The organism is Latilactobacillus sp. (assembly GCF_033176295.1).
In the GTDB taxonomy this organism is placed as follows: domain Bacteria; phylum Bacillota; class Bacilli; order Lactobacillales; family Lactobacillaceae; genus Latilactobacillus; species Latilactobacillus sakei.
Genome location: NZ_JAMQEX010000019.1, coordinates 1 through 42201, shown reverse-complemented (window position 1 = coordinate 42201; position 42201 = coordinate 1). Strand labels below are relative to the sequence as shown.

The 42201-nt window shown below is 41.3% G+C and carries 47 protein-coding genes and 3 tRNA genes; 46 read left to right on the top strand and 4 right to left on the bottom strand.

The features are described from left to right. Nucleotides 1–25 precede the first annotated feature (25 nt). The 5 genes from NDN60_RS08880 to NDN60_RS08860 all read left to right on the top strand — a co-directional run bounded on the left by NDN60_RS08880 (nt 26) and on the right by NDN60_RS08860 (nt 3419). A tRNA-Pro gene (locus tag NDN60_RS08880) sits at nt 26–99 on the top strand. A gap of 26 nt (nt 100–125) precedes the next feature. Then, nucleotides 126–197: transfer RNA gene (locus NDN60_RS08875), tRNA-Gly, on the top strand. A 33-nt stretch (nt 198–230) separates the two neighbouring features. Then, a tRNA-Pro gene (locus NDN60_RS08870) sits at nt 231–304 on the top strand. 158 nt (nt 305–462) lie between these two features. Further along, nucleotides 463–933: a CtsR family transcriptional regulator gene (locus tag NDN60_RS08865; protein ID WP_016265729.1), complete on the top strand. Its 471-nt coding sequence runs from the start codon at nt 463–465 to the stop codon at nt 931–933. 17 nt (nt 934–950) lie between these two features. Beyond that, nucleotides 951–3419, top strand: a complete 2469-nt coding sequence (locus tag NDN60_RS08860; RefSeq protein WP_056948136.1) for an ATP-dependent Clp protease ATP-binding subunit — start codon at nt 951–953, stop codon at nt 3417–3419. Between the two features lie 69 nt (nt 3420–3488). On the opposite strand, the gene NDN60_RS08855 is transcribed toward NDN60_RS08860, so the two are convergent. Further along, nucleotides 3489–5414 (bottom strand): fructose-bisphosphatase class III, encoded by a 1926-nt coding sequence (locus tag NDN60_RS08855; protein WP_056948138.1) that lies wholly within the window; start codon nt 5412–5414, stop codon nt 3489–3491. A gap of 137 nt (nt 5415–5551) precedes the next feature. Then, on the bottom strand, nt 5552–6436 hold the full coding sequence (locus NDN60_RS08850; protein WP_061827363.1) for a phosphate ABC transporter substrate-binding protein PstS family protein: 885 nt from the start codon (nt 6434–6436) through the stop codon (nt 5552–5554). Nucleotides 6437–6617: 181 nt separating this feature from the next. Here NDN60_RS08850 and NDN60_RS08845 point away from each other — a divergent pair, with 181 nt between their 5' ends. From NDN60_RS08845 to NDN60_RS08830, 4 genes are all read left to right on the top strand, one after another. Then, entirely contained in the window at nt 6618–6950 is a 333-nt protein-coding gene (locus tag NDN60_RS08845; RefSeq protein WP_011375458.1) for a carboxymuconolactone decarboxylase family protein, read from the top strand. A gap of 258 nt (nt 6951–7208) precedes the next feature. Then, nucleotides 7209–10802 carry a DNA-directed RNA polymerase subunit beta gene (gene rpoB, locus NDN60_RS08840; protein ID WP_099947767.1) on the top strand — a complete coding sequence of 1198 codons (3594 nt, stop codon included), beginning with the start codon at nt 7209–7211 and terminating at the stop codon, nt 10800–10802. A 70-nt stretch (nt 10803–10872) separates the two neighbouring features. Next, entirely contained in the window at nt 10873–14517 is a 3645-nt protein-coding gene (gene rpoC / locus NDN60_RS08835; RefSeq protein ID WP_056948144.1) for a DNA-directed RNA polymerase subunit beta', read from the top strand. Between the two features lie 173 nt (nt 14518–14690). Beyond that, the gene (locus tag NDN60_RS08830; RefSeq protein WP_056948146.1) at nt 14691–15263 is read left to right on the top strand and encodes an isochorismatase family protein; all 573 of its coding nucleotides are present in this window, start codon (nt 14691–14693) and stop codon (nt 15261–15263) included. A gap of 3 nt (nt 15264–15266) precedes the next feature. Here the strand turns inward: NDN60_RS08830 and NDN60_RS08825 are convergent, their stop codons facing one another. Further along, nucleotides 15267–15956 (bottom strand): prepilin peptidase, encoded by a 690-nt coding sequence (locus tag NDN60_RS08825; protein WP_056948148.1) that lies wholly within the window; start codon nt 15954–15956, stop codon nt 15267–15269. A gap of 280 nt (nt 15957–16236) precedes the next feature. Between NDN60_RS08825 and rpsL the strand changes: the two genes are divergently transcribed. The 3 genes from rpsL (at nt 16237) to fusA (ending at nt 19393) form a co-directional block, all read left to right on the top strand. Continuing rightward, nucleotides 16237–16650: a 30S ribosomal protein S12 gene (gene rpsL / locus NDN60_RS08820; protein ID WP_004270179.1), complete on the top strand. Its 414-nt coding sequence runs from the start codon at nt 16237–16239 to the stop codon at nt 16648–16650. 89 nt (nt 16651–16739) lie between these two features. After that, nucleotides 16740–17210: a 30S ribosomal protein S7 gene (gene rpsG / locus NDN60_RS08815; RefSeq protein ID WP_004270185.1), complete on the top strand. Its 471-nt coding sequence runs from the start codon at nt 16740–16742 to the stop codon at nt 17208–17210. A 95-nt stretch (nt 17211–17305) separates the two neighbouring features. Further along, nucleotides 17306–19393, top strand: coding sequence for an elongation factor G (gene fusA / locus NDN60_RS08810; RefSeq protein WP_016265721.1), 2088 nt, complete (start codon nt 17306–17308; stop codon nt 19391–19393). A gap of 570 nt (nt 19394–19963) precedes the next feature. Here fusA and NDN60_RS08805 read toward each other — a convergent pair. After that, nucleotides 19964–20515, bottom strand: coding sequence for a cysteine hydrolase family protein (locus NDN60_RS08805; RefSeq protein ID WP_056948150.1), 552 nt, complete (start codon nt 20513–20515; stop codon nt 19964–19966). Between the two features lie 335 nt (nt 20516–20850). Between NDN60_RS08805 and rpsJ the strand changes: the two genes are divergently transcribed. The 34 genes from rpsJ to NDN60_RS08635 all read left to right on the top strand — a co-directional run bounded on the left by rpsJ (nt 20851) and on the right by NDN60_RS08635 (nt 42113). After that, entirely contained in the window at nt 20851–21159 is a 309-nt protein-coding gene (gene rpsJ, locus NDN60_RS08800) for a 30S ribosomal protein S10 (RefSeq protein ID WP_011375450.1), read from the top strand. Between the two features lie 43 nt (nt 21160–21202). Continuing rightward, a complete protein-coding gene (gene rplC, locus NDN60_RS08795) occupies nt 21203–21835 on the top strand; it encodes a 50S ribosomal protein L3 (RefSeq protein WP_011375449.1) in 633 nt (210 codons plus the stop codon). A 23-nt stretch (nt 21836–21858) separates the two neighbouring features. Then, a complete protein-coding gene (rplD, locus tag NDN60_RS08790; protein WP_011375448.1) occupies nt 21859–22482 on the top strand; it encodes a 50S ribosomal protein L4 in 624 nt (207 codons plus the stop codon). After that, nucleotides 22482–22766 carry a 50S ribosomal protein L23 gene (gene rplW, locus NDN60_RS08785; protein ID WP_011375447.1) on the top strand — a complete coding sequence of 95 codons (285 nt, stop codon included), beginning with the start codon at nt 22482–22484 and terminating at the stop codon, nt 22764–22766. Before rplD ends, rplW begins: the two co-directional genes overlap by 1 nt. 38 nt (nt 22767–22804) lie before the next feature. Further along, nucleotides 22805–23638 carry a 50S ribosomal protein L2 gene (rplB, locus tag NDN60_RS08780; protein WP_011375446.1) on the top strand — a complete coding sequence of 278 codons (834 nt, stop codon included), beginning with the start codon at nt 22805–22807 and terminating at the stop codon, nt 23636–23638. 84 nt (nt 23639–23722) lie between these two features. After that, nucleotides 23723–24004, top strand: a complete 282-nt coding sequence (rpsS, locus tag NDN60_RS08775; protein ID WP_004270198.1) for a 30S ribosomal protein S19 — start codon at nt 23723–23725, stop codon at nt 24002–24004. Between the two features lie 18 nt (nt 24005–24022). Then, nucleotides 24023–24376, top strand: a complete 354-nt coding sequence (gene rplV, locus NDN60_RS08770) for a 50S ribosomal protein L22 (protein ID WP_011375445.1) — start codon at nt 24023–24025, stop codon at nt 24374–24376. A gap of 13 nt (nt 24377–24389) precedes the next feature. Continuing rightward, on the top strand, nt 24390–25049 hold the full coding sequence (gene rpsC / locus NDN60_RS08765) for a 30S ribosomal protein S3 (protein ID WP_011375444.1): 660 nt from the start codon (nt 24390–24392) through the stop codon (nt 25047–25049). A 2-nt stretch (nt 25050–25051) separates the two neighbouring features. Then, the gene (gene rplP / locus NDN60_RS08760; protein ID WP_011375443.1) at nt 25052–25486 is read left to right on the top strand and encodes a 50S ribosomal protein L16; all 435 of its coding nucleotides are present in this window, start codon (nt 25052–25054) and stop codon (nt 25484–25486) included. Beyond that, nucleotides 25476–25670 (top strand): 50S ribosomal protein L29, encoded by a 195-nt coding sequence (rpmC, locus tag NDN60_RS08755; protein WP_004270191.1) that lies wholly within the window; start codon nt 25476–25478, stop codon nt 25668–25670. The genes rplP and rpmC overlap by 11 nt, the downstream gene beginning before the upstream one ends. A 23-nt stretch (nt 25671–25693) precedes the next feature. Beyond that, nucleotides 25694–25963, top strand: a complete 270-nt coding sequence (gene rpsQ, locus NDN60_RS08750; RefSeq protein WP_011375442.1) for a 30S ribosomal protein S17 — start codon at nt 25694–25696, stop codon at nt 25961–25963. A 42-nt stretch (nt 25964–26005) separates the two neighbouring features. After that, nucleotides 26006–26374: a 50S ribosomal protein L14 gene (gene rplN, locus NDN60_RS08745; RefSeq protein ID WP_004270201.1), complete on the top strand. Its 369-nt coding sequence runs from the start codon at nt 26006–26008 to the stop codon at nt 26372–26374. Between the two features lie 30 nt (nt 26375–26404). After that, the gene (gene rplX, locus NDN60_RS08740; RefSeq protein WP_011375441.1) at nt 26405–26716 is read left to right on the top strand and encodes a 50S ribosomal protein L24; all 312 of its coding nucleotides are present in this window, start codon (nt 26405–26407) and stop codon (nt 26714–26716) included. Between the two features lie 28 nt (nt 26717–26744). Next, the gene (gene rplE, locus NDN60_RS08735) at nt 26745–27287 is read left to right on the top strand and encodes a 50S ribosomal protein L5 (RefSeq protein WP_004270214.1); all 543 of its coding nucleotides are present in this window, start codon (nt 26745–26747) and stop codon (nt 27285–27287) included. 17 nt (nt 27288–27304) lie between these two features. Continuing rightward, the gene (locus NDN60_RS08730) at nt 27305–27490 is read left to right on the top strand and encodes a type Z 30S ribosomal protein S14 (RefSeq protein WP_076632258.1); all 186 of its coding nucleotides are present in this window, start codon (nt 27305–27307) and stop codon (nt 27488–27490) included. A gap of 31 nt (nt 27491–27521) precedes the next feature. Then, the gene (gene rpsH / locus NDN60_RS08725) at nt 27522–27920 is read left to right on the top strand and encodes a 30S ribosomal protein S8 (RefSeq protein WP_011375440.1); all 399 of its coding nucleotides are present in this window, start codon (nt 27522–27524) and stop codon (nt 27918–27920) included. A gap of 30 nt (nt 27921–27950) precedes the next feature. After that, on the top strand, nt 27951–28484 hold the full coding sequence (rplF, locus tag NDN60_RS08720) for a 50S ribosomal protein L6 (protein WP_011375439.1): 534 nt from the start codon (nt 27951–27953) through the stop codon (nt 28482–28484). A 40-nt stretch (nt 28485–28524) separates the two neighbouring features. Continuing rightward, nucleotides 28525–28884: a 50S ribosomal protein L18 gene (gene rplR, locus NDN60_RS08715; RefSeq protein ID WP_011375438.1), complete on the top strand. Its 360-nt coding sequence runs from the start codon at nt 28525–28527 to the stop codon at nt 28882–28884. Nucleotides 28885–28902: 18 nt separating this feature from the next. Further along, nucleotides 28903–29403: a 30S ribosomal protein S5 gene (gene rpsE / locus NDN60_RS08710; RefSeq protein ID WP_056948152.1), complete on the top strand. Its 501-nt coding sequence runs from the start codon at nt 28903–28905 to the stop codon at nt 29401–29403. Nucleotides 29404–29417: 14 nt separating this feature from the next. Further along, a complete protein-coding gene (gene rpmD / locus NDN60_RS08705; RefSeq protein ID WP_004270183.1) occupies nt 29418–29603 on the top strand; it encodes a 50S ribosomal protein L30 in 186 nt (61 codons plus the stop codon). 34 nt (nt 29604–29637) lie between these two features. Further along, the gene (gene rplO / locus NDN60_RS08700; protein ID WP_011375436.1) at nt 29638–30072 is read left to right on the top strand and encodes a 50S ribosomal protein L15; all 435 of its coding nucleotides are present in this window, start codon (nt 29638–29640) and stop codon (nt 30070–30072) included. After that, entirely contained in the window at nt 30073–31368 is a 1296-nt protein-coding gene (gene secY, locus NDN60_RS08695) for a preprotein translocase subunit SecY (protein ID WP_011375435.1), read from the top strand. Between the two features lie 53 nt (nt 31369–31421). After that, a complete protein-coding gene (locus NDN60_RS08690; protein ID WP_011375434.1) occupies nt 31422–32078 on the top strand; it encodes an adenylate kinase in 657 nt (218 codons plus the stop codon). Between the two features lie 191 nt (nt 32079–32269). After that, entirely contained in the window at nt 32270–32488 is a 219-nt protein-coding gene (infA, locus tag NDN60_RS08685; protein WP_004270190.1) for a translation initiation factor IF-1, read from the top strand. Between the two features lie 32 nt (nt 32489–32520). Then, nucleotides 32521–32637, top strand: a complete 117-nt coding sequence (rpmJ, locus tag NDN60_RS08680; RefSeq protein WP_011375433.1) for a 50S ribosomal protein L36 — start codon at nt 32521–32523, stop codon at nt 32635–32637. Between the two features lie 22 nt (nt 32638–32659). Beyond that, the gene (rpsM, locus tag NDN60_RS08675) at nt 32660–33025 is read left to right on the top strand and encodes a 30S ribosomal protein S13 (protein ID WP_099947766.1); all 366 of its coding nucleotides are present in this window, start codon (nt 32660–32662) and stop codon (nt 33023–33025) included. A gap of 23 nt (nt 33026–33048) precedes the next feature. Next, a complete protein-coding gene (gene rpsK, locus NDN60_RS08670; RefSeq protein WP_011375431.1) occupies nt 33049–33441 on the top strand; it encodes a 30S ribosomal protein S11 in 393 nt (130 codons plus the stop codon). Nucleotides 33442–33524: 83 nt separating this feature from the next. Further along, nucleotides 33525–34463 (top strand): DNA-directed RNA polymerase subunit alpha, encoded by a 939-nt coding sequence (locus tag NDN60_RS08665; RefSeq protein WP_011375430.1) that lies wholly within the window; start codon nt 33525–33527, stop codon nt 34461–34463. A gap of 26 nt (nt 34464–34489) precedes the next feature. After that, complete coding sequence (gene rplQ, locus NDN60_RS08660) at nt 34490–34870, top strand: 50S ribosomal protein L17 (protein ID WP_011375429.1); 381 nt, start codon at nt 34490–34492, stop codon at nt 34868–34870. Between the two features lie 553 nt (nt 34871–35423). Next, on the top strand, nt 35424–36266 hold the full coding sequence (locus tag NDN60_RS08655) for an energy-coupling factor ABC transporter ATP-binding protein (RefSeq protein ID WP_011375428.1): 843 nt from the start codon (nt 35424–35426) through the stop codon (nt 36264–36266). Then, the gene (locus tag NDN60_RS08650; protein WP_099947495.1) at nt 36242–37117 is read left to right on the top strand and encodes an energy-coupling factor ABC transporter ATP-binding protein; all 876 of its coding nucleotides are present in this window, start codon (nt 36242–36244) and stop codon (nt 37115–37117) included. The genes NDN60_RS08655 and NDN60_RS08650 overlap by 25 nt, the downstream gene beginning before the upstream one ends. Then, on the top strand, nt 37110–37901 hold the full coding sequence (locus tag NDN60_RS08645) for an energy-coupling factor transporter transmembrane component T family protein (RefSeq protein ID WP_099947494.1): 792 nt from the start codon (nt 37110–37112) through the stop codon (nt 37899–37901). Before NDN60_RS08650 ends, NDN60_RS08645 begins: the two co-directional genes overlap by 8 nt. Before the next feature lie 406 nt (nt 37902–38307). Further along, nucleotides 38308–39579, top strand: a complete 1272-nt coding sequence (locus NDN60_RS08640) for an Ig-like domain-containing protein (RefSeq protein ID WP_099947765.1) — start codon at nt 38308–38310, stop codon at nt 39577–39579. A 617-nt stretch (nt 39580–40196) separates the two neighbouring features. Further along, on the top strand, nt 40197–42113 hold the full coding sequence (locus NDN60_RS08635) for a hypothetical protein (RefSeq protein ID WP_056948157.1): 1917 nt from the start codon (nt 40197–40199) through the stop codon (nt 42111–42113). The last annotated feature ends 88 nt before the right edge of the window (nt 42114–42201 follow it).

Genomic DNA, 42201 nt, shown 5'->3' with positions numbered 1-42201 from the left:
TTCGACTCCTACTGGGTGCATATAACGGGAAATAGCTCAGCTTGGTAGAGCACCTGGTTTGGGACCAGGGGGTCGCAGGTTCGAATCCTGTTTTCCCGACTGGATACAAAAAGTTAATAAAAAATGCGGAAGTAGTTCAGTGGTAGAACATCACCTTGCCATGGTGGGGGTCGCGGGTTCGAATCCCGTCTTCCGCTTTTTTTGTACCCGTAAATAATTAAATAACTCTCCGGGAAGTAGCTCAGTTTGGTAGAGCACTACGTTCGGGGCGTAGGGGCCGCAAGTTCAAATCTTGTTTTCCCGACTCTCAAAGACTTGTTGTCGAACAAGTCTTTTTTTGTGCAGTTCTTCAAACTTTCCTTTTGAACGAATAATCGTTATAATAATAGTCAACGTTAGTCAAAGTTAAATTTTTAGACTGAATTATAAGCGCTGAAGAATGAAAAAAAGGGATTGATCTATTTGCAAAGTCAGAATATCTCGGATATTATTGAAGCCTATTTAAAAAAAATATTGGCTGACAGCGAGCAGATTGAAATTCGACGCTCCGAAATTGCTAAACTATTTAACTGTGTCCCGTCACAAATCAACTATGTGATTAATACTCGGTTTACAGAACAACGAGGGTATGTCGTCAATAGTAAGCGTGGCGGGGGCGGCTACATTCGCATCGTTAAGGTTCAATTCTTAGATGATCGCGACTTTTTAGAAGCGTTGATTGGTAGTGTTGAGGATCGAATCTCGCAAGCCGATACATTAGCTATTATCCAAAAACTCTATGATGAGCAGATTTTATCGCAAAAAGAGGGGAATTTGGTATTAGCAATGCTAAATGCGCAGACATTAGCCGTCAATGATAAGCAGTTAGAAGAGCAATTACGCGCACGAATGCTAATTGCTGTCTTAGAAAGATTACGTTACGAAATTAAGTAAAGAGTGGGGGATTATCCATGAATAATCTATTTACACCAAGTGCCAAAAACGTTTTAATGTTAGCGCAAGAACAAGCTAAGAAGTTTAATCATCATGCATTAGGGACGGAACATCTGTTATTAGCGCTCGTCCTCGAAAGCGAAGGGATTGCTGGGAACGCACTACGTGAACTCGGTGTGACACCCACTGATGTCTTGGAAGAAATTGAACGCTTAACCGGTTATGGTGATTCAATCGTTGCCATGGGTGTGGGCGGCTATTTGCCATACTCACCTAAAGCCAAACAAGTGCTGGATTTAGCGCGCGTTGAATCACAACAAGCTAACTCAGTTAAAATCGGGACGGCACACCTATTATTAGCGTTATTACGCGATGATGACATTATTGCGGCCCGTATTCTATTAAACTTAGGCCTCAGTTTAGCCAAAACACGTCAATTATTACTCCAAAAGATGGGGATTGATGCTGCAACTGCTAAGAAACGCGCTAAAGCCAGTGCTAAAAAGGTTGATCAAGAAGGCACGCCTACTTTGAATCAATTGGCACGCGATTTAACCCAAATGGCCCGCGAAAATCAAATTGATCCAGTCGTTGGTCGTGATTCAGAAGTTAAACGACTCGTGCAAATCTTAGCGCGTCGATCTAAAAATAATCCAGTTTTAATTGGCGAACCCGGTGTCGGTAAAACGGCGATTGCTGAAGGCTTTGCCCAACGGATTATCAACGGTGATGTGCCAAGCGACATGCAACAAAAACGGTTAATGATGCTTGATATGGGCTCATTAGTCGCTGGCACTAAGTATCGTGGGGAATTTGAAGATCGTCTCAAGAAGATTATTGAAGAAATCCATGAAGATGGCCAAGTAATCCTCTTTATCGATGAATTGCATACCTTAATTGGTGCTGGTGGGGCAGAAGGCGCAATTGACGCCTCAAACATCTTGAAACCCGCCCTCGCCCGTGGCGAATTGCAATTAATCGGTGCAACAACGCTTGATGAATACCAAAAATACATCGAAAAAGATGCAGCCTTAGAACGGCGTTTCGCGACGGTGACGGTTGATGAACCAACACCAGAAGATGCGGAACAAATCTTACACGGGTTACGACCACGTTATGAAGAACATCACGGCATCACAATTTCTGATGAAGCATTACACGAAGCCGTTATTTTAGCGAACCGTTATATCACAAACCGTTTCTTACCTGATAAGGCAATTGATTTGATGGATGAGGCGGCTGCAAAGGTCAGATTAGATGCTGTTAACCAAAAATCACCAATCGATCGCTTAGAAACTGAATTGCAATCGTTGGCGAAAGAAAAAGAAGTCGCAGTTGGTGCACAAGACTTTGAAAAAGCCGCTGCCATTCACGAAAAAGAAATTATTGCTAAGGCTAAAATGGCTAAGCGCCAAGCAGCCGAACAAGAAAATGGTGTCCGGACAGATATTCAAGTCCAACCAGAAGATATCGCACAAGTCGTTGCCCAATGGACGGGTGTGCCAGTCACTCAATTGCAACGTAAAGAAAGCGAACGCTTGTTGCAACTTGAAAAAGTCTTGCATGAACGCGTTGTTGGCCAAGAAGAAGCGATTTCAGCTGTGGCCCGTGCAATTCGTCGGGCCCGCAGTGGTTTGAAGGATCCTAAGCGCCCAATCGGTTCATTTATGTTCTTAGGCCCTACTGGGGTTGGGAAGACCGAATTGGCCAAAGCATTGGCAGAAGCCATGTTTGGGTCTGAAGACAACTTGATTCGGGTTGATATGTCAGAATACATGGAACGTTACAGTACGAGTCGTTTAGTCGGGGCAGCACCTGGTTACGTCGGTTATGACGAAGGTGGCCAATTAACTGAAAAAGTCCGCAATAAACCTTATTCCGTTGTTCTTTTTGATGAAGTTGAAAAGGCTCATCCAGACGTCTTCAATATCCTGTTACAAGTCTTAGATGATGGTTATTTGACAGATTCTAAGGGTCGGAAAGTTGATTTCCGGAATACAATCATGATCATGACGTCTAACTTAGGGGCAACAGCCTTACGTGATGACAAGTCAGTTGGTTTTGGGGTCAAAGATGTCACTGCCGATTACAAAGCAATGCAAGGTCGGATTTTGGAAGAATTGAAGAAGTCATTCCGCCCAGAATTCTTAAACCGAATCGACGAAACGGTGGTCTTCCATTCATTAACACAACCTGAATTGCGTGAAATCGTCAAGATTATGTCCAAAGGCATCTTAAACCGCTTAGCGGAACAAGGTGTCAAGATCAAGATGACTGCTGCAGCGATGGATGTTGTGGCTAAAGCCGGCTTTGATCCAGAATACGGTGCGCGCCCAATTCGCCGTGCATTACAAACGCAAGTTGAAGATCGCTTGAGTGAAGCCTTATTGGCTGGTGAAATCACGACTGATACACCAGTGACAATTGGGGCTACCAAAGGTGAAATTACCATTAATAGTAAAAAAGAAAAAACAACTGTTAAATAAAAGTGAGTACCAGCAACATTAAAAAGCGCCCAGACAAATTGATTTTGTCGGGGCGTTTTTTTAGTGTTATTAATGATCCGGTTGAATCGTTAGTAATGTTTGGAGTTGTTCGATTTCGGTTTTGATGGCTGCGCCGATATTGGTTTGACTCACTCGTTGGCGTTGGCTAACTTGGTCGATGACTCGCCGTGTTGAGATGATGTCTTTCATATTAGCAATCGCATCCGCCTTGGTGGTGAAGGGTTGGTGGGTCACCAGCTGCATCCCGTAAGAATTATAGAGTAAGGTAAAGCCACCGATACCAGTTGTGTGGTGGTAAGCTTTTGAAAAGCCACCATCGATCACAATCATTTGGCGGTTGGCCATAATGGGGTCGTGGCCTTTTTTAACTGGCGTGTGGCCGTTTAGGATATGGCCGGTTTCAGGAGAAAGGTTGAATTCGCTAAGGAGCTGCTGAATAAAATCAGCGTCGTGACGCAAACTGTAATAGGCGTTCTTAGTTTCAACGTGGGTTTCGGGATCTGGGCAGAAGTAACGTTCAAAGGTCGTCATCGCGTTTTTACCAAAGAGTGGTGACAACGGCCCCGTCCATAGATACCACAATAAATCCGTCGAGAGGTTTGCTTGGTGTAAGGGGTGGTTAAAGCTCGAGCGAATTTGCTGATCGAAGAAATCGAGTAACTGTTTGCCGGCATAGTGTTGATTAGCGAGGGTCAATGTCAGGAAGTGCCCTTCAGCATCGACGGGCAAGCAGCCGTGGAAGAGTAAGTTTTGATTGTAAATGCGGTACATACTACCGTGATCAATTAAAAAGGTCAGGTGTTTGCGTAACTTCTGACAGCGCGTGAAGGCGGCCAGTAAATCCGCGATGATTTGGCTTTCTTCCGCCGTTAAAGCTTCGGGGTTCTCGGGATCAACCAGTTGGAAACAGGTGTTTTCTAGTGGGTATTCCTGTCCGTTGAGGTGCAAGATGCGGCGTTTAAAATCGACTTGCGACAATAGGAGCCGGTGATCCATGTTGAATTCGGGATGGCGTTTAATCACCGTTAACTCGAGTTTGAATTGCATGATAGCCAAAGCTTGTTGGACCTGGCTAATTTTTAGTTTTTCCGCACGTGTCAGCGGGCCTTGGTTGGGATCTTCAACCGGCATGAAGGCGGGATTGGCCTGATAGTGTTGGGCCGCAAAACGGACCAAGTTGCTTAAATCAATCCCGTAGGTTTCTTCAATGATTGCGAGGTTATTATAACGGGCACAAATTCGCAATAAGTTTAGTAAACAGAGTTCAGAACCACTGGCTGCACCGAACCATAAAATATCGTGATTCCCCCATTGGACATCGACCGCAGGCAATTGGGTTAACTGGTCAACAATCAAATCGGGATGAGGGCCCCGGTCGTAAATATCACCGATGATGTGCCATTGGTCAACAACGAGGCGCTGAATTGTGTGACTTGTGGCGATAATTAACGCGTCGGCTTGGCCTAATTCAATAATGGTCGCGGTAATTTCTTGGAAGTAACGCTTTTTATCAACGTTGGCGACATCGCCGTACATTAATTCTTCGGTAATGTAGACGAAGTCGGGGGCCATCGCTTTACGGACTTTAGAACGTGTGTATTTTGTTGAAACGAATTTAAGCAGGTCAATCATCCGTTTAAAAGTCGTCAGGTACCACTGATTTAATTCATTCTCTGAGAGGGCCTGGTGTTTGAGCGCCAATCGTTCAGTTGGATAGTAGACGAGAAAAGCGAAGGCCTGCATCGTCTCGGGGGTCATCTCACCAGAGAAGAGTTCATTGATTTTTTGGCGTAAGTTACCAGCGCCGGTCCGAATAAGATGCTGGAAGGCATCGTATTCACCGTGGAGGTCGCTCATAAAGGCCTCGGTCGGTTTAGGCAAGTTTAAGATGGCCTTGAGATTGATGATTTCAGAAGTGACGGCCATTTTTGTTGGGTATTTATCGGATAGCGTTTTCATTTTATTGTTTATCATGAATAAGACTCCTCCATAAACTGATAGTTTAAATTATACCAATTTTACGATTGAATGTTAAGTTTATTATTTAGCTTAATATTTTTGTCTATACCAATATAAAAAGACGGCTAAGATTAGCCGTCTTTTTAGAAGCGTTATTTAACGTCTTGGATGCTACCATCAGCATGTCGTTCCACTTTCATCTGAGTCATTGGAATGTAACCGAGTTTTGGCACAAGTGTTTTTTGAACGTCTTTAGATTGAAGGTAATGGATAAATTTAGCCGTTTGGTAATTAGGCGCACCCTTTGTATAAGCGTGTTCGTAAGACCAGATAGGCCATTGGTTCGTGAGGACGTTTTTAGTGGTTGGTTGAACGTTATCAAGTGCGACAGCTTTCAAACCATCCTTAATATAAGGAAAGGCAAGGTAACTAATGGCCCCAGGTGTTTGACGCACGATTTTTTGAACAGTACCAGATGAGTCTTGTTCTTGGCTGGTCATGACTTTATTCGTTTTAAGACCGAGATTTTCGAAAGTTTGGCGTGTGCCGCTACCTTGTGCGCGGTTAACGACGGTAATTGATTGGTCAGGGCCGCCAACTGCGTGCCAGTTCTTAATTTTACCAGTGAAGATGTCTTTTAGTTGTGCCTGTGTTAATGATTTGATACCGAGTTTTTCGTTCACGACGGGGGCAATTGCGACGACTGCGACCTTGTGATCAACAAGTTTCTTAGCGTTGATACCGGCTTTTTCTTCCGCAAAGATGTCAGAGTTACCGATTGTGACACTACCATCGCTGACTTGTGCAAGGCCGGTCCCGGAACCGCCACCTTGAACAGTGATATCGATGCCAGCGTGTTTTGTTTGATAAGTTGCCCCAGCTTGTTCAACAAGGGGTTGCAGTGCCGTTGATCCAACCGCTGTGATTTTAGCCGACTGTGCTTTAGAATCACCTTGACTTGCTTGTTTGCCTTGACAACCCGCTAATAAGAGGGCGATAGTGCCGATCGATAGTAATACTGTGCTTATTCTCTTCATAATTAAGCCTCCCAGCCTGAATTAAGGTACAAACAAAAGTATAGCGAGCCAGTGTAAAGATTGACCCGTAATTACTGTAAAGATGGTAAAAGTAATGTGATGAAATTGTAAAAATGCATATCAGACTGCTAAAAACGGTTTCTTTGTTATAGTAGAGTTATTAAAACAAGGAGGTATTCAGATGACTTATTCAGAACAGGCACAAACCGGTAAGAAGGAATACGCGGCACTCAAAGAAGCGTCGCCCGAAGTGATGGGGGCGTTTGGTGACTTGCACAAGGCTAACGTCAAAGATGGTGCCTTAACGGTGAAGGAAAAAGAATTGATTGCATTGGGGATTGCGATTGCGACTCGGTGTGAAGGCTGCATACTCAGTCATATGAATCGCCTCATTAAAGAAGGCGTTAGTCGGGATGAAGTGATCGAAACGATCAACACAGCAGTTATGATGTCGGGTGGTCCTGGTACGGTTTATGGGGGCAAAGCATTGGCCTATTTCGACGAGCGTCAGTGATTGACTTTTTATAGGAAATAAGGTATATTATCAAGTAACTGCGAAAATCCGTAGAAAAATTTATTGTGCTGATCTATTGTCCAGCACGGTATTCATGGAAAACAAAAATAGTGAGGCTGATTTTAATCAAGCAAATCAACTATTTTTGTTTTTTTTCTGCTTAAAAAGTCGAAAATATGGCAATGTAATCTTTTCTTAATCTTTGTCACATTTTCGTAACATTAAGTACTGCGGAAAACTTATAGAGGGGTGAACAATTTGGCAGGACACTTAGTCAATTACGGTAAACATCGGACACGTAGAAGCTATGCACGGATTAAAGAAGTGTTGGAACTACCAAACTTGATCGAAATCCAATCTAATTCCTATCAATGGTTTTTAGACGAAGGGCTTCGTGAAATGTTTGATGACATCATGCCAATCGACGATTTTGCTGGTAACTTATCATTAGAATTCGTTGATTATCAACTTCTTGAACCTAAATATACGGTCGAAGAAGCAAGACAACATGATGCCAACTATTCAGCACCATTACACGTTACTTTGAAATTAACAAACCATGAAACTGGTGAAATTAAATCTCAAGACGTCTTCTTTGGGGACTTCCCATTGATGACAGACCAAGGGACTTTCATTATTAATGGTGCAGAACGTGTTATCGTTTCTCAATTAGTACGTTCACCTGGTGTTTATTTCAACAGTGCTATTGATAAAAATAGCCGGACAACTTACGGCACAACTGTCATCCCTAACCGGGGTGCTTGGTTAGAATTTGAAACAGATGCTAAGGATATTGCATACGTTCGTATTGATCGGACACGTAAGATTCCAATGTCTGTTTTAGTACGTGCTTTAGGTTACGGGTCTGATCAAGAAATTATCGATATCTTGGGCGACAACGATTCATTAATGTTGACGTTAGAAAAAGATATCCATAAGAATACTGACGACTCAAGAACGGAAGAAGCTTTGAAAGATGTCTATGAAAGACTTCGCCCAGGCGAACCTAAGACAGCTGATAGCTCACGTTCATTACTTTTTGCCCGTTTCTTCGATGCTAAACGTTACGATTTAGCTTCTGTTGGTCGTTACAAGATCAATAAGAAATTAAGCTTGAAGACACGTTTATTGGGTCAAACATTGGCTGAAACATTGGCTGATCCTGACACAGGCGAAGTAATTGCTGCTAAAGATACTGTTGTTGATCGTCAAGTAATGGATGCCTTGGCACCTTATTTGGATCAAGAAGACTTCAAAGCTGTTACTTACCAACCTTCTGATGAAGGCGTCTTGCCTGAACCAATGACACTCCAAGTCATTAAAGTTTACTCACAAAAGACACCTGATAAAGAAATTAACTTAATTGGTAATGGTCATATCGATGCCAAAGTGAAACATGTGATTCCTGCTGATATCATCGCTTCAATGAACTACTTCTTTAACTTACAAGAAGGTTTAGGTTCAACGGATGATATTGATCATTTAGGTAACCGTCGTATCCGTTCAGTTGGTGAATTATTACAAAACCAATTCCGGATCGGTTTATCACGGATGGAACGTGTGGTTCGTGAACGGATGTCAATCCAAGACACAAGCACCGTAACACCACAACAATTGATCAATATCCGTCCAGTTGTTGCTTCAATCAAGGAATTCTTCGGTTCATCACAATTGTCACAATTCATGGATCAAACCAACCCACTTGGCGAATTGACGCATAAACGTCGTCTATCTGCCTTAGGACCTGGTGGTTTGACTCGTGACCGTGCCGGTTATGAAGTTCGAGATGTTCACTATACGCATTATGGTCGTATGTGCCCAATCGAAACACCTGAAGGCCCTAATATCGGTTTGATCAATAGTTTAGCTAGCTACGCTGTTGTTAACCGTTATGGCTTCATTGAAACACCATATCGTCGTGTTAGTTGGGATACACATGATGTTACTGATAAGATCGACTATTTAACAGCCGACGAAGAAGATAACTATGTCATTGCGCAAGCCAACTCACCATTAAACGATGATGGTTCATTCGTTGATAACACGGTCTTGGCCCGTTACAAGGATGACAATATCGAAACATCAATCGACAAGTTAGATTACATGGACGTTTCGCCTAAGCAAGTAGTTGCTGTCGCTACGGCCTGCATTCCTTTCTTGGAAAACGATGATTCAAACCGTGCCTTGATGGGTGCTAACATGCAACGTCAAGCTGTTCCTTTGGTTAACCCACATGCACCACTTGTTGGGACTGGGATGGAATACAAAGCAGCCCACGATTCAGGGATTGCTTTATTAGCACAACATGCCGGAACTGTTGAATATGTCGATGCGAAAGCTATTCGTGTTCGTCGTGAAGACAGCTCATTAGATACGTACGAATTAATGAAATTCCGTCGTTCAAATGCTGGTAAAAACTACAACCAACGCCCAATCGTTGCAAAAGGCGATCACGTTGATGTTGATGAAATTATCGCTGATGGACCAGCTATGGAAAAAGGCGAATTAGCCTTAGGTCAAAACCCATTGATCGCTTTCATGACTTGGAATATGTATAACTACGAAGATGCTATCGTTCTTTCAGAACGCTTAGTTAAAGAAGATTTGTATACATCAATTCATATTGAAGAATACGAATCAGAAGCACGTGATACAAAACTTGGACCTGAAGAAATCACACGTGAAATTCCTAACGTTGGTGAAGATTCATTGAAGGATCTTGACGAATTCGGGATTGTCCGTGTTGGTGCAGAAGTTAAAGACGGCGACATTTTAGTTGGTAAGGTAACGCCTAAGGGTGTGACAGAATTATCAGCTGAAGAACGTCTATTGCATGCTATCTTCGGTGAAAAAGCCCGCGAAGTTCGCGATACATCATTGAAAGTACCTCATGGTGGCGGCGGTATTATCCAAGACGTTAAGATCTTTACGCGTGAAGCTGGCGATGAATTATCACCAGGTGTTAACATGATGGTTCGTGTTTACATTACACAAAAACGTAAGATCCAAGTCGGCGATAAGATGGCTGGACGTCATGGTAACAAAGGGACTGTTTCAATCGTTGTTCCTGAAGAAGATATGCCATACATGCCAGATGGTACCCCAGTGGATATCTTATTGAGTCCCATGGGTGTGCCTTCTCGTATGAATATCGGACAAGTGCTTGAATTACATCTTGGGATGGCTGCTAGAAACTTAGGTATCCATGTTGCAACACCTGTCTTTGATGGTGCGCAAGATAAAGATTTATGGGATGCTGTTCGTGAAGCAAACATGCCTTCTGATGGTAAGAGCATTCTTTATGATGGTCGGACCGGTGAACCATTCGATACACGTGTGTCAGTTGGTGTCATGTACTACATGAAACTAGCCCACATGGTTGACGATAAACTTCATGCCCGTTCAATCGGACCATACTCACTTGTTACGCAACAACCATTGGGTGGTAAAGCACAATTTGGTGGCCAACGTTTCGGTGAAATGGAAGTTTGGGCCCTTGAAGCTTACGGTGCCGCTTATACCTTACAAGAAATCTTAACTTACAAGTCTGATGACGTTGTTGGTCGTGTGAAGACATACGAAGCAATCGTTAAGGGTGAACCAATTCCAAAACCTGGTGTACCGGAATCATTCCGAGTATTGGTTAAAGAATTACAATCACTTGGTTTAGACATGAAAGTCTTAGATATCGATAATCAAGAAATTGAATTGCGCGATATGGATGACGATGATGACGATGTTGTTAACGTTGATGCCTTATCTAAATACGCAAAAGAACAAGAAGAAAAGAAAGCGCAACAAGAAGCTGAAAAAGCACAAGCAGCAAGTGCAGAAGATCCATCAGCAGAATAAGCGTTTGATATCGGATTAGTAGAGTGCGTAAAACACTTGACTATCTTACAAATAATGAGGAGGTCGCCCTTTGATAGATGTCAATAAGTTTGAAAGCATGCAAATTGGTTTAGCATCTTCAGACAAAATCCGTAGTTGGTCATATGGTGAAGTTAAAAAGCCAGAAACAATCAATTACCGTACCTTAAAACCTGAACGCGATGGCCTTTTTGATGAAAGAATCTTTGGCCCTACAAAAGATTGGGAATGTGCTTGTGGTAAGTACAAACGGATTCGTTATAAAGGAATCGTCTGTGACCGTTGTGGCGTTGAAGTTACACGTTCAAAAGTTCGTCGCGAACGCATGGGTCACATTGAATTAGCAGCGCCTGTTACACATATCTGGTATTTCAAGGGTATTCCTAGTCGAATGGGTCTTGTCTTAGACATGAGCCCTCGTGCTTTGGAAGAAGTTATTTACTTCGCATCATACGTTGTTATCGACCCAGGTGATACAGCACTTGAAAAGAAACAATTGATGACAGAACGCGAATACCGTGAAAAATTAGATGAATATGGCAACAAATTCAACGCCAAAATGGGTGCTGAAGCCATTAAAGAATTGTTACAAGACGTTGATCTTGAAGGCGAAGTCGCTGAATTGAAGGAAAACTTGAAGTCAGCTCAAGGCCAAAAGAGAACACGTGCTATCCGTCGTTTAGACATCTTAGATGCCTTCCGTAAGTCAGGTAACCGTCCTGACTGGATGGTAATGGATGCTATTCCAGTTATTCCACCGGATTTACGTCCGATGGTTCAACTTGAAGGTGGCCGTTTTGCAACTTCTGATTTGAATGATTTGTATCGTCGGGTTATTAACCGTAACAACCGTTTGAAACGCTTGTTAGACTTAATGGCACCAAACATCATCGTTCAAAACGAAAAACGGATGCTTCAAGAAGCCGTTGATGCTTTGATTGATAATGGTCGTCGTGGCCGTCCAGTTACTGGACCTGGTAACCGTCCATTGAAGTCACTTTCACACATGTTGAAAGGGAAACAAGGTCGTTTCCGTCAAAACTTACTTGGTAAACGTGTCGATTATTCTGGTCGTTCAGTTATCGATGTTGGCCCTACATTGAAGTTCTATCAATGTGGATTACCACGTGAAATGGCACTTGAATTGTTCAAACCATTTGTGATGCACGAATTGGTTAAACGCGATATGGCTTCAAATATCAAGAACGCTAAACGTAAAATTGATCGTCAAGACGACGATGTTTGGGACGTTTTAGAAGATGTGATCAAGGAACGCCCAGTTCTATTGAACCGAGCACCTACATTGCATAGACTTGGTATTCAAGCCTTCGAACCAATCTTGGTTGACGGTAAATCAATCCGTCTTCACCCATTAGCTTGTGAAGCTTACAATGCCGATTTTGATGGGGACCAAATGGCTATCCACGTACCTTTATCTGACGAAGCACAAGCAGAAGCAAGAATGTTAATGCTTGCCGCTCATCATATCTTGGCACCTAAAGATGGTAAGCCAATCGTTACACCATCTCAAGATGTTGTTTTAGGGAACTACTACTTAACCCTTGAACAAAAAAATCGTCTCGGCGAAGGCATGATCTTCAAAGATACAAACGAAGTCTTGATGGCTTATCAAACTGGCCACGTTCATTTGCACAGTCGGATTGGTTTATCAGTTGCTGATATGGCTAACCGTCCATTTACAGATGATCAACGTCACAAGATTATGGTAACGAGTGTTGGTAAAGTGATGTTCAACGAAATCATGCCAGCTGACTTCCCATATTTAAATGAACCAACAACAGATAACTTAATGAATGGTGTTCCTGACAAGTATTTCATCGACAACGGTGAAGATATTCATGATTACTTGACTGGTGCACCCGTAATCTTACCATTTAAGAAAGGTTTCTTAAGTGATATCATTGCGCAAGTCTTCAAGGTATATAAGGTTCAACGGACATCTGATTTATTGGATGACATGAAGACCTTAGGTTACGTTCAAGCGACTCATGCTGGTTTAACAGTTGGGGTTGCCGATGTGCCGCAATTACCTGAAAAACAAGAAATTGTTGATGACGCTCATAAGAAAGTTACAACGATTTCTAAACAATTCCGTCGCGGTTTGATCACAGATGAAGAACGCCATGCGCGTGTTATTGAAATTTGGAACGATGCTAAAGATGATATCCAACAACGTTTAACGGATTCATTTGATCCAACGAACCCAATCTCAATGATGTCTGATTCTGGTGCCCGTGGTAATATCTCTAACTTTACGCAACTTGCTGGTATGCGTGGCTTGATGGCCGCTCCTAATGGTGGGATGATGGAAGTTCCTGTTACATCAAACTTCCGTGAAGGCCTCTCTGTCATGGAAATGTTTATGTCTACCCATGGTGCCCGTAAAGGGATGACTGATACGGCTCTTAAGACTGCCGATTCTGGTTACTTAACACGTCGTTTAGTTGATGTTGCACAAGATGTTATCATTCGTGAAGAAGATTGTGGTACTGATCGTGGTCTTCTTATTCACTCACTTCGTGAAGGTAATGAAATGATCGAACCATTGTATGACCGTCTTGTCGGCCGTTGTGCAATGAAGACGATTGTTAACCCAACAACCGGTGAAGTAATGATTGCTAAGAACCAATTGATGGATGAACAGCTTGCTCAAGCTGTTGTTGATGCTGGTGTTGAAGAAGTGACAATTCGTTCCGTCTTCACATGTAACACAAAACACGGTGTCTGCAAGAAATGTTACGGTCGTAACATGGCTAACGGCGAAGAAGTTGAAGTTGGCGAAGCAGTTGGTACTGTTGCTGCCCAATCAATCGGTGAACCTGGTACGCAATTAACAATGCGTAACTTCCATACTGGTGGGGTTGCTGGTGGTGAAGATATCACTCAAGGGTTGCCTCGTATCCAAGAAATTTTTGAAGCACGTAATCCTAAAGCTATCGCTACTATCACTGAAGTAACGGGTGAAGTTGTTGCGGTTGAAGAAAACCCAGCAGAACACACACGTGAAATTACGGTTCAAGGCGAAACTGATACACGTTCATACAGCGTGCCTTATACGTCAAACATCATTGTTAGCGAAGGCGACATGATTCATCGTGGTGAAAAAATCACTGGTGGTTCTGTCGATCCTAAGCAATTAATTAAAGTTCGCGATGTGTTATCAACTGAAAACTATCTCTTGCATGAAGTACAAAAAGTTTACCGTATGCAAGGTATTGAAATCGGCGATAAACACGTTGAAGTTATGGTCCGTCAAATGTTACGTAAAGTCCGTGTCATGGACCCAGGTGATACAGAAATCTTACCTGGTACATTAATGGATATTAGTGAATTTACAGACCGTAACCACGATACCTTAATTAGCGGTGGCGTACCTGCTACTTGTCGTCCTGTCTTGCTTGGTATTACTAAAGCATCATTGGAAACAAATAGTTTCTTATCAGCCGCATCATTCCAAGAAACAACTCGTGTCTTAACGGATGCTTCTATCCGCGGTAAGAGTGATCCATTACTTGGTTTGAAAGAAAATGTTATCATTGGTAAGATTGTCCCAGCTGGTACTGGTATGGCGAAGTATCGTCATATGGAACCTAAGACAGTCGGTGCTGTCTCAGAAAATGTTTACTCAATCAGTGACATTGAAGCACAAATGAAACAAGAAGAAACAAAAGAATAAAGAAGTGCGATTAAAGGCGGTTATATTCCGAGCACTAGCATAGTCTGGTGAATAAGCGACACAGTCGCTTATTCGACGGACAGCGCTAGGCACAGGAATATGCCTTTAAATGCACGTTAAAAAGAGGTCCCTCGGGGCCTCTTTTTGTCTACCAAATTAAAAGGAGCTTTCAGATGACAACCATTGATTATGCCAAAACAGCCCTAGTGGTGATTGATTTACAACCTGGCATTGCGGACCGCCCAACACTCGCACCTCATGCGGGTGAAACGGTCGTTCAAAACGCCCAACAACTAATCGAAGACTTTGAAGCGCACCAAGGTTTTGTTGTCCTCGTAAATGTTGGCGTCACAGACGGCCAAGATCAACTAACGCCTAATTTAGGTGAACGGACACCTGACTATCGCCAACCATCACCGCTACTGAACACACGTTTATTAGCAGAAATTGCGAACTATAAAAATGCGCATCAAATTACAAAACGCCAATGGGGAGCCTTCTACGGCACCGACTTAGACCTTCAATTACGTAGAAGAGGGATTGAAACCATCGTCTTATGTGGGATTTCTACAAATATTGGCGTAGAATCAACGGCGCGTGATGCGTTTGAACATAACTATCACCAAATCTTCATTGAAGATGCAATGACCGCCAGCACGGCGATTGAACACCAACACAGCTTGCAATATATTTTCCCGAGAATGGGGCAAGTGATGTCTACGGCATCGTTTTTGGAAAAGAAATAATCATTATTGTGGTGTTTGTAGGAGTATTATCACCACTCCCATCGATATATAGGGAATAAAAGGAATCTGGCGCGTCGCTTGTTTAGGCGATGGCCAGATTTTTTTGATGCCTTGAAATAGAATACAGATTAAACAGGCTGCTAAGAGAATTCGCAAAACGGATTCAAGGCCGACCCACAACGTTAGGATAGTGAGTAACTCGACATCGCCAAAACCAAAACCAGACGCCCAGTAAGTGGTGAGCAACAGCCCGCAACAAAAGACGATGGCTCCTAGCCAATGATTCTGTGGCCAATACAAATAGAAGAGGGGCGCCAGTGATGCGAATAAGGGGATTGGATAGAGAATATAGTAGAAGAGGTCAACGAGACTGATGTAAAAAAGAATCACGAGTAAATAAGCGAGGTCCCAAGAAAGGGATTCGCTAAAAATGAAGCAGGCCAATAGACCACCAATTAGTTCGCTGAATAAAAAAGTGGGCTTAATCTGAGCATGACAAGTGCGGCAGTGGCCATGTAAGTATAAGTAGCTGAATAGTGGTAATAAATCATACCAAGCCAGTGGTTGCTGACAGCAATCGCAGTGCGAACGTGGTGTGATAATGGACTTTTCGATGGGTAAGCGCCAGGCGCAAACTGTTAGAAATGAGGCGCAACAAGCACCGCTATAAAAGATGATTAAATAAAGTAACATAAGTGAAGCCTCCTTACTCTTAAACTACGGTAAAAGGACGTTGCTTTTTTCAGAAAAGTAGCCGAAATCGAGTTGACTTTCGATTTTTTGCATGCTATTCTTATAGATGTGCTTTTTACGGAGGTTTTCTGGATAACAGACATGCTGACTGACGTCTAAAAATGCATCACAATTCGCGCAATCTAGGTTGCCATTTTTTTATCACAAAAAAAGAACCACCTGGATGTGTGGACTTGAAACTTAAAAATAACTTTCAGATCAAGGAAGGAGGAACCTTCAAATGCCAACAATTAACCAATTGGTACGTAAGGGTCGTAAATCAAGAACTTCAAAGTCTGATGCACCTGCATTAAACTTTGGCTACAATAGTATGAAGAAAAAAGCTACAGATAATCCAGCACCACAAAAACGTGGGGTCGCTACTCGTGTCGGTACTATGACACCTAAAAAGCCTAACTCTGCTTTACGTAAGTATGCTCGTGTGCGCTTATCTAACTTAATCGAAGTCACAGCTTATATTCCTGGTATTGGTCATAACCTACAAGAACATAGTGTTGTTCTTATCCGTGGGGGCCGTGTTAAGGATTTACCTGGGGTTCGTTATCACGTTATTCGTGGTGCTTTAGATACAGCCGGCGTTGACGGTCGTATGCAAAGCCGTTCTAAATATGGTACTAAGAGACCTAAAAAATAACACACAAAAAAATTTGAAAAAGTCGATTGAAGTTTAAATGACACTGTGTGTTACTTCAAGGACTTAAATATCTTGAGGAGGTTATCAGGATGCCAAGAAAAGGCTATGTTGCAAAACGTGACGTTTTACCTGATCCAATGTACAATTCTAAATTGGTTTCACGCTTAATCAACCGCTTAATGATTGATGGTAAACGTGGTACAGCGTCAACAATCTTATATGACGCATTTGATATTATTAAAGAAGAAACTGGTAATGAACCATTAGAAGTGTTCGAAGAAGCTATGAACAACATCATGCCAGTACTTGAAGTTAAAGCTCGCCGTATCGGTGGTTCTAACTACCAAGTGCCAATTGAAGTTCGTCCAGAACGTCGTACAACTTTAGGTTTACGCTGGTTAGTAAGCTACGCTCGCCTACGTGGGGAACATACTATGGATCAACGTCTTGCACGTGAAATCATGGATGCTGCCAACAACACTGGTGCTGCTGTTAAGAAACGTGAAGATACACATAAAATGGCTGATGCCAACCGCGCATTTGCACATTATCGCTGGTAAGATTATCAAGGTTGGCTATTGTATGTTTTTTAAAAAATCATATAATGGCCTCTTGTTGTCTTTAGGTTAATATTCGAGAGGAGTAACATTCACTTATGGCAAACAAACGTGAATTTCCGTTAGACAAAACGCGTAATATTGGTATCATGGCACATATTGATGCTGGTAAAACAACTACTACAGAACGTATCTTGTACTATACTGGTAAAATCCATAAGATTGGTGAAACACATGAAGGTGCTTCACAAATGGATTGGATGGAACAAGAACAAGAACGTGGGATTACAATCACATCAGCTGCTACAACTGCTGAATGGAAAGGTAATCGAGTAAATATCATTGATACACCAGGTCACGTTGATTTCACAATCGAAGTTGAACGTTCATTGCGTGTTTTAGATGGTGCTATCACTGTCTTAGATGCTCAATCAGGGGTTGAACCTCAAACTGAAAATGTTTGGCGTCAAGCTACTACTTATGGTGTACCTCGTATTGTTTTCGTTAATAAGATGGACAAACTTGGCGCTAACTTTGATTATTCAATGACAACATTGGAAGATCGCCTACAAGCTAACGCACATGCCGTTCAAATGCCAATTGGCGCTGAAGATGAATTCCAAGGCGTTATTGATTTGATCGAAATGCAAGCTGATATCTATGACGAAGATGAATTAGGCGCTAAGTGGGATACAGTTGACGTACCTGCTGACTACCTAGAACAAGCTACAAAACGTCGTGCCGAATTAGTTGAAGCTGTTGCTGATGTTAATGACGACATTATGGACAAGTACTTAGAAGGCGAAGAAATTTCTAAAGAAGAATTGAAAGCTGCGATCCGTCAAGCAACTATCGATTTGAAATTCTTCCCAGTTTTCGCTGGTTCAGCTTTCAAAAACAAGGGTGTTCAAATGTTAATGGATGGTGTTGTAGATTACCTACCATCACCATTAGACGTACGCCCTTATAACGCTAAAAACCCAGAAGACGATTCAGAAGTTGAATTGATGGCTGGCGATGACAAACCATTTGCTGGTTTAGCATTTAAGATTGCTACTGACCCATTCGTTGGTCGTTTAACATTCTTCCGTGTTTATACTGGTACATTACAATCTGGTTCATACATCTTGAATGCAACTAAAGACAAACGTGAACGTGTTGGTCGTTTATTACAAATGCATTCAAATCACCGTAACGAAATTCCTGAAGTATTCTCTGGGGATATCGCTGCTGCAATCGGTTTGAAGAATACAACAACTGGTGATTCATTGACTGATGTTGATCATCCATTAATCTTGGAATCAATGGAATTCCCTGACCCAGTTATCCAAGTTTCTGTTGAACCTGAATCAAAAGAAGATCGTGATAAGTTAGATCTTGCTTTACAAAAACTTGCTGAAGAAGATCCTACATTCAAGGCTGAAACCAACAATGAAACAGGCGAAACGCTTATTTCTGGTATGGGTGAATTGCATTTGGATATCATGGTTGATCGTATGAGACGTGAATTTAAAGTGGTTGCCAAAATTGGTGAACCTCAAGTTGCTTACCGTGAAACATTCACAAAACAAGCATCTGCACAAGGTAAATTCGTTCGTCAATCCGGTGGTAAAGGTCAATATGGTGACGTTTGGGTTGAATTTACACCTAATGAAGAAGGTAAAGGCTTCGAATTCGAAGACGCTATCGTCGGTGGTGTTGTTCCTCGTGAATACATCCCATCAGTTGAACAAGGCTTGAAAGAATCAATGGCAAACGGTGTCTTAGCTGGTTACCCATTGATTGACGTTAAAGCTAAGTTATATGATGGTAGTTATCATGATGTCGATTCTAATGAATCAGCATTTAAGATCGCTGCATCAATGGCATTGAAGAACGCTGCTAAACAAGCTGGCGCTGAAATCCTTGAACCTATCATGAAGGTTGAAGTTATTGCTCCTGAAGAATATCTTGGCGATATCATGGGACAAGTAACTGCTCGTCGTGGTGCTGTTGAAGGTATGGAAGCACGTGGTAATGCCCAAATCGTTAATGCAATGGTTCCATTGTCAGAAATGTTTGGTTATGCGACAACATTACGTTCAGCTACACAAGGTCGTGGGACATTTACAATGGTATTTGACCACTACTCAGCTGTTCCTAAGAGCATCCAAGAAGAAATCATTAAGAAGAACGGTGGCCAATAAGCGAATCGTTCGTCAGAACGGTCGTTTGACCGCATTAATTGCTTAATATCGTTTTTTGTGACTGGGTTGCTGTCAAAGGCAACTCGGTTTTTTAGTTGTGAGCGATGTCATTCTTTTACAGTTTCATAATTGAATGTTCACATTTTGTTCACAACTAATTGTTATTCTTTATATATCAGATAAATTCCTCCCAAGAATCATCTGATTTTGTTAATTTTGTGTGGTAGCTCTCCCTAGAAAGAATTAACTATCGCAAGCAACACCAATGAGTTATAGTTCAATCGGTAGAACGAACCATCATTTGAAATTCCTCCCAAGAAAATCGAGTCGGCTCACTTAGTATTAAGTTGGAGACCTGTGTTTAATTGCTTTCGAAGGCACGATTAAAACGGCGCAACGATATTAAGGTGATCCGAATAAGATGGTTGATGTAGGTTCAACTCCTACTAACTCGATTGCCACCGCCCTGGCATAACATTTTTTAGCGTTTTTTTCGAAACATAACAAACAAAGAAAGCCACCGCCAATTTTGAATTGGCGGTGGCTTTTATATTTTATAGAAGAAAAGTGCTAAATGATTGTTGCGCCTAAACTGTTTTTGAAATGTGCCAGCGCCCATTCCTGACCGTTTGGCGTGAAGGTGGCGACGGCTTTTTTGTGGATCGTCAGGGGATAATTCAGGTTATAAGCCGAAACGGCTGTGTGCAGCACGCAAATGTCGGTGCAGACACCAGTTAAATGCAAATCGGTAATCTGCCGTTCGCGTAAGAAGTTATCAAGATTAGTGTTCGCAAACGCAGAGTAGCGATTCTTGGCGAATGCGTAGACGTAGGGGCTGTCTTGGTGTTCGGCATACCAATTAGCTAGTGGACCATAAAAAGCGCGTCCACGGCTATCCACGAGGTTGTGAGGCGAAAAGAGTTTAGCTTCTGGATGGAAAGGGTCGTTTGCAACATGTAAGTCAGTTGGTAAAATAATAAACTGTTTTTTGGCCAAGAATTGGTCCGCAAGTGTTACAATGGTAGATGCGATGTCTTGAGCCGGCTTACCAGCCGTTAAGGCACCGTCTGGGGCGACGAAGTCATTCGTGTAGTCGATGATCAATAACGCAGCTTTATCCATTGGAAGAGGCCTCCTGAGGTTTGAAATTAACTTTAGTTTAACGAAAACCGATGGAAAAGGCTACTAACATGCTGTTGACGTTTTTGTAATGAAAATGTCATGAAAAACTTTGATAAATCAGCAAAAAAGGGGTTGCGTTATCGCGCTCTATCTTGTAAGATATATAAGGTGCTATTTCTATAGCAGAGGTTTGCACACATGGGGGTCGCAAGATACCCCGAGTAGCTAAGATGTGAGAGGTTGCGACACACCCGGCCGCTTTGCCATGGGCGGGCGTGCCGGAAAAATTTTCACGGAGCTAGTCTACTTTTAAAATAGACGAAGGAGGGAAAAACATGGCAAAACAAAAAATTCGTATTCGTTTGAAGGCATTCGAACACCGTATTTTAGATCAATCAGCTGATAAGATTGTGGAAACAGCAAAGAGAACAGGAGCTTCAATCTCTGGTCCAATCCCATTACCAACTGAAAGAACTTTATACACAGTTCTACGTTCACCACATAAGCACAAGGATTCACGTGAACAATTTGAAATGCGTACTCACAAACGTTTAATCGATATTGTTAACCCAACACCTAAGACAGTTGATTCATTGATGAAACTTGACTTACCTAGTGGCGTTGACATCGAAATCAAGCTTTAATTAGCATTATCCAAATAAAAAATAATTGAAAAGAGGTGTTACCATGACCACAAAAGGAATCTTAGGTAGAAAAGTAGGTATGACACAAGTCTTTACTGAAAACGGTGAATTAATTCCCGTAACAGTTATCGCAGCAACTCCAAACGTTGTTTTACAAGTTAAAACAAACGAAACAGACGGCTATGAAGCCATCCAAGTCGGTTTTGAAGATAAACGCGAAGTCTTGTCAAACAAACCTGCTAAAGGTCATGTAGCAAAAGCAAACACTACTCCTAAGCGCTTCATTAGAGAATTCAGAGATGTCGCATTAGGAGATTACGAAGTAGGAACAGAAATCAAAGTTGATACTTTCGCAGCCGGCGACGTCGTTGACGTTACTGGTGTAACGAAAGGTCATGGTTTCCAAGGTAACATTAAAAAAGACGGACAATCACGTGGGCCTATGGGTCACGGTTCTCGTTACCACCGTCGTCCTGGTTCAATGGGTGCTGTTATCAACCGTGTCTTCAAGGGTAAATTATTACCTGGACGCATGGGTAACAACCAACGTACTGTTCAAAACCTTGTGGTTGTAAGTACAGACGTTGAAAAGAACGTTATTCTTGTTAAAGGTAACGTACCAGGCGCTAAAAACTCAATGGTTACAATTAAAACAGCCGTTAAAGCTCATAAATAATCTGAGAAGGGAGGATTTTACCAATGGCAAACGTAACATTATTTAAACAAGATGGTAGCCAAAATGGGAACGTTGAATTAAACGACTCAATCTGGGCTATCGAACCTAATGAAAATGTTGTATTTGATGCTATCATCATGCAACGTGCATCATTAAGACAAGGAACACACGCTGTTAAGAACAGATCAGCTGTTCGTGGTGGTGGTCGTAAACCTTGGCGTCAAAAAGGTACTGGTCGTGCTCGTCAAGGCTCAATCCGTTCACCTCAATGGCGTGGCGGTGGTGTTGTCTTCGGACCTACACCTCGTTCATACAGCTATAAATTACCTCGTAAGGTACGTCGTCTTGCAATCAAGTCAGTACTTTCACAAAAGGTTATCGATAATGATTTAATCGTTGTTGATTCATTTAGCTTTGATGCACCTAAGACTAAGGAATTCGCTGAAGTACTTAACAAGTTAGATGTTAATACTAAAGTATTAGTAGTTCTTGAAGACGGAAATGATTTTACTGCTTTATCAGCTCGCAACTTACCTAACGTAACAGTTGTTCCTGCTGATGGTATCAACGTATTAGACGTTGTAGGCAACCAAAAATTAATCCTTACTCAAGCTGCTCTTTCTAAAATTGAGGAGGTGCTTGCATAATGGAAGCACGCGATGTTATTTTACGCCCAGTAGTTACTGAAAGCTCAATGGCTGCAATGGACGACAAGAAATACACATTTGATGTTGATGTTCGTGCCAACAAAACACAAGTGCGTTACGCAATCGAAGAAATCTTTGGTGTCAACGTTAAAAACGTTAATATCATGAACGTTCGTGGCAAGTTAAAACGCCAAGGTCGCTATGCGGGTTACACTAAGAAACGCCGTAAAGCAATCGTGACATTAACAGCTGACTCAAAAGAAATCAAGATTTTTGAAGATTAATTAACATTAAATAGAATAAATTATAGGAGGGCATACACGTGGGAATTATTAAGTATAAACCAACCACAAATGGTCGTCGTAACATGACCAGCTCAGATTTTGCTGAGATCACAAAGACAACCCCTGAAAAGACGTTGTTGGAATCCCAAAGCCATACTGCTGGTCGTAATGCACATGGTCATATCACTGTTCGTCATCGTGGCGGCGGTCATAAACAATATTACCGTGTCATTGACTTCAAGCGTATTAAGGATGATATCAAAGCGACTGTTAAGTCAATCGAATATGATCCAAATAGAACATCAAATATCGCATTAATCCAATATCCAGATGGTATCAAAGCATACATCATCGCCCCTAAAGGCCTTGAAGTAGGTATGATCGTTGAATCTGGTGTTAATGCTGATATTAAAGTAGGTAACGCATTACCATTAGCTAATATTCCTGATGGTACTCTTATCCACAATATCGAATTAAAACCTGGTAAAGGCGGCCAATTGGTTCGTTCAGCTGGTACATCAGCTCAATTATTAGGTAAAGAAGGCAAATACGCTATCGTTCGTTTAACTTCAGGCGAAACACGTATGATCCTACTTACATGTCGTGCAACGGTCGGTACAGTTGGTAACGGTCAACACGAATTAATCAAGATTGGTAAAGCTGGCCGTAAACGTTGGATGGGTATTCGTCCTACAGTTCGTGGATCAGTAATGAACCCTAACGATCATCCTCATGGTGGTGGTGAAGGTAAAGCGCCAATCGGTCGTCCTTCTCCTATGTCTCCATGGGGTAAGAAGACACTTGGTAAGAAAACTCGTAGTAGTAAGGCTCGTTCAGAGAAACTTATTATTCGTCATCGTAAATCAAGATAATCAATTTAAATTGAACTTATCCAAAGCCAACGCGGCCTAAGCAATTAGGGCACGTTGCACTTTTCATTCGAAGGAGGTTTCATAATGAGTCGTAGTTTGAAAAAAGGACCATTCGCAGACGCTCACTTGCTCAACAAGATTGAAGCACAAGCCGACAGCGAAAAGAAACAAGTCATCAAGACTTGGTCCCGTCGCTCGACAATTTTCCCTAGCTTTATTGGTTACACAATCGCTGTTTATGATGGACGGAAACACGTTCCCGTTTTCATCTCAGATGATATGGTAGGCCATAAATTAGGCGAATTTGTACCAACAAGAACTTTCCATGGTCATGGAAATGACGATAAGAAAACAAAAGCACGCTAGAAAGGAGGATGAATCTCAATGGCAGATCAAATTACTAGTGCAACAGCTAGTGCTATGTCAGTTCGCATGCCTGCACGTAAAGTGCGTATGGTAATCGACTTGATTAGAGGCAAGAGTGTTGCAGAAGCAATTGCAATCTTAGAATTTACACCAAGAGCTGCTTCACCAGTTGTTATCAAAGTTTTGAAGTCAGCTATCGCTAACGCAGAACACAATTATGACTTAGACGCAGAAAACTTGGTTGTTACGAAAGCTTACGCTAACGAAGGACCAACATTGAAACGTTTTCGTCCTCGCGCTAAAGGCTCAGCATCACCAATCAACAAACGTACAAGTCATATCACTGTAGTTGTATCAGAAAAAGAAGCATAAGGAGGGATATCGCGTGGGTCAAAAGATTAATCCAACCGGTTTTCGTGTTGGCGTCATCCGTGATTGGGACGCTAAATGGTATGCAGAAAAAGATTTCGCAACATTCTTACACGAAGATCTTAAGATTCGTAAATATATCAACACAAAATTAGCTGACGCATCTGTCTCTACTATTGAAATCGAACGTGCTGCAAATCGCGTGAACGTTTCAATCCATACTGCTAAACCTGGTATGGTCATTGGTAAAGGCGGCTCAGAAGTAGAAAATCTACGTAAAGCTTTAAATAACTTAACAGGCAAGAAAGTACACATCAACATTGTGGAAATCAAGAAACCTGATTTAGACGCTCATTTAGTAGGCGAAGGTATTGCTCGTCAATTGGAAGCACGTGTTGCTTTCCGTCGCGCTCAACGCCAAGCTATGCAACGTACAATGCGCGCTGGTGCTAAGGGTATCAAAACTCAAGTTGCCGGCCGTTTGAACGGTGCTGACATGTCTCGTATCGAAACACATGCTCAAGGAACTGTTCCTTTGCATACATTACGTGCAGACATCGATTATTCATGGGACGAAGCCATGACTACTTACGGTAAATTAGGAGTTAAGACTTGGATTTATCGGGGCGAAGTATTACCTGCTAAAGCCAACAACAATACGAAAGGAGGGAAATAAACATGTTAGTACCTAAACGTGTAAAACATCGTCGTGAATTCCGTGGGAAGATGCGCGGTGCTGCAAAAGGTGGCAAAGAAGTCACTTTTGGTGAATTCGGGTTACAAGCATTAGAATCAAGTTGGATTACCAACCGTCAAATCGAAGCTGCCCGTGTTGCCATGACTCGTTACATGAAACGTGGTGGGAAAGTGTGGATTAAAATTTTCCCTCATAAATCATACACTGCAAAAGGTGTCGGCGTTCGAATGGGTTCAGGGAAGGGTGCTCCTGCTGGATGGGTTGCTGTAGTAAAACGTGAAAAGATCATGTTTGAAATCGGCGGCGTTTCTGAAGAAGTTGCTCGTGAAGCATTACGCTTGGCATCACATAAATTGCCAGTTAAAACTAAGATCGTAAAACGCGAGGAAGTAGGTGGCGAGTCAAATGAAGGCTAAAGATATTATTGAATTAACCACTGCTGAAATGCTTGAAAAAGAACACCAATACAAAGAAGAATTATTCAATCTTCGTTTCCAACAAGCTACCGGTCAATTAGAAAATACCGCCCGCTTAAAGCAAGTTCGTCAGAACATTGCACGGATTAAAACTGTATTACGTCAACAAGAACTTAACAAATAATAAATGGAAAGGAGCTATTTACTTTGAGCGAAGAAAGTCGTAACCATCGTAAAGTGTACCAAGGCCGTGTTGTTTCAGACAAAATGGATAAAACAATCACTGTCATGGTTGAAACTTATAAAACACATCCTGAATACGGTAAACGTGTTAAATATTCAAAGAAATATTATGCACAAGATGACAACAACGAAGCAAAAGTTGGCGACGTTGTACGTGTTATGGAAACTCGTCCTTTGTCACGTACAAAACGGTTCCGTTTATTAGATGTCGTTGAAAAAGCAGTTATTATCTAAATCGTTACTCATATAATTAAGTGACGGAAGGAGGACCTATAAGTGATTCAATCAGAAAGTCGTCTTAAAGTTGCTGATAACTCAGGTGCCCGTGAAATTTTAACTATTAAAGTTTTAGGTGGCTCAGGTCGCAAGACTGCCAATATTGGTGATGTTATCGTTGCAACAATTAAACAGGCAACACCAGGTGGCGTTGTCAAAAAAGGTGAAGTTGTCAAAGCTGTTATCGTTCGTACTAAGTCAGGTGCTCGTCGTGTAGACGGTTCTTACATCAAGTTCGACGAAAACGCTGCTGTTATCATCAATGATGACAAGACTCCAAAAGGAACACGTATCTTCGGACCAGTTGCACGTGAATTACGTGACAGTGATTTCATGAAGATCGTTTCCTTAGCGCCTGAAGTTCTATAATTACAGACTACCAAGGAGGTGCGTATATCAATGTTTGTTAAAACTGGTGATAAAGTAAAAGTAATCAGCGGTAAAGATAAAGGTAAAGAAGGTACAATCATCAAAGCTATGCCTAAAGAAGGTCGAGTTGTTGTTGAAGGTATCAATACCATTAAAAAGCACGTTAAGCCAAATGCTCAAAATCCTAATGGTGGGATTGTTGATACAGAGGCAAGTATCGATGCTTCAAACGTCATGCTAATCGACCCATCAAACAACGAAGCTACTCGTGTAGGCTACAAAGTTGTCGATGGCAAGAAAGTACGCGTGTCAAAGAAAACTGGAGAATCAATCGATAAATAATCTTTTGGGGAAAGGAGGCACTTTTTACATGACTAACCGTTTAAAAGAAAAATATGTTAAAGAAATGACACCAGCGTTGATCGAAAAATTCAACTACACATCAAGCATGCAAGTACCTAAGATCGAAAAGATCGTACTTAACATGGGTGTTGGTGATGCTGTTTCTAACGCTAAGAACTTGGACAAAGCTGTTGAAGAATTAGGTTTGATTGCTGGTCAAAAACCATTAATCACAAAAGCTAAAAAATCAATCGCTGGCTTCCGTTTACGTGAAGGTATGCCAATCGGCGCTAAAGTAACTTTACGTGGCGAAAGAATGTACGATTTCTTAGATAAATTAGTTAACGTATCTTTACCTCGTGTTCGTGATTTTCACGGTGTTAGTGCAAAATCATTCGATGGTCGCGGTAATTATACATTAGGTGTACGCGAACAATTGATCTTCCCTGAAATCGATTATGATAAGGTAGATCGCGTTCGTGGTTTAGATGTTGTTATTGTAACAACTTCAAACACTGACGAAGAAGCACGCGAATTGTTAACACAATTTGGCATGCCATTCGCTAAATAAAAAGGGAGGTCAATTTCTTGGCTAAAAAATCTTTAGTTGTAAAGAATCATCGTCCTGCAAAATTCTCAACACAAGAATACACACGTTGCGAACGTTGTGGACGTCCACATTCTGTATATCGTAAGTTTAAGCTTTGCCGGGTTTGCCTCCGTGAATTAGCTCATAAGGGCCAAATTCCAGGCATGAAAAAAGCCAGCTGGTAATCAAAAGATTCAATAAAGGAGGTTAATCCACATGGTCATGACAGATCCTATCGCAGACTATCTAACACGTATTCGTAACGCCAACATGGTACGTCACGAATCTTTAGAAGTTCCTGCTTCACGTATTAAAAAAGATATTTCTGAAATCTTGAAACGCGAAGGCTTTATCCGCGATTACGAAGTGATTGAAGACGACAAACAAGGTATCATCCGTGTATTCTTGAAGTATGGTAAGAATAACGAACGTGTTATCTCTGGTTTGAAACGTATTTCAAAACCTGGTTTACGTAATTACGTAAAAGCTAACGAAGTTCCTAAGGTATTAAATGGTTTAGGAATTGCTATTATCTCAACAAGTAACGGCGTCGTAACAGACAAAGAAGCTCGTGAAAAGGCTGCCGGCGGCGAAGTTCTCGCATACGTTTGGTAATCTAAACTCAAATTAAGGAGGTGCTGTAACGTGAGTCGTATCGGATTAAAAGTAATCGAAGTTCCTGCAGGTGTTACCGTTACTAAAGACGGTGAAAACAACATCACAGTTAAGGGACCTAAAGGTGAACTAACACGTCATTTCAATCCAATCATTGAAATGCACGAAGAAGGTAACCTTATCAACTTTACACGTAGTAGTGATAGTGATCGTGCAATGCACGGTACAATGCGTGCTAACTTGAACAACATGATTTTGGGCGTAACGGAAGGTTTTAAGAAGACATTGGATCTTATCGGTGTTGGTTACCGTGCTCAATTAAAAGGTAAAACTTTAGTATTAAACGTTGGTTATTCTCATCCAGTTGAAATGGAAGCACCAGAAGGTGTTAACGTAGAAGTGCCATCAAACACAAACATCATTATCAGCGGTATTAGCAAACAAAAAGTTGGCCAATTCGCAGCTGAAATTCGTGATGTACGTCCTCCAGAACCTTACAAAGGCAAAGGTATTCGTTATACTGATGAACATGTTCGCCGTAAAGAAGGTAAAACTGGTAAATAAAGCAGCCTAGCTGTTTAAACAACATTAAGAGGTGAAAATTGTGATTTCAAAACCAGACAAGAATAAGACACGTCAAAAACGCCATACACGCGTTCGTGGCAAGATCTCTGGTACTGCTGACTGCCCACGCTTGAACGTTTTCCGTTCTAACAAAAACATCTACGCTCAACTTATTGATGACGTAGCGGGTGTGACGCTAGCAAGTGCCTCAACATTAGATAAAGAAGTAAAAGTAGAAGGAACTAAAGTCGAACAAGCACAACAAGTCGGCGCATTAGTTGCACAACGTGCAGTTAAAGCAGGCCACAAAGTTGTTGTCTTTGATCGTGGCGGCTATTTATATCATGGTCGTATCGCTGCTTTAGCTACAGCTGCTCGTGAAAACGGACTAGAATTCTAATAAGGAGGAAAACCATTTATGACTTACATTGATCCAACTCATTTAGACTTAGAAGATCGCGTTGTTTCAATCAACCGTGTTACAAAAGTTGTTAAAGGTGGACGTCGTCTACGTTTTGCTGCTATCGTAATCGTTGGTGATAAAAACGGTCACGTTGGTTTCGGTACTGGTAAAGCTCAAGAAGTACCTGAAGCTATTCGTAAAGCCGTTGAAGACGCTAAAAAGAATCTAATCAATGTGCCTAAGGTTGGTACAACCTTACCTCATGAAGTTATCGGTCGCTTTGGCGCTGGTCGTGTTCTATTAAAACCAGCCGTTGAAGGTTCTGGTATCGCCGCTGGTGGCGCTGTTCGTGCCGTCATGGAATTAGCAGGAATCGATGATGTGACAGGTAAAACATTGGGTAGCAAAACTGCTATCAACGTTATTCGTGCCACAATTGACGGTTTAACTCGTATGAAGACTGCTGAACAAATCGCAGAATTGCGTAATATCTCTGTAGAAAGCTTACAAAACTAGGAGGATAACTGAACATGGCTAAATTAAAGATTACTTTAAGAAAAAGTGCTGCTCATCGTCTTCCAGAACAACGTAAAATGGTCAAAGAATTTGGCTTGAACCGAGTAAATAGTTCTGTAATCAAACCAGATGATGCTGCAACTCGCGGTGTGATTTTCAAACTCGCACATTTAGTAACAGTCGAAGAAATTAAAGACTAATTTCAACATATATTGCAAGGAGGTGCGCACAATAATGAAACTACATGAATTGAAACCTAACGAAGGTGCTCGCGATGTTCGCAAGCGTGTCGGTCGTGGTACGTCTTCAGGTACTGGTAAAACAGCTGGCCGTGGACAAAAAGGCCAAAAGGCTCGTAGTAAGGTACGTTTAGGCTTTGAAGGTGGGCAAATGCCTTTATTCCGTCGTATGCCAAAACGCGGCTTCAAGAACATCAACCGCAAAGAATATGCTGTCGTTAACCTTAACGATTTAAATCGTTTTGAAGACGGTACAGAAATCACAGCAACTGTATTAATCGAAGCAGGTGTTGTTAAGAACGAACTTTCAGGTGTTAAAGTATTAGCAAATGGTGAATTAAACAAAAAATTGAACATTAAGGTAAGCAAGTATTCTGAAGCTGCAAAAGCTGCTGTAGAAGCTGCTGGCGGTTCAATTGAGGTGATTTAATTGCTTAAAACACTAAGAAACGCATTTAAAGTCAAGGAAATCCGTAGTAAGATTTTGTTCACTTTAGGCGTTTTGATCGTTTATCGTTTAGGTGCACAGATTACAGTACCAGGTGTTAACGCTGGCGCGTTAACCAAGTTAGGATCAACTGGTTTGATTCCTTTACTTGATACTGTTAGTGGTGGTGGCTTGGCGAATTACTCCATCTTCTCGATGGGGGTTTCACCATTCATCACGGCCCAAATTGTGGTTCAATTACTACAAATGGACATTGTGCCTAAATTTGTTGAATGGAGCAAGCAAGGTGAAATTGGGAGACGTAAACTTAACCAAGTGACGCGTTACTTAACGATCATCTTAGCGTTTATTCAATCAATTGGGATTACTGCTGGCTTTAACTCACTCAGTCAAATGGGCTTGGTTAAAGATCCAGGAATTAAGACCTTCGTTAGCATCGGGATCATCCTTACGGGTGGTACGATGTTAATTACTTGGTTAGGTGAACAGATAACTGATAAAGGGTTAGGGAATGGTGTTTCAATGATTATCTTCGCAGGTATCATTGCGCGCCTCCCAAGTGGCCTTCATCAAATCATCAAGGAACATGTCTTGAATGCTTCTAAGGGTGAAATGTGGTTAGGAATCTTGTTCGTTGTTGGCTTAATCGTAGCGGTATTAGTCATTGTGACTTTCGTTACTTGGGTTCAACAAGCGAACCGTAAGATTCCAATCCAATATACACGTCGCGAAGCAGGTGCAGGTGACAACAGTTACTTACCACTAAAGGTCAATGTTGCTGGTGTGATTCCGGTTATCTTTGCTAGTTCATTTATTATGACACCTCAAACAATCTTAATGGCCTTCCAGGCAAGTCATGGTGAAGATGCTTGGTTCAAAGTTATGTCAGACATCTTCAGTATGCAAACTGTGACAGGTTCGATTGTTTATACGGTGCTCATTATTCTCTTTACCTTCTTCTACGCATTTGTTCAGGTTAACCCTGAAAAAGTTGCTGAGAACTTGACCAAACAAGGGAGTTATATCCCAGGTGTTTGGCCGGGTAAAGGTACCGAGAAATATCTCTCCAGCGTATTAATGCGACTATCGACTGTCGGTGCGTTGTTCTTAGGGGTAATTGCATTATTACCTCAATTAGCAGCAAACCTCGGTGGTCTACCTCAATCAATTGGTTTAGGTGGGACTAGTTTACTAATCGTCGTTGGTGTGGCGCTTGAAAGCACTCGTCAACTCGAAGGTTTACTCATGAAACGGAAATACGTTGGCTTCATTCGATAAGCAATTATCGTTTAAAAAGTATTGAATCCTTGTTTTAAATAGGAGGCAAAGGCATGAATCTCATGTTAATGGGACTTCCTGGCGCTGGTAAGGGAACGCAAGCTGAAAAGATTGTTGACGCTTATCATATTCCACACATTTCAACTGGTGATATGTTTAGAGCTGCTATGGCAGATCAAACAGACCTTGGTGTTAAAGCTAAGGCCTTCATCGATAAAGGTGAATTGGTACCAGATGATGTGACAAACGGAATTGTCGAGGAACGTCTTTCACAAGCAGATACTAATGTAGGTTATCTTCTTGATGGTTTTCCTCGGACACTTGACCAAGCGGATGCTTTGGCAGTGATTACTGATAAATTGAACAAACCTTTAGATGGTGTGATCAACATTGATGTTGATCCTGAAATCTTGGCTGATCGTTTATCTGGTCGCTTCATTTGTAAAACTTGTGGTGCAACGTACCATAAGCTTTACCATCCAACTCAAGTGGAAGGCACATGTGATCGCTGTGGCGGCCACGTCTTCTTCCAACGAGAAGATGATAAACCTGAAACGGTTAAGAATCGCTTAAAGGTCAATATCGAAATGAATACACCTTTACTTGATTTTTATGAAAAACGTAACCTGCTTTACACGGTAGATGGGAATCAAGAAATTGATGACGTGTTCGCTGCCGTTAAAAAAGTACTTGATACCATTAAAGACTAGTCATCAACTCAAGTGATCTTTTAGGTCATTATTCACGTAAAAGCCTGACTTGTTGTTAATGACTAAGTAATCAGTGCTTTTAAAAATTTAATGCTTGTGATATAATATCTCGGTATGACACTAGGGTGAGTGCGGAGAGCTCTCACCATTTTTCTGTATGAATTTTCATAACCACAAGGGGGTACTTTTGCGTGGCAAAAGATGACGTCATTGAAATTGAAGGTAAAGTAACTGATACTTTACCAAATGCAATGTTCAAAGTAGAACTTGAAAACGGTGCTGTGATTTTGGCACACGTTTCAGGTAAAATCCGTAAGAATTACATCAAGATTTTACCAGGAGACCGTGTGACAGTTGAACTATCACCATATGATTTGACTAAGGGACGAATTACGTATCGCTTTAAATAGGCGTAAGGATCATATCAAGGAGGTCAGTCGATATGAAAGTAAGACCATCAGTAAAACCAATGTGCGAACATTGTAAAGTTATTAAACGAAAAGGCCGCGTTATGATTATCTGCGCAGCTAATCCAAAACATAAACAACGTCAAGGTTAATTAATAAGCAGGAGGTGCAAGAATGGCTCGTATCGCAGGTGTGGATTTACCACGTGATAAACAAATTGTGATTGCTTTAACTTATATTTTCGGAATCGGAAATACAACTGCCGTTAAAGTCTTGGCTGATGCTGGCGTCCCAACAGACGTCCGTACACGCGATTTAACGCCGGATCAAGAAGACAAGATCCGTGCAGCATTAGATACAGTTAAAGTTGAAGGCGATCTTCGTCGTGAAGTTAGCTTAAACATCAAACGTCTACAAGAAATCGGTTCTTATCGTGGCATGCGTCATCGTCGTAGTTTACCAGTTCGTGGTCAAAACACGAAGAACAACGCTCGTACACGTAAAGGTAAGAAAGTTTCTATCGCAGGCAAGAAAAAATAATCAGTAAAAGGAGGTTATAATTTATGGCAAACAAGAAGAATGCACCACGTAAGCGTCGTGTAAAGAAAAATATCGAAGCTGGCGTAGCACATATTCACTCAACATTTAACAACACTCTTGTAATGATCACTGATCCTAACGGGAATGCTGTTGCATGGTCATCTGCTGGTTCATTAGGTTTCAAAGGTAGTCGTAAGTCAACACCTTTTGCTGCTCAAATGGCTGCAGAAGCTGCTGGTAAAGAAGCCATGGAACATGGTATGAAATCTATTGAAGTTGCTGTTAAGGGACCAGGTTCTGGTCGTGAAGCTGCAATCCGCTCATTACAAGCAACTGGTTTAGAAGTTACTGCTATTCGTGACGTCACACCAGTTCCTCATAATGGATCTCGTCCTCCAAAACGCCGTCGTGTTTAGTCTGGGCTACGCTTCATTTTGAGACAAACTGAAACGTGTTCACGTATAAACACTTCTCGTTTTGAAAGGGGTAAAAGATAAGAATGATCGAATTTGAAAAACCAAACATTACAAAGGTTGATGAAAGTACTAACTACGGTAAATTCGTTGTTGAACCACTTGAACGTGGATACGGTACGACTTTAGGTAACTCTTTACGTCGTATCTTATTGGCATCTTTACCTGGTACTGCTGTCACAGATATCCAAATTGATGGTGTCTTACATGAATTTTCAACAATTGATGGCGTCCTAGAAGACGTGACACAAATCATCTTGAATATCAAAAAATTAGCACTTAAATTGCACGTTGAAGAAGACAAAACGATTGAGATTGACGTTAAGGGACCAGCAACAGTTACTGCTGCTGATATCATTTCGGATGACGATGTTGAAGTCTTAAATACTGATCAATATATTTGTACAGTAGCTGAAGGCGGCAATTTCCACGTGCGAATGACAGTTAAAAAAGGCCGTGGTTATGTTGCTGCTGTTCAAAACAAGTCAGACGATATGCCAATTGGTGTTTTACCAATCGACTCAATTTATACCCCAATCAGTCGTGTCAACTATCAAGTAGAAAGTACACGTGTTGGTCGTCGTAACGATTTCGACAAGTTAACACTTGATGTTTGGACAAACGGTTCCATCAGTCCTAGAGAAGCTATTAGCTTAGCTGCGAAGATTATGACAGAGCATTTGGCAATCTTTGTAGATCTTACTGATGAAGCGAAGAATGCTGAAATCATGGTCGAAAAAGAAGAGACGCATAAAGAAAAAATGCTTGAAATGACAATTGAAGAGTTAGATTTATCAGTACGTTCATACAACTGTTTGAAACGCGCTGGTATCAACACTGTTCAAGAGTTAACTGACAAATCAGAAGCAGATATGATGAAAGTTAGAAATCTTGGTCGCAAGTCGTTAGAAGAAGTTAAGAACAAGTTATTTGATCTTGGCTTAGGCTTACGCACAGAAGAATAAACTGATAAGAAGGAGGGACTCCATTCATGAGTTATCGTAAATTAGGTCGTACAAGCTCTCAACGTAAAGCAATGTTACGTGATTTGACTACAGATTTAATCATCAATGAACGTATCGTTACTACTGAAGCTCGTGCCAAAGAAATTCGTAAAACAACTGAAAAAATGATCACTTTAGGTAAACGCGGTGATTTACACGCTCGTCGTCAAGCTGCAGCATTCGTTCGTAACGAAGTAGCTGATATTCGCGAAGAAGACGAAGCAGTAATCGTTCAATCTGCTTTACAAAAGTTATTTAGTGACATTGCTCCACGTTATGCTGAAAGAAATGGTGGTTACACACGTATTCTTAAAACAGCCCCTCGTCGTGGTGACGGTGCATTAATGGTTATTATTGAACTTGTTTAATAATAAAAAATGATTTCTAGGTCATTTGATCGATGAGACAGGGCGTTATGATGATGGCATTTATTTGCCAAGTCTAGTCCTAAGGTTATGTTAGCACCACAGCATAACTTTCATCGATTGATGATTTACATAATAAAACGTCTAATTCTGTTTACAGAGTTAGGCGTTTTTTGTGTTAAGTGGATTTATAAACAGAGCGACTTACACAGCCACTTTAAGGGGATTCTATGATAAAATAGAGGGTAGTTTCGCAGCCCTATAAGCAAGTGGTGGGGCGATTTTAGTAGAAACGTGCCATTAGTAGCAACTTCCTGTGCTTTACTACGTCCCGCAAACAAGCGATTGCATCGCTTATTCACGGAACTAGGTAAATGCTCGGAACCTAACCACTTTTAATGGCACTCTAAAGTGAAACGTGCCATTAGTAGTAACTTCCTGTGCTTAGCTACGCATCGCAAATAATCGATTGCATCGCTTATTCACGATACTAGGCTAATGCTCAGAGCCAAAACGCTTTGAACGGCACTCTAAATCATGAAATTAGGTATTCTCAATGGATGAAAATAAAATCATAGAAGTGGCACATTTAAAATATGAATACCCACAGGCGAGTCGCTTGGCCCTTAATGATTTATCGGTCAGCATCAATGCTGGTGAGTGGGTTGCAATTATTGGGCATAATGGGAGTGGCAAGAGTACGTTTGCCAAATCCCTGAATGGCTTATTAGATTTACAGTCAGGAGATATTACGATTGATGGCTTGCCTTTATCGATTGAAACCGTTTGGGATATTCGCCGTAAGATTGGCATGGTTTTCCAAAACCCAGATAACCAATTTGTTGGTGCGACGGTTGAAGATGATGTCGCGTTTGGCCTTGAAAACCAAGGGATTGAACGGACTGAAATGCAGCGGCGGGTTCAAGATGCAGTTGACCGCGTGGGTATGACCCAATTTATGACGCGCGAACCAAGTCGTTTATCTGGTGGCCAGAAGCAACGAGTTGCATTAGCGGGCATTATTGCCCAACAACCTGAGATCCTCATTCTCGATGAAGCAACAAGTATGCTTGATCCTAAGGGTCGCCAAGAAGTCCTCGAGACGATTCATACGTTGAAACAAGAAACGAATATGACCGTGCTTTCAATTACCCATGATATTGACGAAGCCGCTAGTGCGGATCGGATTGTCATGCTGGATAAGGGACAAGTGATTGATCAAGGGACACCAGCCGAAATCTTCGCATATGGGCAACGCCTGCTCGACCTTGGGTTAGATGTCCCATATCCAGAGAAACTCAAAGCAGCACTTACTAAGCTCGGTGTACCGATGCCAGTTGACTATCTCACAACGGAAAGGATGGTTGATCACCTATGGACATTACATTCAAAGATGTAAGTTATACGTATCAACCCGGGACACCTTTTCAAGGGATTGGGTTAAAACACATTAATTTAACGATTGAATCAGGCTCTTATACGGCATTAATCGGCCATACCGGCAGTGGCAAATCGACGTTATTGCAACACTTGAACGCGTTGTTGAAGCCGACTGAAGGGGTCGTGCAGATTGGTGAACGCCAGATTACGCCTGAAACGAATAATAAGAACTTGAAGGTCATCCGGCAAAATGTCGGTATGGTCTTCCAATTTCCAGAAAGCCAATTATTTGAAGCCACGGTACAAAAGGATATTGCTTTCGGGCCCCAAAATTTCGGTGTGCCTGAAGCTGAGGCACTTGAACGGGCTAAAGCGATGGTCGAATTGGTTGGTCTACCAGAAGCCGTTTTAGAACAATCACCGTTTGATTTATCCGGTGGTCAGATGCGGCGAGTCGCAATTGCCGGTGTCTTGGCTATGCAGCCAGAGGTCTTAATTCTCGATGAACCAACCGCCGGGCTCGATCCAGTCGGGCGCCGGGAAATGATGGGTTTATTTGAAAAACTACACCGCGAACAAGGTATGACAATTGTGATGGTCACGCATCAAATGGACGATGTGGCCAACTATGCGGATCATGTCGTTGTTTTGGAAAATGGCGGGATTGCCAAGAGTGGGACACCGCGCGAAATTTTTGCGGACCCTGAGTGGCTAACGTCTAAGCAATTAGGCCTACCAACCACGACGCAGTTTGCCCAAGCGTTAATCAAGAAGGGCTTTGGATTCCCTAAGGTACCATTAACAGAACACGAATTAGCAGCGATGTTGCGCGATCAATTACCGCAGGGAGCAGGTGGCGCTAATGAATAAACTAATCTTAGGCCGTTATATTCCGGGGGATTCAATCCTCCATCGAATGGACCCGCGGGCGAAGTTAATCGCCAGTTTCTATTACATCGGGATCATTTTCTTAGCACGCTCATGGCCAGCTTATCTCTTGTTATTTGTTTTCACGATGGCCTTAATTCTAATTTCGAAAATTAAACTTAGTTTCTTCTTGAAAGGGGTCCGGCCATTATTGTGGCTCATCCTCTTTACCGTTTTACTTCAAATCTTCTTCACGCGTGGGGGGACCGTCTATTGGCAATGGGGCTTCTTGAGCCTGACCAAGTTCGGGTTACTCAACGGGGCATATATCTTCATGCGCTTCGTGCTGATTATCTTCATGTCGACGCTCTTAACGTTGACGACACCACCGTTATTATTAGCAGATGCGATCGAATCGATTCTGAAGCCGTTAAAAGTCATTCATTTCCCAGTCTATGAAGTCGCATTGATGTTATCAATCGCGTTGCGCTTCGTACCGACGTTGATGGATGAAACGACGAAGATCATGAATGCGCAGCGTGCGCGGGGTGTTGATTTCGGAGAAGGTAGTCTCTTACAACAAATGAAATCCATTATCCCGATTTTGATTCCGCTATTTGTCAGCAGCTTCAACCGGGCCGATGATTTAGCGACAGCTATGGAAGCCCGTGGCTATCAAGGTGGCGAAGGCCGCAGTAAATACCGCGTCCTAAAATGGCAAACAAGAGATACACTCGCGTTTGTTGCAATGGCGGTATTAACGGTTGGTTTAGTGATATTACGTTAATGAACAATTCAAAAAGCATTGTCTATAAAATGACCTCAAAAGGGTGATTTTACAGATAATGCTTTTTTAGTATCGACGGTTAATTATTTCTAATCCTATCATGAATCCTGAAAACAGCCGGTATAATAGGATTTATATAAGGATTAGATTATATTTACATGTCTCAAAATATAATAGTAAACAAGTTAAAAAAATAACATGCTCGGAAGAAGAAATTTAAAAAAAGTTTATTTTTGTAACGCTTACAGCGCCGATGAGTTTGGTAGCATCAGTAAAAACTAATCGAAAATATCACTTGCACTATCAAAAAAAGAGATGATACATTATTCACATAGCAAAGGCAATTAACGTCGTTGACTAATAATCGCTGAGCTAAAAATATAAAACGCACTTGGAGGCGAAAAGCATGATTAAAAGTTCAAAATTGGTAAACTTAGTATTGGTATCATCAACGGTATTAGGAATGGTAGTAACAGCTGGAACATCAACAGCGATGGCCGCAGCTAAAACATCTGCCGACACATCATCAGTAATGACTAAGAAAGATAACAGTCCTCGTATTGATTATCAAACATCTGGTACTTTAGCAGCAAGCGGTACAGCGATGGACGGTTTAGAATTAATCGCCGGCAATCAAGTAACACGTGGGACGCTTCACATGAAATATGATGTGAAATCATTCGCAGCACTTAATTGGCAAGAACATACTGTAACAACAATTAAGTTGCCAAGAGAATTCAATGCTTTCGCTAAAAATGGCTCATTACTCAAATATATTGCATCAGCAAACTTCAATTACACATCATCAATCAATACAATTAACCATAGTTACACATCAAATGAAATGCATATCGAAAAAGATACACAATCGGATGACACATACTTATTGAAATTTGATAACCCTACTGTAACAGGTATCGGCTTAAATGTTCAAATGCACGTTGAATTTGATCTTAACTTAGGCGATATGGTAACAGATACAGGCGTACGTATTCCAGATGCTTATGACAAATCAGCATATCATTTAGCAAGTACAATCACAGATAAAGATGATGCGGGTATTATCGATTGGCATTTAGTTGGTAATACAAATGGCGCAACAACCATTCCAATTTGGCAATTAGATCCTGGGTACGATATCTTGAAACAAGCCCCAACAATTCATAACCCGATTTATGACACAGATACAGTTGTAACGGGTTCAGGAATTCCAGGCGCAAAAATCACATTACGGCAAGGTGTTCAACCAGATAGCCCAATCATTGGAACAGGCGAAGTTGATGCAAGTGGTGTTTACAGCATTACAATTCCAGCCCATAACGCTGGTGTAACAATTTCAGCAACTCAAAATGCTGGGTTTGGTGAAAGTCCAAGTACAACAGCAACAGTGCAACATAAAGGCGGTGAGATTCCAGCACCGGGTGTTCCAGAAAACCAACAACTTAGTGATAAAACGGTTAAAGGAACTGGTTATGCGCCAGGGAATTCAATTGTTGTAACTAACCAGCGGACAGGAGAATCTGTAACAACTACTGTACAGGCAGATAAATCATATTTGGTAAACGTATCAAGTACTTTCTGGAAACTGTTTGATATCATCAATGTTCAAGAAAAAAATTCAAGTGGTGATGTTAGTAAAGTAGCGCAATTTGTTGTTATTCCTGACGAAACTAAATAATATTAGATAAGACTAAATCTAGAGGGAGTATTCATTCTCTAGATTTTTTATTTATGATAATATTTAAAAGTGAAAATTAATTTATTTGGAAATTAATATTGTTTTATTTAATTATATTGTAAAAAAATGATCTTTTAGGGGTAGTGAAATTGCTATAAAGTAACAAATCATACTGATTGTGATTTAATAATCTTTTAAAAATAATGGAATGATGAAAAAAATTATCAAATAAAAATCGCTATAAACGTTTATAGCGATTTTTTAATAACTATATATTTAATAAAATAGCAAAAATAAAAATAATAACTCTTGAGTTGTGAATTATTAACATTACAGTTAGTTTACACCGTTGTTTAATAGCGCGCAAGTCAATTAATGGGATTATTTAAAATAATAAACGCCAGTATAACGCGATTTATAGAAATTAAAGGCTTTTTTAATTAATAGCCTTCTCTAATTTGGAGAGTAGCTATATAGAAACTATCAAGAACCATAACTCAAGAGTTATGATTCTGTTTCGAATCATTTGAATCAGTGTTCTGTAGGGATTTAGAACACATAAAATTGTATACCTTAGTCGTTAAGCGGTTATGGAGTGACGTGGGAGGATATCGGGCATGAAGAAGCGAATAATCTATAGTTTATTAATAATTTTGTTATTAATGACAACTGTTTTGCAGTCACTAGGTACTGTATTTGCGGCAGCAACTGCCAATAATAGTAGTGAAACAACATCTAAAATAATAGATACTAGTAAATCGATTGCACAAGTGAGTGAGTCTTCGCAACTTCGAAGTAGCAGCCAGAATGTTGTGCAATCTTCGAGTACAAGTCAGAAAAAAGAAAGTAAGAAGAGCTCTAGTTCAAATTCGACAGGTAAGTCGGTCATGCAAAGTGCATCATTGTCGGCGGCTGATGATACTGGACTAACATTCCATCAAGGTAAGTTAGCACTTGGTGGTGGGAACTACTTAGCCTATACAAATGGGACGAACTATGATGGGATTCGAGGTAAGACACCGACTATCACTGATCAGTCGATTTCCTATGCTAATTTTGTAGCGGGTAAAGTTCAAGGGGTACCAATTACTAAGACCTTGATGGAACACGCTGGACGGAATAATATTGGTTTATGGGCACAAGGTGCGAAAGATTTTGGACAATACACACGTTGGATGTCAATTCATAAAGATGATGTAAATAAATTTGATATTGATCTTGGTGCAGGTACACCGATTGCCCCCAATCAAGTTGATTTGAGTTTTACAAATTTAAGTTCCTCGACAACTTTACTTTTTGGCTTAGAGGCTGATAATGCGATTGGAACAAGTGGAACAATAAAAGTTACGGCATCATCATTAGAAGCACAAGGAACTATTTTGAAGCAGACTTTAGAATATACACGTACGGTCGGTGGTGTTGCGACTACAATTACTGATGATGTAACGTACCAACCAACTGATTGGAAGACCGTCTACATTAAGGAGCACATCACCAATACTTCTGGTCGTGATTTAAAAGGCCTCTTCTTTGGTCGAACAATTGATACTGATTTACGGAATTTTTGGACTAGTGACCAAGGGTCAGGTGCCATTGGAGATAAGCCAAAACTTATTGCTGATGGTGATCGCGGTATGTACGAGAAACAAGATATTTCAGCAACAGAAGGTCCAACTAAGTATCAGGAAGGGAATGCTTCTTTATTTTATGATTTTAATCTTTTCAATGGTTCTGGTCCTGATGGTTGGCAAGGCTTTAATCTCACAAATGCGCCCACAAGTATCCCATCAACTTTTATTGGTAAACGATTTGCGACACCACGTGCAAAAGGAGATCGAACGACGAAGGTAAACATCGATACCGAACTCGACATGCTCTGGTGGCCTAAAGATTTAAAACAAGGTGAATCGCGGGATATTGGCTATGAAGTTGGTTTAAATGGTGGGGGTCAACCAAGTCCACCGGAAATCACTTTGAATCAAAAGCCGCGAGTAATGTATGTTGATGGTAGTCAAAAGGATGTTGTCTTAGACGGGACAGTGACGAACAAAAACCCAACTGATTCAGCTGATCCTAAATACAAGAAGATGAATGAATTAATCTATTATGAAGTGCAACATAAAGATGCTAGTGGCAATGTCACGACCGGTGGCCCTAAAGTTCTGACATCAGTCGCAGATGTTGCGGCTGGACAAACCAAGAATTATTCTGGTCTAGCTAAAGGGATTGAAGATGACCTACACGTCGGTGATCGGATTGTTGTCTGGGCTGTCGATAGTGGAGGGATGACTTCCGTTAACCATGAACACACTGACTTAGTAGAACGTGCGGCTGAGATTAGCAAAAAGGTTAAGAATATCACGAATGGAGATTCAAGTTTCAAGACCGAAACCGACTATAAACCGGGTGATACGGTTGAATACCAAGGGACGTTGAAGAATCTTAAAACGAAAGTAGCCTTACCTAAGGGTGCAATTATTACTGATGAATTAGACTCAAACTTGACCGTCAAAGGTGATGTAAGGCTCCTATGATGGAATTACGGACAAACTGTTCGATATAATACATCATAAAGGAGCTTTTTATTATGGCAATTAAATATTCAAATGAATTTAAAGAATC

What these genes read in the sequence shown, in the direction of transcription:
- NDN60_RS08860 (WP_056948136.1), top strand. Translation starts at nt 951, where the DNA reads ATGAATAATCTATTTACACCAAGTGCCAAAAACGTTTTAATGTTAGCG.
- NDN60_RS08855 (WP_056948138.1), bottom strand. Translation starts at nt 5,414, where the DNA reads ATGATAAACAATAAAATGAAAACGCTATCCGATAAATACCCAACAAAA.
- NDN60_RS08850 (WP_061827363.1), bottom strand. Translation starts at nt 6,436, where the DNA reads ATGAAGAGAATAAGCACAGTATTACTATCGATCGGCACTATCGCCCTC.
- NDN60_RS08845 (WP_011375458.1), top strand. Translation starts at nt 6,618, where the DNA reads ATGACTTATTCAGAACAGGCACAAACCGGTAAGAAGGAATACGCGGCA.
- NDN60_RS08830 (WP_056948146.1), top strand. Translation starts at nt 14,691, where the DNA reads ATGACAACCATTGATTATGCCAAAACAGCCCTAGTGGTGATTGATTTA.
- NDN60_RS08825 (WP_056948148.1), bottom strand. Translation starts at nt 15,956, where the DNA reads ATGTTACTTTATTTAATCATCTTTTATAGCGGTGCTTGTTGCGCCTCA.
- rpsL (WP_004270179.1), top strand. Translation starts at nt 16,237, where the DNA reads ATGCCAACAATTAACCAATTGGTACGTAAGGGTCGTAAATCAAGAACT.
- rpsG (WP_004270185.1), top strand. Translation starts at nt 16,740, where the DNA reads ATGCCAAGAAAAGGCTATGTTGCAAAACGTGACGTTTTACCTGATCCA.
- fusA (WP_016265721.1), top strand. Translation starts at nt 17,306, where the DNA reads ATGGCAAACAAACGTGAATTTCCGTTAGACAAAACGCGTAATATTGGT.
- NDN60_RS08805 (WP_056948150.1), bottom strand. Translation starts at nt 20,515, where the DNA reads ATGGATAAAGCTGCGTTATTGATCATCGACTACACGAATGACTTCGTC.
- rpsJ (WP_011375450.1), top strand. Translation starts at nt 20,851, where the DNA reads ATGGCAAAACAAAAAATTCGTATTCGTTTGAAGGCATTCGAACACCGT.
- rplC (WP_011375449.1), top strand. Translation starts at nt 21,203, where the DNA reads ATGACCACAAAAGGAATCTTAGGTAGAAAAGTAGGTATGACACAAGTC.
- rplD (WP_011375448.1), top strand. Translation starts at nt 21,859, where the DNA reads ATGGCAAACGTAACATTATTTAAACAAGATGGTAGCCAAAATGGGAAC.
- rplW (WP_011375447.1), top strand. Translation starts at nt 22,482, where the DNA reads ATGGAAGCACGCGATGTTATTTTACGCCCAGTAGTTACTGAAAGCTCA.
- rpsS (WP_004270198.1), top strand. Translation starts at nt 23,723, where the DNA reads ATGAGTCGTAGTTTGAAAAAAGGACCATTCGCAGACGCTCACTTGCTC.
- rplV (WP_011375445.1), top strand. Translation starts at nt 24,023, where the DNA reads ATGGCAGATCAAATTACTAGTGCAACAGCTAGTGCTATGTCAGTTCGC.
- rplP (WP_011375443.1), top strand. Translation starts at nt 25,052, where the DNA reads ATGTTAGTACCTAAACGTGTAAAACATCGTCGTGAATTCCGTGGGAAG.
- rpmC (WP_004270191.1), top strand. Translation starts at nt 25,476, where the DNA reads ATGAAGGCTAAAGATATTATTGAATTAACCACTGCTGAAATGCTTGAA.
- rplX (WP_011375441.1), top strand. Translation starts at nt 26,405, where the DNA reads ATGTTTGTTAAAACTGGTGATAAAGTAAAAGTAATCAGCGGTAAAGAT.
- rplE (WP_004270214.1), top strand. Translation starts at nt 26,745, where the DNA reads ATGACTAACCGTTTAAAAGAAAAATATGTTAAAGAAATGACACCAGCG.
- rpsH (WP_011375440.1), top strand. Translation starts at nt 27,522, where the DNA reads ATGGTCATGACAGATCCTATCGCAGACTATCTAACACGTATTCGTAAC.
- rpsE (WP_056948152.1), top strand. Translation starts at nt 28,903, where the DNA reads ATGACTTACATTGATCCAACTCATTTAGACTTAGAAGATCGCGTTGTT.
- rpmD (WP_004270183.1), top strand. Translation starts at nt 29,418, where the DNA reads ATGGCTAAATTAAAGATTACTTTAAGAAAAAGTGCTGCTCATCGTCTT.
- rplO (WP_011375436.1), top strand. Translation starts at nt 29,638, where the DNA reads ATGAAACTACATGAATTGAAACCTAACGAAGGTGCTCGCGATGTTCGC.
- NDN60_RS08690 (WP_011375434.1), top strand. Translation starts at nt 31,422, where the DNA reads ATGAATCTCATGTTAATGGGACTTCCTGGCGCTGGTAAGGGAACGCAA.
- rpmJ (WP_011375433.1), top strand. Translation starts at nt 32,521, where the DNA reads ATGAAAGTAAGACCATCAGTAAAACCAATGTGCGAACATTGTAAAGTT.
- rpsM (WP_099947766.1), top strand. Translation starts at nt 32,660, where the DNA reads ATGGCTCGTATCGCAGGTGTGGATTTACCACGTGATAAACAAATTGTG.
- rpsK (WP_011375431.1), top strand. Translation starts at nt 33,049, where the DNA reads ATGGCAAACAAGAAGAATGCACCACGTAAGCGTCGTGTAAAGAAAAAT.
- NDN60_RS08665 (WP_011375430.1), top strand. Translation starts at nt 33,525, where the DNA reads ATGATCGAATTTGAAAAACCAAACATTACAAAGGTTGATGAAAGTACT.
- rplQ (WP_011375429.1), top strand. Translation starts at nt 34,490, where the DNA reads ATGAGTTATCGTAAATTAGGTCGTACAAGCTCTCAACGTAAAGCAATG.
- NDN60_RS08655 (WP_011375428.1), top strand. Translation starts at nt 35,424, where the DNA reads ATGGATGAAAATAAAATCATAGAAGTGGCACATTTAAAATATGAATAC.
- NDN60_RS08650 (WP_099947495.1), top strand. Translation starts at nt 36,242, where the DNA reads ATGGACATTACATTCAAAGATGTAAGTTATACGTATCAACCCGGGACA.
- NDN60_RS08645 (WP_099947494.1), top strand. Translation starts at nt 37,110, where the DNA reads ATGAATAAACTAATCTTAGGCCGTTATATTCCGGGGGATTCAATCCTC.
- NDN60_RS08640 (WP_099947765.1), top strand. Translation starts at nt 38,308, where the DNA reads ATGATTAAAAGTTCAAAATTGGTAAACTTAGTATTGGTATCATCAACG.
- NDN60_RS08635 (WP_056948157.1), top strand. Translation starts at nt 40,197, where the DNA reads ATGAAGAAGCGAATAATCTATAGTTTATTAATAATTTTGTTATTAATG.